The organism is Rhodococcus sp. 2H158, from assembly GCF_053764755.1.
On the sequence record NZ_JBSNCE010000002.1, the window covers coordinates 227,332 to 283,594 of the forward strand.

At 71.1% G+C, this 56,263-nt stretch carries 49 protein-coding genes, 1 pseudogene and 1 riboswitch (2 of these 51 running past the window's edge); of the genes and pseudogenes, 26 read left to right on the forward strand and 24 right to left on the reverse strand.

Annotated elements, in window-relative coordinates:
- Both ACWPOB_RS02855 and gvpJ read right to left on the reverse strand, forming a co-directional pair.
- A protein-coding gene (locus tag ACWPOB_RS02855) for a TrkH family potassium uptake protein (RefSeq protein ID WP_455399833.1) crosses the window boundary here: on the reverse strand, nt 1-812 show its 5' portion. Its footprint begins 565 nt before the window's first position; only the first 812 of its 1,377 coding nucleotides appear in the window; its start codon is at nt 810-812; its stop codon lies off the left edge, out of view.
- 111 nt (nt 813-923) lie between these two features.
- Nucleotides 924-1,349, reverse strand: coding sequence for a gas vesicle protein GvpJ (gene gvpJ, locus ACWPOB_RS02860; RefSeq protein ID WP_455399834.1), 426 nt, complete (start codon nt 1,347-1,349; stop codon nt 924-926).
- Between the two features lie 407 nt (nt 1,350-1,756).
- Between gvpJ and ACWPOB_RS02865 the strand changes: the two genes are divergently transcribed.
- Complete coding sequence (locus ACWPOB_RS02865) at nt 1,757-3,142, forward strand: wax ester/triacylglycerol synthase family O-acyltransferase (RefSeq protein WP_455399835.1); 1,386 nt, start codon at nt 1,757-1,759, stop codon at nt 3,140-3,142.
- Here ACWPOB_RS02865 and ACWPOB_RS02870 read toward each other — a convergent pair.
- The 3 genes from ACWPOB_RS02870 to ACWPOB_RS02880 form a co-directional block, all read right to left on the reverse strand.
- Nucleotides 3,102-5,417, reverse strand: coding sequence for a DEAD/DEAH box helicase (locus ACWPOB_RS02870; protein WP_455399836.1), 2,316 nt, complete (start codon nt 5,415-5,417; stop codon nt 3,102-3,104). The two genes, ACWPOB_RS02865 and ACWPOB_RS02870, sit on opposite strands and share 41 nt — an antisense overlap.
- Nucleotides 5,418-5,565: 148 nt before the next feature.
- The gene (locus tag ACWPOB_RS02875) at nt 5,566-5,988 is read right to left on the reverse strand and encodes an organic hydroperoxide resistance protein (RefSeq protein WP_072634486.1); all 423 of its coding nucleotides are present in this window, start codon (nt 5,986-5,988) and stop codon (nt 5,566-5,568) included.
- Nucleotides 5,985-6,476 (reverse strand): MarR family winged helix-turn-helix transcriptional regulator, encoded by a 492-nt coding sequence (locus ACWPOB_RS02880; protein WP_455399837.1) that lies wholly within the window; start codon nt 6,474-6,476, stop codon nt 5,985-5,987. Before ACWPOB_RS02880 ends, ACWPOB_RS02875 begins: the two co-directional genes overlap by 4 nt.
- A 149-nt stretch (nt 6,477-6,625) precedes the next feature.
- On the opposite strand from ACWPOB_RS02880, the gene ACWPOB_RS02885 reads away from it, so the two are divergent.
- From ACWPOB_RS02885 to ACWPOB_RS02910, 6 genes are all read left to right on the forward strand, one after another.
- Nucleotides 6,626-9,052, forward strand: a complete 2,427-nt coding sequence (locus tag ACWPOB_RS02885; RefSeq protein WP_455399838.1) for an ATP-dependent Clp protease ATP-binding subunit — start codon at nt 6,626-6,628, stop codon at nt 9,050-9,052.
- A 325-nt stretch (nt 9,053-9,377) separates the two neighbouring features.
- Nucleotides 9,378-10,373 (forward strand): MCE family protein, encoded by a 996-nt coding sequence (locus ACWPOB_RS02890; protein WP_100058187.1) that lies wholly within the window; start codon nt 9,378-9,380, stop codon nt 10,371-10,373.
- A 365-nt stretch (nt 10,374-10,738) separates the two neighbouring features.
- The gene (locus ACWPOB_RS02895) at nt 10,739-11,878 is read left to right on the forward strand and encodes a type III polyketide synthase (protein ID WP_455399839.1); all 1,140 of its coding nucleotides are present in this window, start codon (nt 10,739-10,741) and stop codon (nt 11,876-11,878) included.
- Nucleotides 11,879-11,888: 10 nt separating this feature from the next.
- Entirely contained in the window at nt 11,889-12,404 is a 516-nt protein-coding gene (locus tag ACWPOB_RS02900) for an isoprenylcysteine carboxyl methyltransferase family protein (protein ID WP_100056319.1), read from the forward strand.
- Nucleotides 12,397-13,413, forward strand: a complete 1,017-nt coding sequence (locus tag ACWPOB_RS02905; RefSeq protein WP_455399840.1) for an NAD(P)/FAD-dependent oxidoreductase — start codon at nt 12,397-12,399, stop codon at nt 13,411-13,413. Before ACWPOB_RS02900 ends, ACWPOB_RS02905 begins: the two co-directional genes overlap by 8 nt.
- 37 nt (nt 13,414-13,450) lie before the next feature.
- Nucleotides 13,451-15,829: an MMPL family transporter gene (locus ACWPOB_RS02910; RefSeq protein WP_455399841.1), complete on the forward strand. Its 2,379-nt coding sequence runs from the start codon at nt 13,451-13,453 to the stop codon at nt 15,827-15,829.
- On the opposite strand, the gene ACWPOB_RS02915 is transcribed toward ACWPOB_RS02910, so the two are convergent.
- Nucleotides 15,795-17,192 (reverse strand): maltokinase N-terminal cap-like domain-containing protein, encoded by a 1,398-nt coding sequence (locus tag ACWPOB_RS02915; RefSeq protein WP_455399842.1) that lies wholly within the window; start codon nt 17,190-17,192, stop codon nt 15,795-15,797. The two genes, ACWPOB_RS02910 and ACWPOB_RS02915, sit on opposite strands and share 35 nt — an antisense overlap.
- Nucleotides 17,189-19,027 (reverse strand): maltose alpha-D-glucosyltransferase, encoded by a 1,839-nt coding sequence (gene treS, locus ACWPOB_RS02920; protein WP_100056317.1) that lies wholly within the window; start codon nt 19,025-19,027, stop codon nt 17,189-17,191. The genes ACWPOB_RS02915 and treS overlap by 4 nt, the downstream gene beginning before the upstream one ends.
- 304 nt (nt 19,028-19,331) lie before the next feature.
- Here treS and ACWPOB_RS02925 point away from each other — a divergent pair, with 304 nt between their 5' ends.
- Nucleotides 19,332-20,414: a 3-deoxy-7-phosphoheptulonate synthase gene (locus ACWPOB_RS02925; RefSeq protein ID WP_100056316.1), complete on the forward strand. Its 1,083-nt coding sequence runs from the start codon at nt 19,332-19,334 to the stop codon at nt 20,412-20,414.
- 104 nt (nt 20,415-20,518) lie between these two features.
- On the opposite strand, the gene thpD is transcribed toward ACWPOB_RS02925, so the two are convergent.
- Entirely contained in the window at nt 20,519-21,406 is an 888-nt protein-coding gene (gene thpD, locus ACWPOB_RS02930) for an ectoine hydroxylase (protein ID WP_100056315.1), read from the reverse strand.
- 168 nt (nt 21,407-21,574) lie between these two features.
- Here thpD and ACWPOB_RS02935 point away from each other — a divergent pair, with 168 nt between their 5' ends.
- A complete protein-coding gene (locus ACWPOB_RS02935; RefSeq protein WP_455399843.1) occupies nt 21,575-22,618 on the forward strand; it encodes a zinc-binding dehydrogenase in 1,044 nt (347 codons plus the stop codon).
- Between the two features lie 30 nt (nt 22,619-22,648).
- Nucleotides 22,649-23,074, forward strand: coding sequence for a VOC family protein (locus ACWPOB_RS02940; protein WP_100056313.1), 426 nt, complete (start codon nt 22,649-22,651; stop codon nt 23,072-23,074).
- 10 nt (nt 23,075-23,084) lie between these two features.
- Here the strand turns inward: ACWPOB_RS02940 and ACWPOB_RS02945 are convergent, their stop codons facing one another.
- Both ACWPOB_RS02945 and ACWPOB_RS02950 read right to left on the reverse strand, forming a co-directional pair.
- The gene (locus ACWPOB_RS02945) at nt 23,085-24,083 is read right to left on the reverse strand and encodes an AraC family transcriptional regulator (protein WP_006931106.1); all 999 of its coding nucleotides are present in this window, start codon (nt 24,081-24,083) and stop codon (nt 23,085-23,087) included.
- A 2-nt stretch (nt 24,084-24,085) separates the two neighbouring features.
- On the reverse strand, nt 24,086-25,279 hold the full coding sequence (locus tag ACWPOB_RS02950) for a pyridoxal phosphate-dependent aminotransferase (protein ID WP_100056312.1): 1,194 nt from the start codon (nt 25,277-25,279) through the stop codon (nt 24,086-24,088).
- A 117-nt stretch (nt 25,280-25,396) separates the two neighbouring features.
- Between ACWPOB_RS02950 and ACWPOB_RS02955 the strand changes: the two genes are divergently transcribed.
- Nucleotides 25,397-25,999, forward strand: coding sequence for a carboxymuconolactone decarboxylase family protein (locus ACWPOB_RS02955; RefSeq protein WP_100056311.1), 603 nt, complete (start codon nt 25,397-25,399; stop codon nt 25,997-25,999).
- Here ACWPOB_RS02955 and ACWPOB_RS02960 read toward each other — a convergent pair.
- A complete protein-coding gene (locus ACWPOB_RS02960; protein ID WP_100056310.1) occupies nt 25,981-26,394 on the reverse strand; it encodes a VOC family protein in 414 nt (137 codons plus the stop codon). The two genes, ACWPOB_RS02955 and ACWPOB_RS02960, sit on opposite strands and share 19 nt — an antisense overlap.
- A gap of 113 nt (nt 26,395-26,507) precedes the next feature.
- Here ACWPOB_RS02960 and ACWPOB_RS02965 point away from each other — a divergent pair, with 113 nt between their 5' ends.
- Nucleotides 26,508-28,853 carry a galactose oxidase-like domain-containing protein gene (locus ACWPOB_RS02965; RefSeq protein ID WP_455399844.1) on the forward strand — a complete coding sequence of 782 codons (2,346 nt, stop codon included), beginning with the start codon at nt 26,508-26,510 and terminating at the stop codon, nt 28,851-28,853.
- Between the two features lie 41 nt (nt 28,854-28,894).
- Here the strand turns inward: ACWPOB_RS02965 and ACWPOB_RS02970 are convergent, their stop codons facing one another.
- A complete protein-coding gene (locus ACWPOB_RS02970; RefSeq protein WP_455399845.1) occupies nt 28,895-29,824 on the reverse strand; it encodes a sigma-70 family RNA polymerase sigma factor in 930 nt (309 codons plus the stop codon).
- Between the two features lie 358 nt (nt 29,825-30,182).
- On the opposite strand from ACWPOB_RS02970, the gene ACWPOB_RS02975 reads away from it, so the two are divergent.
- The 5 genes from ACWPOB_RS02975 (at nt 30,183) to ACWPOB_RS02995 (ending at nt 35,576) form a co-directional block, all read left to right on the forward strand.
- Complete coding sequence (locus ACWPOB_RS02975; protein WP_455399846.1) at nt 30,183-31,271, forward strand: ABC transporter substrate-binding protein; 1,089 nt, start codon at nt 30,183-30,185, stop codon at nt 31,269-31,271.
- Nucleotides 31,268-32,092, forward strand: coding sequence for an ABC transporter ATP-binding protein (locus ACWPOB_RS02980; protein WP_029541783.1), 825 nt, complete (start codon nt 31,268-31,270; stop codon nt 32,090-32,092). Before ACWPOB_RS02975 ends, ACWPOB_RS02980 begins: the two co-directional genes overlap by 4 nt.
- Entirely contained in the window at nt 32,085-32,957 is an 873-nt protein-coding gene (locus tag ACWPOB_RS02985; protein ID WP_006931126.1) for an ABC transporter permease, read from the forward strand. The genes ACWPOB_RS02980 and ACWPOB_RS02985 overlap by 8 nt, the downstream gene beginning before the upstream one ends.
- A gap of 33 nt (nt 32,958-32,990) precedes the next feature.
- Nucleotides 32,991-34,343 (forward strand): LLM class flavin-dependent oxidoreductase, encoded by a 1,353-nt coding sequence (locus ACWPOB_RS02990; protein WP_455399847.1) that lies wholly within the window; start codon nt 32,991-32,993, stop codon nt 34,341-34,343.
- Nucleotides 34,344-34,589: 246 nt separating this feature from the next.
- Nucleotides 34,590-35,576, forward strand: coding sequence for an LLM class F420-dependent oxidoreductase (locus ACWPOB_RS02995; protein ID WP_455399848.1), 987 nt, complete (start codon nt 34,590-34,592; stop codon nt 35,574-35,576).
- Between the two features lie 26 nt (nt 35,577-35,602).
- Here the strand turns inward: ACWPOB_RS02995 and ACWPOB_RS03000 are convergent, their stop codons facing one another.
- The 3 genes from ACWPOB_RS03000 to ACWPOB_RS03010 form a co-directional block, all read right to left on the reverse strand.
- A complete protein-coding gene (locus ACWPOB_RS03000) occupies nt 35,603-36,166 on the reverse strand; it encodes a GNAT family N-acetyltransferase (protein WP_455399849.1) in 564 nt (187 codons plus the stop codon).
- A 2-nt stretch (nt 36,167-36,168) separates the two neighbouring features.
- The gene (locus tag ACWPOB_RS03005) at nt 36,169-36,837 is read right to left on the reverse strand and encodes a DUF3239 domain-containing protein (RefSeq protein WP_455399850.1); all 669 of its coding nucleotides are present in this window, start codon (nt 36,835-36,837) and stop codon (nt 36,169-36,171) included.
- A gap of 137 nt (nt 36,838-36,974) precedes the next feature.
- Nucleotides 36,975-37,259, reverse strand: coding sequence for a hypothetical protein (locus ACWPOB_RS03010; protein ID WP_455399901.1), 285 nt, complete (start codon nt 37,257-37,259; stop codon nt 36,975-36,977).
- 935 nt (nt 37,260-38,194) lie between these two features.
- On the opposite strand from ACWPOB_RS03010, the gene ACWPOB_RS03015 reads away from it, so the two are divergent.
- From ACWPOB_RS03015 to ACWPOB_RS03025, 3 genes and pseudogenes are all read left to right on the forward strand, one after another.
- Nucleotides 38,195-39,298: an RNA-guided endonuclease InsQ/TnpB family protein gene (locus ACWPOB_RS03015; protein ID WP_455399851.1), complete on the forward strand. Its 1,104-nt coding sequence runs from the start codon at nt 38,195-38,197 to the stop codon at nt 39,296-39,298.
- A gap of 123 nt (nt 39,299-39,421) precedes the next feature.
- Nucleotides 39,422-40,010 (forward strand): annotated as a pseudogene (locus tag ACWPOB_RS03020) (citrate:proton symporter); the annotation flags it as partial.
- A 282-nt stretch (nt 40,011-40,292) separates the two neighbouring features.
- On the forward strand, nt 40,293-40,898 hold the full coding sequence (locus ACWPOB_RS03025; RefSeq protein ID WP_455399902.1) for a helix-turn-helix domain-containing protein: 606 nt from the start codon (nt 40,293-40,295) through the stop codon (nt 40,896-40,898).
- Nucleotides 40,899-40,910: 12 nt separating this feature from the next.
- On the opposite strand, the gene ACWPOB_RS03030 is transcribed toward ACWPOB_RS03025, so the two are convergent.
- Together ACWPOB_RS03030 and ACWPOB_RS03035 are read right to left on the reverse strand one after the other, a co-directional pair.
- Nucleotides 40,911-42,569 carry a DNA repair helicase XPB gene (locus ACWPOB_RS03030; protein ID WP_455399852.1) on the reverse strand — a complete coding sequence of 553 codons (1,659 nt, stop codon included), beginning with the start codon at nt 42,567-42,569 and terminating at the stop codon, nt 40,911-40,913.
- Between the two features lie 76 nt (nt 42,570-42,645).
- A complete protein-coding gene (locus ACWPOB_RS03035; protein ID WP_455399853.1) occupies nt 42,646-44,934 on the reverse strand; it encodes a helicase-associated domain-containing protein in 2,289 nt (762 codons plus the stop codon).
- 59 nt (nt 44,935-44,993) lie between these two features.
- Here ACWPOB_RS03035 and ACWPOB_RS03040 point away from each other — a divergent pair, with 59 nt between their 5' ends.
- The gene (locus ACWPOB_RS03040; protein ID WP_006936172.1) at nt 44,994-45,182 is read left to right on the forward strand and encodes a hypothetical protein; all 189 of its coding nucleotides are present in this window, start codon (nt 44,994-44,996) and stop codon (nt 45,180-45,182) included.
- 64 nt (nt 45,183-45,246) lie between these two features.
- Here ACWPOB_RS03040 and ACWPOB_RS03045 read toward each other — a convergent pair whose 3' ends face one another.
- The 3 genes from ACWPOB_RS03045 to ACWPOB_RS03055 form a co-directional block, all read right to left on the reverse strand.
- Complete coding sequence (locus ACWPOB_RS03045) at nt 45,247-45,831, reverse strand: resuscitation-promoting factor Rpf1 domain-containing protein (RefSeq protein WP_100058320.1); 585 nt, start codon at nt 45,829-45,831, stop codon at nt 45,247-45,249.
- Between the two features lie 9 nt (nt 45,832-45,840).
- Nucleotides 45,841-46,040: riboswitch (cyclic di-AMP (ydaO/yuaA leader) on the reverse strand.
- Between the two features lie 236 nt (nt 46,041-46,276).
- Complete coding sequence (locus ACWPOB_RS03050; RefSeq protein ID WP_100058319.1) at nt 46,277-46,669, reverse strand: YccF domain-containing protein; 393 nt, start codon at nt 46,667-46,669, stop codon at nt 46,277-46,279.
- Nucleotides 46,666-46,908, reverse strand: a complete 243-nt coding sequence (locus ACWPOB_RS03055) for a hypothetical protein (RefSeq protein WP_100058318.1) — start codon at nt 46,906-46,908, stop codon at nt 46,666-46,668. The genes ACWPOB_RS03050 and ACWPOB_RS03055 overlap by 4 nt, the downstream gene beginning before the upstream one ends.
- Before the next feature lie 167 nt (nt 46,909-47,075).
- Here ACWPOB_RS03055 and ACWPOB_RS03060 point away from each other — a divergent pair, with 167 nt between their 5' ends.
- Nucleotides 47,076-47,486, forward strand: coding sequence for a cold-shock protein (locus ACWPOB_RS03060; RefSeq protein WP_455399903.1), 411 nt, complete (start codon nt 47,076-47,078; stop codon nt 47,484-47,486).
- A gap of 82 nt (nt 47,487-47,568) precedes the next feature.
- On the opposite strand, the gene ACWPOB_RS03065 is transcribed toward ACWPOB_RS03060, so the two are convergent.
- The 3 genes from ACWPOB_RS03065 to ACWPOB_RS03075 form a co-directional block, all read right to left on the reverse strand.
- Entirely contained in the window at nt 47,569-48,036 is a 468-nt protein-coding gene (locus ACWPOB_RS03065; RefSeq protein ID WP_100058316.1) for a DUF2771 family protein, read from the reverse strand.
- Nucleotides 48,036-49,736, reverse strand: a complete 1,701-nt coding sequence (locus ACWPOB_RS03070; protein ID WP_455399854.1) for an MFS transporter — start codon at nt 49,734-49,736, stop codon at nt 48,036-48,038. The genes ACWPOB_RS03065 and ACWPOB_RS03070 overlap by 1 nt, the downstream gene beginning before the upstream one ends.
- Before the next feature lie 61 nt (nt 49,737-49,797).
- Nucleotides 49,798-50,592 carry a glutaminyl-peptide cyclotransferase gene (locus ACWPOB_RS03075; RefSeq protein ID WP_455399855.1) on the reverse strand — a complete coding sequence of 265 codons (795 nt, stop codon included), beginning with the start codon at nt 50,590-50,592 and terminating at the stop codon, nt 49,798-49,800.
- A gap of 49 nt (nt 50,593-50,641) precedes the next feature.
- Here ACWPOB_RS03075 and ACWPOB_RS03080 point away from each other — a divergent pair, with 49 nt between their 5' ends.
- Genes ACWPOB_RS03080 through ACWPOB_RS03090 form a run of 3 tightly spaced genes read left to right on the forward strand, consistent with a single transcriptional unit; the run spans nt 50,642 to nt 54,998 of the window.
- Nucleotides 50,642-51,691 carry a DUF3027 domain-containing protein gene (locus ACWPOB_RS03080; protein WP_455399856.1) on the forward strand — a complete coding sequence of 350 codons (1,050 nt, stop codon included), beginning with the start codon at nt 50,642-50,644 and terminating at the stop codon, nt 51,689-51,691.
- Nucleotides 51,692-51,693: 2 nt separating this feature from the next.
- Entirely contained in the window at nt 51,694-54,462 is a 2,769-nt protein-coding gene (locus tag ACWPOB_RS03085; protein WP_455399857.1) for a sacsin N-terminal ATP-binding-like domain-containing protein, read from the forward strand.
- On the forward strand, nt 54,459-54,998 hold the full coding sequence (locus ACWPOB_RS03090) for a phosphatase PAP2 family protein (protein WP_455399858.1): 540 nt from the start codon (nt 54,459-54,461) through the stop codon (nt 54,996-54,998). Before ACWPOB_RS03085 ends, ACWPOB_RS03090 begins: the two co-directional genes overlap by 4 nt.
- Before the next feature lie 37 nt (nt 54,999-55,035).
- On the opposite strand, the gene ACWPOB_RS03095 is transcribed toward ACWPOB_RS03090, so the two are convergent.
- The gene (locus tag ACWPOB_RS03095) at nt 55,036-55,284 is read right to left on the reverse strand and encodes a DUF2530 domain-containing protein (RefSeq protein ID WP_455399859.1); all 249 of its coding nucleotides are present in this window, start codon (nt 55,282-55,284) and stop codon (nt 55,036-55,038) included.
- Nucleotides 55,285-55,359: 75 nt separating this feature from the next.
- On the opposite strand from ACWPOB_RS03095, the gene ACWPOB_RS03100 reads away from it, so the two are divergent.
- Nucleotides 55,360-56,263, forward strand: the 5' portion of a protein-coding gene (locus ACWPOB_RS03100; RefSeq protein WP_100056872.1) for an NCS2 family permease. It continues 581 nt past the right edge of the window; 904 of the gene's 1,485 nt are visible here — the first part of the coding sequence; the start codon lies at nt 55,360-55,362; its stop codon lies off the right edge, out of view.

Here is a 56,263-nt window from a genome sequence, read left to right on the forward strand (position 1 = left end):
TGCTGCAGGGTGCGGGTCCACTCGAGGACCAGCACCAGCACCGGTCCCACCACCAACAGCACCGCGGTGACGGTCACGGTGAGGCGGGTGTGCAGGCTCCAGCGGTGGCTGCGGCCGCGCAGGTGCCGGGTCACTTCGAACAGGACCGGGAACCCGATGCCGCCCAGGATCACCGCGAGCATCAGCGGCACGCAGACCCACGGATCGTCGGCGAATCCGATGATGTTGTCGCTGTAGAGCGCGAAGCCGGCGTTGTTGAACGCCGAGACGGAATGGAACACTCCCAGCCACACCGCACGCAGGGGCGGCTCCTCGTATCCGAGCGCAAACCGCAGTGCGAGCGCCACCGCGGTGACCGACTCGATGAGCACGCTCATCCGCACGACGCCGACGACGACCGAGCGGACGTCGCCGAGCCCCGACGCACGCACCTCGGCTGCGGTATTCAATCGGGCCTTGAGGCCGATCCGGTTCGCGAGCAGCAGGCCGACGAGCGAGGCCATGGTCATGATCCCGAACCCGCCGGCCTGGATCAGGGCCAGGATGATGCCCTGGCCGAAGCCGGACCAGTGGGTGGGCGTGTCGACGACGACCAGGCCGGTCAGGCACATCGCCGAGGTCGCGGTGAACAGGGCGTCGACGAGGGAGGTCGCGGTACCGGGCAGGCTCGCCGCGGGCGTGAGGAGCAGGAGCGTGCCGACGGCGATCGCGGCGGCGAAGCTCAGCGCCACGACCCGGACAGGAGTGAGCGTGGCCCGCGCCGCCATCCGCCGCAGCAGGGACGGCGCGAACGCACCGGTGGGTGTCCTCACTCGGAGGAGACTAGACCCGAACCGAGCCGCCGGGGAACCGGGCGGCGGTGGCCGGAGTTCGGACCCATGCCGTGACGGCGGCGGGTGCGGGCCGCCGATCGGCGGCGGACGTCACCGGTCTCTGTTGCGGGATCGGCGTGGCGCCGGCTCCCGTTCGTCCTCGTTGCCGGCGAGCAGGCCACGGACCCGTTCGCCGGCGGAGTCCAGAGCGCCCTTCGTCTTGTGCTCGGCGGCCTTCTCGGTGAGTGTCCCGGCCACCCCACCGACGACGTCCGTCAGGCCCTTCGGCTCGGTCGTGGAGATCTCGAGCCTGTTGACTGCCTCGGCGAAACGCAGGTAGGTGTCGACGCTCGCCACCACGACCCGTGCGTCGATCGTGATGATCTCGATGCCCACGAGCGAGACGCGGACGAATGCGTCGATGACGAGACCCTTGTCGAGGATGGTGTCGATGACGTCGGCGAGGCCGGACGAGTTCGGCCGTGCCATCGTGCCGCCGCCCCCGCCCCCGCCCCCACCTCCGGATTGGATGGTCATGGTCCGCGCTCCTGTCGCTCCAACGGTCCGCGAGCCGCCGCGCCGCGCGGGAGACCTCTCGTGGGGCGGTGCCCGTGTAAGGGCTATAGCCACGCGCTCCCGAGTCGAAACACGCCCGCGCCGAGAAATACGGGCGGGGCCCGATCGAAAGACATACCGTGCGACCGGTTTGTTGCTATCGTCGCTTCGGGCCGCGATCCCGGCAGGGAGGTCACTCCGCCAGGCGTCCGCGCGGACGTGCGAGCGGGGAGTCCCGGCCCCCTACGTCTCCGCGTCGTCCGGGACTGGACGAGGGGTAGTCCCCGCGGCGCGGAGACGTCACACCATTTCCGCGCGTCGCGGGCACGTCCCTGCGGAGATGGCCGGGTTACCGCACGCGCGGGCTGTTTCGGCGCCACGATGGGGGAATGCAGGTGATGAGCCTTCCCGAGGCGCTGTTCGTGCTGCTCGAAACCTCGTCGCGTCCACTGCACCTCGGGGCTCTCGCGTTGTTCGAGCCCCCGCCGGATGCCGGGGACGACCATGCCCGTCGCATGTACGAGACCCTGCTCACCCACGACGAGGTGGCGGATCCGCTGCGCCGGCGTCCGGTGCGGACGCTGCGCGGGGCCGGCTACCCGTGGTGGTCGCGTCCCGAGGACGTCGACCTGCGGTTTCACGTACGTCACACCGCCGTGCCCGGATCCGGTTCGATGGCCGACCTGCTGGCCCTCGTCTCCCGGATCCACGGCTCCCCACTCGACCCGCTCCACCCGATGTGGGAGGTGTACGTCATCGAGGGACTCGAGGACGGGCGCACCGCGATGTACGCGAAGATCCACCTGTCCCTCGCCGACGGCCCGGCCGGCCTGCGCCTGCTGCACCGGAGCATGTCCACCGACCCCGACGCCCGCGACTGTCCCGCACCGTGGAGCCCGGAGGTGGTGGCCCCCCGGGCTCGGCTGTCGCCCCTTCCCACCTCGTGGCTGCGCGCCGGGCTCCGGGTCGGCGCGGAGGTGTTCGCGATGACCCCGGAGATCGGCAGGCTGGTCACGGAGGGCGTGCGCCGGCACCAGGTGGCGCTGCCGTGGCAGACGCCGCCCACGATGTTCAATGTCGCGGTGGGCCGGGGCCGGACCCTCGCGGCGCGCTCCTGGCCGATCGAGCGGCTCCACTCGGTTGCGACGTCGGCGGGCACCACGATCGACGCCGTCGTGCTGACGATGTGCGCCGGGGGCCTGCGCGCGTATCTGTCCGAGCGGTACGCGCTCCCGGAGGCACCGCTGACCGCGATGCTCCCGGTGCCGATGAACCTCGGTGGCGCCGCGGTCGGTCCCGGCGGCCGCGAACCCGGCGTCGGAGCGATGGTGATCGGCCTGGCCACCGACGAACCCGATCCCGCGGTGCGGCTCGCCCGGATCGCCGACTCGCTCGTCCACACCGACCGGGTGGTGACCGCGCTGAGCGGAACCCAGTTCCTGATGCTCAGCGCGTTGTCGCTGAGCCCGCTCGCACTCGAGCCGGTGCGGCGGTTCGTCGACGAGATCCCGCCGCCGTTCAACGTGCTGATCTCCTACCTGCCGGGACCTTCCCGCGCCCGGTACTGGAACGGTGCGCGGCTGACCGGCATCTACCCCGTGCCCGCCGTGCTGAACGGGCAGGCACTGAGCATCACCCTCACCGGGAACGACGGTCGGCTCGATCTCGGGGTGGTCGGCGACCGCCACGCGGTGCCCGCCCTCGACCGGCTGGTCGAGCTCCTCGAGGGCGCGCTCACCGAACTGGAGAGCGCTGTGGATACCCGGCCGCGGTGAAGCCGGTCGGCTCCACCGGGCACTCGCCCCTGCCGATCTGCCCGAGCAGGTCGAGGGTGCGCAGGTAACGCCGGACGAGATCGCCCGCCGACAGATCCGACTCCGCCGCCTCGCGCAGGGCCGCGGACACGCCGTCGCCACGGGCCCACCGGTGGATCGCCCGCATCGCCACCGGATCCGGTTCGGGGCCCTCGGGCAGGCCGTGCCGGCGCTCCGCGTCCGACAGCTCCCGCCACAGCCGGACCGTCGCGCGGTACGCGGCGTCGACACCGGCCGTGAGGGCTCCGCCGCCGGGAGCCGGCCGTCGCGATTCGCCGAGCACGCTCGACACGACGGCGGCCAGCTCGGCCGGATCGAGGCCCGCCCACACGCCGGTTCTCAGGCACTCGGCAACGAGAAGGTCGCTGCCGCAATAAATCCGGCCCAGTGTCCGGCCGTGGTCGGTGGCCACCGCCTCGCCGGTGTACGGGTCGGACAGGATGTACCCGCGTTCGTCGAGCAGCCCGAGGACACGGTCGAACGTCTCCACGAGCCGGCCGGTGGCGGCGGCGACCTGCCCGCGCAGCACCTCGGTGTCGGCGGCCAGCGCGCGACGGCGCTCGGCGACGGTGATCAGGCGCTCCCGATCGGCGTGCCGGTGCCCGGGGTGCGAACGCACGGCCCGCGCGAGAGCGGTCACCGCGTCGGCGGTGCCGGTGGTGCGCGCCGCGGCCAGCCGCTCCCGCAAGTGCTGGTACTCGGCGAAACCCTCGGCGTCCCCGAGTTCGTCGTCGAGCAGGCGCAGCGTCGCCGCGTTCGTCGTCGCCGCGGTGGCCAGCGCGGCCACCGAACGCTCCGCCTGGAACTGGGCGAAGGACCGGCCGAGCAGGTCCCGGGCTCCGGCGACGCCGAGCCGGTCGACGAGGTTGACGGCGGTGTTGTAGCCCACCCGCAGAGAGCTGTTCAGCGGGTAGGTGCGCGTGGAGGCGAGCCCCGCGACGGTGGCCGGCTGCACCTCCGGGCTCCACAGCACGACCGCGTGGCCCTCCCGATCGATGCCGCGCCGGCCGGCCCGTCCCGTCAACTGGGTGTACTCGCCGGCGGTGAGGCGGACCGGCCCGGCGGCGGTGTGCTTGACGAGGCGTTCGAGCACGACGGTCCGCGCGGGCATGTTGACGCCCACGGCGAGGGTCTCCGTGGCGAAGACGATCCGGACGAGGCCGAGGCCGAACAGCTCCTCCACGGCGTGCCGGAATACCGGCACCATGCCCGCGTGATGGGCGGCGAAGCCGCGTTCGAGTCCGTCGAGCCAGTCGGCGAATCCGAGCGCGTCGAGGTCGGCGGGGGAGAGGCCGGCGGTGTGCCGGTCGACGATGCGGCGGATGCGGGTGACGTCGGCGGCCTCGGTGAGCCGCAGCGACGAGCGCAGGCATTCGGCGACGGCCTCGTCGCAGCCGCTGCGGCTGAAGCGGAACCAGATCGCCGGCAGCAGCGACTCGGCCTCGAGCCGCGCGACGAGCTCGGGCCGGTCGACGCCGGCCGGGCCGGGCGTGGCTGTGCGGCGGCGCCGGCGACGCGACGGGACGGCAGGGGCGGCGTCGACGAGCTGGCGATGTGCGACGTACCGCACGAGGTTCTCGTCGATCGCACCGGTGGTGGGGGAGAACAGGTCGAACAGCCGCCCACCGGCGAGCACGTGCTGGTGCAGCGGAACCGGCCGGGTCTCCTCGACGACGACGGTGGTCGCGCCGCGGACCCGGCCCAGCCAGGCACCGAACTCCTCGGCGTTGCTGACCGTCGCGGACAGGCTCACCAGGCGCACGGTGCCGGGTAGATAGAGGATGGCCTCCTCCCACACCGCGCCGCGCTCGCGGTCGGCGAGGTAGTGGACCTCGTCCATCACGACGTGGGTGAGCCCGTCGAGCAGGGGCGAGCGGCCGTGCAGCATGCTGCGCAGCACCTCGGTTGTCATGACGACCACGGGTGCGTGCGGGTCGACCGAGACGTCTCCGGTGAGCAGGCCGACCCGCTCGTCCCCGAGTTGCGCGGCGAGGTCGGCGTGCTTCTGGTTGCTCAGGGCCTTGATGGGCGTCGTGTAGAAGCACTTGCCGCCGGCGGCGAGCGCCAGGTGCACCGCGAACTCGCCGACGATCGTCTTGCCGGCGCCGGTGGGGGCGCAGACGAGCACGTCCCGGCCCTCGTCGAGAGCGCGACAGGCGCGGACCTGGAAGTCGTCGAGCGTGAAGCCGAGTCCCGCGGTGAACTGCGCGAGCCGCGGCCCGTCCTGCCTGCACACGCAATCCACGCTACGCGTGCCTGGGGGTGGACCGCGGCGAGCCGCGCAGGAGTGACCGCGGCGAGCCGCGCAGGAGTGACCGCGGCGAGCCGCGCAGCAGTGACCGCGGCGAGCCGCGCAGCAGTGACCGCGGCGAGCCGTGCGTGGGTCAGTCCTCGGTGACCTCGAGCTCGACCTCGATGTTGCCGCGGGTGGCGTTCGAGTACGGGCACACCTGGTGGGCCTTCTCGGTCAGTTCGAGGGCCTGTGCGCGCGGCACGTGGGGCAGCGACACCTCGAGCGTGACCTTCAGGCCGAAGCCGCCACCGTCGGTGCGGCCGATGCCGACGCGTGCCCCGACCGCCGAGTCGGCGACGTCGGCCTTGTCCTGCCGGGCGACGAGCTGCAGCGCCGAGTGGAAGCAGGCGGCGTATCCCGCGGCGAAGAGCTGCTCGGGATTGGTGCCCTCGCCGGTGCCGCCCATTTCGGTGGGGATGGCGAGGCCCAGGTCGAGCTTGCCGTCGGAGGTCCGGGCGCGGCCGTTGCGACCCTCTCCGGTGGCGAGTGCTTCGGCGGTGTAGAGCACGTTCATGGCTTCTCCTGTGGGGTGGCGGGATAGGGATCGGGTGTTTCGGGGCGGTGCAGCGCCTCGGTCATGCGGTGGAGCGTGTCGCGAAGGGCGGCCAGCTCGTCGGCTGCGAGGCCGCTCGCGCGGGCCATGCGCGCGGGGATGTCCTCGGCGCGGGCGCGCAGCTCGCGCCCGGCCTCGGTGAGGTGGATCTGCACGCGGCGCTCGTCCGTGCTCTGCCGGCGGCGTTCGAGCAGTCCGGCGCTCTCGAGCCGCTTGAGGAGCGGGGAGAGGGTGCCGGTGTCGAGGTCGAGGGCGTCGCACAGGTCGCGGACGCCGCGGCCGCCGTGTTCCCCGCGGCTTTCCTGTTCCCACAGGGCCAGGAGTACGAGGTACTGCGGGTAGGTGACGCCGAGCCGGTCGAGCATGCCGCGGTAGGCGGCGGTGGTGGCCCGGGAGGCGGAGTAGAGCGCGAAGCAGACCTGCCGGTCGAGCGCGAGATCGTCGGACACGAGAAATAAAGTAGCGCACCGCTATGTTGTGCACAACTGAAATTCGGGCTTCCCGAGAGTGTCACACATCACACGCTCTGTGGAATTGACAGGCACCCCGACACGTTAGTTGAGTGAGAAAGACTCAAGTCCGAGAGAAAGGCTTCGGAATGCCGGCATTCTTCGGGCCTGGTGGCCCTGGGCGTATCGACATCACCCGCTACCTGAGCCGTGGCACCCAGGAACTCATGGCCGCTGCGGCCCGATTCGCCGCCGAACGCGGTGACACGGACCTCGACGCGCTCCACGTCCTGCACGTGATGGCGGAGCAGGACCCGGTCCGGTCGGTCATGACCCGCGCCGGGGCCGATCCCGCCGAGGTCCTGGCCGCGGTGGAGCAGCGGCTCCCGCAGGAACAGACCCGCACCGCGGTCACCGCTCCCGCCCTCACCGGCGCGATCAAGACGGTGCTGCTCGAGGCGCACCAGCTCACGCGCGCCCTCGGCGCGACCTACATCGAACCCCAGCACCTGTTCGTGGCCCTCGCCGCCGACCAGGAACACGGGGTCGGAGGGCTGCTCGTGTCGGCCGGGATCACCGCCCAGTCGCTCCAGGCCGCCCTGCAGCCCGCCGCGCCCGCCGAGGCGGCGCAGGAGCAGTCCGCCACCCCCACCCTGGACAAGTACGGCGTCGACCTGACCGAGCGTGCCCGCGGCGGCGGCATCGACCCCGTCATCGGCCGCGCCGACGAGATCGAGCAGACCGTCGAGATCCTCTCCCGCCGCACCAAGAACAACCCGGTTCTGGTCGGCGAGGCCGGTGTCGGCAAGACCGCGATCGTCGAGGGCCTCGCCCAGCGCGTCGTCGACGGCGACGTCCCGGACAGCCTGCGCGGCAAGCGGATCGTGCAGCTCGACCTCACCGGTATGGTCGCCGGCGCCCGGTACCGCGGCGACTTCGAGGAGCGGCTGACCAAGGTGCTCGACGAGATCGCCGCGCACTCGGACGAGCTGATCGTCTTCGTCGACGAGATCCACACCGTCGTCGGCGCGGGCGGCGGCAACGAGGGCGCGATGGATGCCGGCAACATCCTCAAGCCCAAGCTCGCCCGCGGGGAGCTGCACATCGTCGGCGCCACCACGCTCGACGAGTACCGCAAGCACATCGAGAAGGATCCGGCGCTCGAGCGCCGCTTCCAGCCGGTCACCGTCGGCGAACCCGGCCACGACGACGCGGTCGCGATCCTGCGCGGCCTGCGGGACCGCTACGCCGAACACCACGGCGTGCGGTACACCGACGACGCGCTCGACGCCGCCGTGGACCTGTCGGTGCGGTACCTGCCGGACCGGCACCTGCCGGACAAGGCGATCGACCTGATCGACCAGGCCGGTGCCCGGCTGCGGCTGCGCTCACCGCGCGTCGACGAGAAGGCGTTGCGCGAGCAGCTGTCCCGGCTCGAGGCCGACAAGGACCGGGCCGTCGCGGCGGAACGCTACGAGCAGGCCTCGCGACTGCGCGACCAGATCGCCGAGGTGCAAGCCCGCCTCGATGCCGGCGCACCCGCCGGTGCCGAGGTGCCCGAGGTGACCGCGGAACTGATCGCCGAGGTCGTCTCCCGCGCCACCGGCATCCCGGCGACGCGGATGACCCAGGCGGAGAAGGAGCGGCTGCGCGGCCTCGAGGACGAACTGCACCGGCGCGTCGTCGGGCAGGACGAGGCCGTCCGGGCCGTGGCCCGGGCTGTGCGGCGCAGCCGCGCCGGCATGAGCGATCCGCATCGGCCGGTCGGCAGCTTCCTGTTCCTGGGTCCCACCGGCGTCGGCAAGACCGAGCTGGCGAAGGCGCTGGCGGAGGTGCTGTTCGGCGACGAGCGAAAGATGCTGCGGGTGGACATGAGCGAGTTCGGCGAGCGGCACACCGTCAGCCGTCTCGTGGGGGCGCCCCCGGGCTACGTCGGCTACGGCGAGGCGGGTCAGCTCACCGAGCAGGTGCGGCGCAACCCGTACTCGGTCGTGCTGCTCGACGAGATCGAGAAGGCGCACCCGGACGTGTTCAACACCCTGCTGCAGGTGCTCGACGACGGCCGGCTCACCGACGGCCAGGGCCGCACGGTCGACTTCACCAACACCGTGGTGATCATGACCAGCAACCTCGGCTCGGACATCATCTCGAGCCGCGGCGGGGCGCTGGGCTTCAGCACCGGGGACGCCGAGGCGGCCGAGAAGCCGCTGCGGGACCGGGTGATGGGCCGTCTGCGCGAGTCGATGCGGCCGGAGTTCCTCAACCGCATCGACGAGATCGTGATCTTCCGCAAGCTCGACACCGAGCAGTTGCACCGGATCACCGATCTGCTGTTGGACGACAGTCGTAAGCGACTGCACGCCAAGGGAATCGAGATCGAGTTCACCGAGGCCGCCGTCGACTGGATTGCCGAGCACGGCCACCAGCCGGAGTTCGGGGCGCGGCCGTTGCGCCGGTCCATCCAGCGCGCCGTGGACGACCGCATCGCCGACCTGCTGCTCGACGACGTGCTCGTCGCGGGTGGGCAGGTCCGAGTCGACGTCGCCGACGACGAACTGGACCTGATGGTGCGCTGACGCTGCCACCGGCGCAGGACGCGGGGCGGTGACCGGAACCGGTCACCGCCCCGCGCTCTGCGCAACGGGTCCACGGTCCGCGGGTCGTCGTCGAGTTCGGCTCCGATCGGGCGTCGACGACGCGGCCCTGTTTCACCGGCCCCCCTGTGGCATTTGTCCGTTGTTCGGGCGCGCAACTTGCCACCTGCAGTGACGGTGATCACACTGACTGGGCAACGGTCTGCGATCCCGTGTGGGTTCGGGGTCGCAACGAAGGAGTCGCCCAGGTGGATGTGCAGCAGGGGGAGACGCGGATCGCGGTCGACGAGGAGGAGTTGCAGACGCCATGGCCGAACCTCGCAGCCCGGCCGCGGTGGGCGCCCTCGCCATCCTCGTGATGCTGTTGGCGACGCTGGCGGTCTTCTCCTTCGATTCGCTACCGCTCCTGGGAGCCGGCGCCCTCTACCGTGCCGAGTTCACCGAAGCAGCGGGCCTGAGACCCGGCAACGAGGTCCGGATCGCCGGTGTCAAGGTCGGCAAGGTCATGTCGGTCGAACTCGAAGGCGACCACGTCGAGGTGACGTTCGGAGCCAAGGATGCGTGGATCGGTGACAACACCTCCGCCTCCATACAGATCAAGACGATCCTGGGGCAGAAGTACCTGGCCCTCGACCCCCGTGGCTCCGAGGTCCTGAATCCGCGGGAGGTGATCCCACGCGAGCGCACCACGTCTCCCTACGACGTGCTCGAGGCCTTCTCGGCGGCGGCACAGACCATCGGGGAGATCGACTCCACCCAACTCGCCCAGAGCCTGACGGTGTTGTCCCAGGCATTCGACAACACCTCCGACGACATCCGCGCCTCCCTCGACGGCGTCACCCGACTCTCACAGACCATCGCAAGCCGCGACCGGGAATTGCGCAGACTGTTCGACGCGACCGAGAACACCACAGGGGTGCTGGCCGAGCGCAATGCCGAATTCACTCAACTGATCACCGACGCCGGACTGCTCATCGGCGAACTGAACAGCCGGCAGCAGGCGATCTCCCAGCTGCTCACCGGAACCCAGCGGCTGTCCCAACAATTGACCGGACTCGTGCGCGACAACGAAGCCACCATCGGACCGGCACTCGAGCAACTCCGCGGCGTCGTACAGATCCTCGCTGCCCGCAACGACGACCTGAACCGGGCGCTGGAGCTGTATTACCCCTTCATCCGCATGTACACGAACATCATCGGCAACGGGCGCTGGTTCGAGGGAGTCATCGTAAATCTCACCCCGCCCGGGTTGCCGGATATTTCGGCGCCGCGCAGTCCCATTCGCACGATGGAAGGCAATTGACCGGCAGACGTCGCGTGAGGCCGCAGCGCAGACAGGTCACGCCGCATCGCCCGCACCGCCACCGGCCCGCCTCCGCTCGCCGGCACGGGACTGCATATCCGAGCAGTTGCACCGGCATCCCCAACCGAGGGATGATCGTTCGGTCCGGCGCCCACGTCCCATAGCGGCCGCACGCTCCGAAGGCGTGGCCCCGGCAGCGTGACGCCGTTCCGGGTTCCGAACCGGACGTCCCCGCGCTCCCGGATCTCACCCCCAGGGTCACAATTCTCACCCCTAGGGTGGCTATCGAGGCTCCCGATCTCGGATAAGTGTCGAGCTGGGTAAGTGGCGCGGCGCCACACGCCGCGCGATGCGAGGAGTCACTCATGAGCATCGTCAACCTGCCGGCAGACCCCCGGGCCGGTCCGGGGCAGCGCTCCACACCGAACCCCCTCGTGGCGGGGACGACGCTGACGGGGGTGTGCGGCGTCGTACCACCGCACCGTTACTCTCAGGCCGAGCTCACCAAGATGTTCGCCGACTACTGCCTCGGCGAGGACGGCGACATCAGGTTGTTGCAGCGACTCCACGCCAATGCCGAGGTCCGGACGCGGCACCTGGTGCGCCCGCTCGAGCGCTATCCGGAGCTGCACGACTTCGACGACTGCAACAACACGTTCATCGAAGGTGCGATCGAGTTGGGTGCGGCCGCCGTGACCGGCGCGCTCGCCCAGTCCGGGATTCGGCCCGACGAGGTGGACTTGATCATGTCCACCACGGTCACCGGTGTCGCCGCCCCGTCGATGGAGGCCCGGATCGCGTATCGGGTCGGGCTGCGCCCCGACGTCAAACGGGTGCCGATCTTCGGGCTCGGTTGCGTTGCCGGTGCGGCGGGAACAGCGCGTCTGTACGACTATCTGCTCGGGCACCCCGACGACGTGGCCGTCCTGCTGTCCGTGGAACTGTGTTCGTTGACGGTGCAGCGCAACGATCATTCCATCGCCAATCTCGTGGCGACCGGCCTGTTCGGCGACGGTGCGGCAGCGGTGGCCGCCGTCGGCGCCCGGCGCGCCGAACGGACCCGGGCGCGCGGGCCCCGGGTGGTCGCGTCGCGCAGCCACTTGTACCCGGACACCGAGCGGACCATGGGGTGGGATGTGGGGTCGAGCGGCCTGAAGATCGTCCTCGATGCCCAGGTGCCCGTCGTGATCGAAAAGTACCTCGGTGCGGACGTCCGCTCGTTCCTGGCCGAACATGGATTGCGGACGGACGACATCACCGCCTGGGTCTGCCATCCGGGAGGGCCGAAGGTGATCCGCGCGGTCGAGTCCGAGCTCGGTCTGTCGTCACAGGCGTTGGAGATGACCCGCCGGTCGCTGGCCGCGGTGGGGAACCTGTCCTCGTCGTCGGTCCTGCACGTGCTGCGGGACACGCTCGAACAGCGCCCCCCGGAACCGGGAACTCCGGGGCTCATGATGGCCATGGGGCCGGGGTTCTGCTCCGAACTCGTCCTCCTCGAGTGGTAGCGCGGACGCCGTGTTCTATCTCCTGCTCGTCGCCGCGGTCGCCACGGAGCGGCTCGCCGAGCTGGTGGTGTCCCGGCGCAACCTGGCGTGGAGCATGGAGCGCGGGGGCCGGGAGAGCGGCCGCGGACACTATCCGGTGATGGTGTCGCTGCACGCCGGGCTGCTGGCCGGATGCCTGATCGAGACGTACGGCGTCGGCCGCCGGTACGTGCCGGCCCTCGGCCGGCCGATGCTGGCACTCGTCCTGGCGTCGCAGTGCCTGCGATGGTGGTGCATCCTCACCCTCGGACACCGCTGGAACACCCGCATCGTGATCGTGCCCGGATTGCCCCTGATCCGCCGTGGGCCGTACCGCCGGCTCCGGCACCCCAACTACGTGGCCGTCGTCGTCGAGGGTGCGGCACTGCCGCTCGTCCACTCCGCATGGGTGACCGCAGTGACCTTCACCGCGCTCGATGCCGTGGTACTTCGGGTGCGGATCCGCGCCGAGAATGCCGCCCTGAGCGAACTGGTGCGCAATGCATGACCTGATCGTCGTCGGCGCTGGCCCCGCCGGGCTGGCCACGGCCCTGTATTCCGCCCGGGCCGGCCTCGATACGGTCGTGATCGAGTCGAGGCCGTCGCCGATCGACAAGGCCTGCGGGGAGGGCCTGATGCCGGGCGCGGTCGCCTGCCTGCGCGAACTCGGTGTGCCGGTCGACGGACATCCCCTCCGGGGGATCCGGTACACGGACGGGCACTGCCGGGCCGAGGCCGAATTCCGCGACGGCCACGGTTTAGGGGTGCGCCGCACCGATCTGCAGGCAGCATTGCAGGCCGAGGTCGCGACACGAGGTGTTCCGGTGCTGCAGCGCCGGGTCCCCGAGATCACGCAGGATGCCCGGTGCGTGACGGCCGCAGGCGCCACGGCGCGGTACCTCGTCGCGGCCGACGGGCTGCACTCCGCCATCCGACGGCAGCTGGGTCTGGACCGCCCACCGTCCGGTCACCACAGGTGGGGGCTGCGCCGGCACTTCGAGGTCGCCCCATGGACCGACTTCGTGGAGGTGCACTGGGCCCGCGACCGCGAGGCCTACGTCACCCCGGTCGGTCCCCGCCTCGTCGGCGTCGCGCTGCTCTCCGCTACCCGCGGGTCGTTCGCCCAACAGCTGGCCGCATTCCCCGCCCTTGCCCAGCGGCTCCCCGACACCGCGGCGACCGCCGTCCGGGGGGCGGGACCGATGCGTCAGGACGCCAGGGCCCGCGTCGCGGGCCGTGTGCTGCTCGTCGGCGACGCGGCCGGATACGTGGACGCGATCACCGGCGAAGGCATCGACGTCGCTCTGAAATGCGCACGCGCGCTTGTGCACTGCCTCGTATGCGGGCAACCGGCACGCTACGAGCGGGCATGGTCACGGGCTTCGCGACGCTCACGCCTGCTGACCTCCTCCCTGCTGTGGGCGCGTCGGCAACCCCGCCTCGGCCCTGTCATCGTGCCGTTGGCTGCGCGGTCACCACGCCTGTTCGCTGCCGCCGTCCATCAGGTCGCACGATGACGATGTCGACGTCCCCGACCCGGCCTCCGCCACGGCCATGACCCGCTGGGCAGCATTTCTCCTCGCACGCCGGTGGCTCGTGCTGATCGTGACCGTCACCGTGCTGGTGCTCGGCGGCGCATGGGGGCTGGGGGTCTTCCCTCATCTGAGGTTCGAGGGCTTCCTCGACGACGGGAGCGAAGCCGCGCACGTCACCCACCAGATCGAGGAGCACCTCGGACGCCGGGAGCCGGACATCGTCGCCCTCTACACCGCCCCACCCGGGCAGAGCATCGACGACATCGGACCGGAAGTGGTCGGGCACCTCGCCGCTCTCGATCGCACCCGGGTCGAGCGCGTCGACACCTACTGGACGGTGCCCGTCGTCGAGAAGCCGTACTTGCGCTCCGCCGATGGCACCCAAGCGCTCGCGACGGTGACCCTGCAGCGTTCCGGCTCGGGCGATCGGCCGCCGTACCACGATCTGCTGTCCGTGCTGCAGGTTCCCGGAGTCGACACCCAGCTGACCGGCAAGACCGTGGTCGACGATTCGTTCAACACGCAACTGAAGACCGACCTCGTCGTCGCCGAGTCGGTGTCGCTTCCGCTGACCCTGATTCTGCTGGTGATGGTCTTCGGCGGACTGACCGCCGCGGCGGTGCCGGTTCTCGTCGCCGCGCTGTCGGTGCTCAGCGCACTCGGAACGCTACGGCTGCTGACCATGTTCACCCAGGTCAACGCCTTTGCCCTCAACGTCACCTCCCTTCTGTGTCTCGGTCTTGCCATCGATTACGGACTGTTCATCGTCAGCCGGTTCCGGGAAGAACTCCGCTCCGGCGCCTCGCCGAACGACGCGGTTCGGCGAACCGTTCTCACCGCGGGCCGCACTGTGTGCTTTTCCGCGCTGCTGCTCGTGTGCGCCTTCGCCGGAATGCTCGTCTTTCCCCAGGAGGTGATCCGGTCGCTGGGTTTGGGCGCCATCTCGGCCGCCCTCGGCGCGGCGCTGCTGTCCTTGACCGCCGTGCCCGCGGCGCTGGCCGTCCTGGGTGCCCGGATCAACAGTCTGACCTGGCGCCGCGGTGCCGTCGAGCGCGGCGAGGTGCGAGCCCACCGATTCTGGGGAGCCGTCGCCGACCGGGTGATGCGCCATCCGCTGCGCGTCGCCGTCCCGATCACCCTGGTGCTGGTGGTGTTCGCGGCGCCGGTCCTTCTGACGCGGTTCGGCTCGATCAGCTACACCTCGCTGCCGCCCGGCAATCCGGTTCGCGCGGCCACCGAACACCTGGTCCAGGAATTTCGGTCCCCGGGTGGCGACATCACCGTCCTGGTGCACGGAACAGGCGGCTCACCCCCGCCCCTGCATGCGAGCCTCGGGTTCGTGGCGCAGGCGGATGCCGTCGACGGGGTCACCGGTGCGCAGCCCATCGCCACGACCTCGGATTTCACCGTCATCTCCGCGGCCGTGACCGACCGATCGGACGTCGAGCGCGCCAACGCGTCCATCGCGGCACTGCGCGAGCTGGCTCCGCCGGCAGGAACCCGGATCGAGGTCGGCGGACCGTTCGCCCTCGAGGCCGACAACAATCACGCGATCACCGAGGCGTTGCCCACCATGATCGCCGTCATGGTGGGCGCGACATTGCTGCTGCTGTTCCTGGCCTTCGGCACGGTGGTGCTGCCGGTCAAGGCGGTCGCCATGGCGGGACTGAGCCTCGGGGCGACCTTCGGTCTGCTGACCTGGGTCTTCCAGGAAGGACACGGCGCCGGTCTCATCGGCGTGGCTCCGGAGCCCGTCCAGCCCACCCTGGTCGTGTTGATCCTCGCCGTCGTGTTCGGCCTGTCGACCGATTACGAGATCTTCCTCATGTCGCGGATGGTCGAAGCGCATGCTGCGGGGGCGTCGACCGAGACGGCGGTGCACACCGGTACCGCCCTCACCGGTCGTGTCGTCACCTGCGCCGCGCTGATACTCGGTACGGTCACCGCGGCATTCGCGCTCTCTCCGATGACGATCATGCGGTTCATCGGCCTGGGAATGATCTTCGCCCTCGTCATCGACGCCACGCTGGTCCGCATGCTGCTGGTTCCCTCGCTGATCAAGCTGATGGGCGACGCGAACTGGTGGGCGCCGGCACCCCTGGCACGCCTGCACCGACGCATCATGCACGGATGGTCCGAGGACCGGGGCCCGCGCCACCGGGCCACTGCGAGGGGCCCGTCGACACCCGCTGCGGGCAGGCACCGGTCCTCCGTGGACAGGGGCGGACTACGCCGGAAAGGGTCTGCCCCGGACCGGGGAGCGGCCGCGATCGACCCGGTCCACCGGCCGCATCGGGGCGGACCCGACGACCCGGCACCCTCAGGTCAGGATCCCCTGGCGGAAGCAACCGACAGCCACGGCCCTACGTCGCCTGCACCAGCCGACGGATCGCGTTGAGCGGCAGCCGGATCCACTGTGGCCGGTGGCGGGCCTCGTACACCACCTCGTAGACGGCCTTGTCCAGTTCGTACGCGCGCAGCAGCGCGGCCGACTCGCGCGGATCCGCGCCGGACGCGCTCGCATAGCCGTCGCAGAACGCGGCGGAGTTGCGCTGCGCCCATTCCTGCGCCCGGAACTCGCGTTGCGCGGCGGCGGCCTCCGACGTCGCATCATGCAGGGAGTGGTGGGCCGCGTAGTCGAACGAGCGGAGCATCCCCGCCACGTCGCGCAGGGCGCTGTCCGGTTCCCGCCGTTCGTCGAGGGACTTGGCGGGCTCGCCCTCGAAATCGATGAGCAGCCAGTGTTCCGGGGTGCGCAGCACCTGCCCGAGGTGCAGGTCCCCGTGGACCCGCTGCACCGTGGTCGTGCCGGTGGCCGCCGCCTCCGCCAACCGCTCCCGCACCGCTGGGGCGAATTCCGCCAGTTCGGGTACGACGGCACCGGCCGCGTCCAGGCGGCGCAGCATGCCGTCGACGATCTCGCCGACGGGTCGCTGCGACGTCCCGAGGGACTGCGCCAGCAGCGCGTGCACCTCGGCCACGGCCGCGCCCATCCGCTGCGATTCGCCGGCGAAGTCCGTGCCCACCTCGTCCGCCCGCAGGTCGGCCTCGAGCAGCAGGTCCCGCACGCTGCCCAGAGCCATCGACCAGCCGTCGGCGGAGTTGGCCGCGAAGTCCTGCACCATCGCCAGAGTCGTGCGCACGCCGCCGATCTCGGCGTCGATCCACGCGCGCACGGGGGCGACCGACCGGCAGCCCGCCTCGCCGAGCGCGAGGTGCAGTTCCACGTCGGGGTTGACTCCCGGAGTGATCCGGCGGAAGAGCTTGAGCAGCAACTGCTCGCCCAGCACGACGGAGGTGTTGGACTGCTCGGCGCTGAGCGCCCGCCCGCGCAGTCCCTCCTCGATGACCGTGCCGGGCACGGTGTGCAGCTCGACCGGGCCGTACACCTGCCCGGTGGCGATCGAGTGCGCGTACAGGTCGATGATCTCCTGGTCGCGCAGGCCGTCGTAGGCGTGGGGGCGGTCGTCGCCGCTCCCGTCGGGCCGCGGCAGCGCCCAGGGCGCCAGCTCGTCGGGCAGGTGCGGGCGATACCCGAGCGGCACCTGGTAGATCTGCTCGGCGCCGGATTCGAACTCGACGGTCACCAGCAGGTGGTCCGCTCCGAACGCGGGGGTGTCGGTGAGCGGTTCCCGCAGCATGATCCGGACGGCGGCGACGGTCCTGCCCTTGGCGGCGAACCAGCGTTGGTGGGGAAGCCACTCGGCCAGCAGGGCCTCGAGCTCCGCATCGGGGTAGTGCTGCACGTTCGGATCCCTCATGGCTGCACCGCCGCCTCGGCTTCGCTGCTCACCGGATGTTCGCCGACGCCTTCCTTCGTCGGATCGGGCTGCAGCGCGAACCAATAGAAACCGTGACCGGGCAGGGTGATCATGTACCCCTCCTCCGTGATCGGTGGGAACGGGACGGAACCGGTGAGCTCCACCGGAATCCACCCTGCGAACCGGGACAGGTCCAGGATGACGGCCTGGGGATACCGGGACAGGTTGTTCACACACAGGATGACGTCGCTGTAGTTGCGGTCCGGGCCGAGCGGCATCTCCCGCAGGTACGACAGGACGGCCGGGTTGGCGCTGCCCAGTTCGGTGAAGGCGGCCTTGCCGAACGCCGGATGCTGCTTGCGGACCTGGATCATCCGGCGCGTCCAGTGCAGCAGCGTGTTCGTCGAGTTCATCTGCCGCTCGACGTTCACGGACTGATAGCCGTAGGTCGGATCCATGATCGTCGGCAGGTACAGCCGCGCGGGGTCCGCCCGCGAGAAGCCCGCGTTGCGGTCGGGTGTCCACTGCATCGGCGTGCGCACGGCGTCGCGGTCGCCGAGCCAGATGTTGTCGCCCATCCCGATCTCGTCGCCGTAGTAGAGCACCGGCGAGCCGGGCAGGCTCAACAGCAGAGCCGTGAACAGCTCGAGCTGGTTGCGGTCGTTCTCGAGCAGCGGGGCCAGCCGGCGCCGGATGCCGATGTTCGCCCGCATCCGCGGGTCGGTGACGTACTCGGCATACATGTAGTCACGTTCTTCGTCCGTGACCATCTCGAGGGTCAGCTCGTCGTGGTTGCGCAGGAAGATGCCCCACTGCGCACTGCTCGGAATCGGCGGCGTCTGGGCGAGGATCTCGGAGATGGGGAACCGGTTCTGGCGCCGCACCGCCATGAAGATGCGCGGCATGAGCGGGAAGTGGAACGCCATGTGGCACTCGTCGCCGACCTCCGGCTCGCCGAAGTACTCCACCACGTCGCTGGGCCACTGGTTCGCCTCCGCCAGCAGCACCCGGCCCGGATACTCCGCGTCGATCACCGCGCGGCACTTCTTCAGGAACGCGTGTGTCTCGGGCAGGTTCTCGCAGTTGGTGCCCTCGCGTTCGAACAGGTAGGGCACCGCGTCGAGCCGGAACCCGTCGATCCCCAGGTCGAGCCAGAACCGCAGGACGTCGATCATCGCGTCCTGCACCTCGGGATTGTCGTAGTTCAGGTCCGGCTGATGCGAGAAGAACCGGTGCCAGTAGTACTGCTTGCGCACCGGATCCCACGTCCAGTTGGAGGATTCGGTGTCGACGAAGATGATGCGCGCATCCGGGTAGCGCTCGTCGGTGTCGGACCACACGTAGAAGTCGCCGTAGGGGCCGTCCGGGTCCGTACGCGACTCCTGGAACCACGCGTGCGTGTCGGACGTGTGGTTCATGACCAGGTCGGTGATCACGCGGATGCCGCGCTTGTGCGCCTCGTCGAGGAACGTGACGAAGTCGTCGACCGTGCCGAACTCCGGGAGCACCGCCCGGAAGTCCCGGATGTCGTACCCGCCGTCGCGCAGCGGGGAGTCGTAGAACGGTGGCAGCCAGATACAGTCGGCGCCCAGCCAGGCGATGTAGTCGAGCTTCTCGGTCAGCCCGCGCAGATCACCCGTCCCGTCGTGGTTCGAGTCGTTGAAGGCGCGCACCAGGACCTCGTAGAACACCGCGGTCTTGAACCAGTCGGGATCCACCGCGAGGTTTCTGGCATGGGAGAAGTCCTCGGACCGGGCCTCGACGAGATGGCCGTCGGCTGTGTGTTCCGGTTCGTTCGACCGGTCCCTGGACTCGTGTGAACCTTCGAGCGGCATAACACCTCGGCGATCGTCTCGGCGGTACGGACAGTGTTCTCGGTTCGTTCCGATCGTAGGGGGGTCGGCGCCGTCGCGCTGGCAATGCGGACTCGCCCCGGGCCCCCGATGTGCACCCTCGCGGAGGCTCGGGTAGGGTGTCCGTCATGCAGCGTGCATATTTCTGGTTTAGCAGGCCGGCCCGGGGTGGGTCGGTCGGCGTAACCGCGCGCTGACTTCACCACCTACGAGCCGGACACGGACCGGCTCGCTGGGATCTTTCAGGTTCAGCCAGGGTCGGCCCGGGAACAGGAACCGAACCCCGATGACCACCAGCACCTCCATCTCCACCGCGAATCTCGACGAACAGCGGACCGTGCGGATCAGCCCGCTCGTCGCCCCGGCCGTCGTCCGCGGCGAGCACGCCCCCGACGAGGTGGCCGCCGCCACCGTGCGCTCGGGCCGCGCCGACACCGTGGCGATCCTCGACGGCACCGACGACCGGCTGCTCGTCGTGGTCGGGCCGTGCTCGGTGCACGACCCCGCCGCCGCGATGGACTACGCGCGCCGCCTCGCCGCCAAGGCCGACGACCTGCGCGACGACCTGCACGTGGTGATGCGGGTGTACTTCGAGAAGCCGCGCACCACCCTCGGGTGGAAGGGCCTGCTCAACGACCCGCACCTCGACGGCACCTACGACATCAACACCGGTCTGCGCATCGGCCGCAAGCTGCTGCTCGACGTGTCCGGCCTCGGACTGCCGGTCGGGTGCGAGTTCCTCGACCCGATCCTGCCGCAGTACTACGCGGATCTGGTCACCTACGGCGCGATCGGTGCCCGCACCGCGGCCAGCCAGGTGCACCGGCAACTGTGCAGCGCCCTGTCCATGCCGGTGGGCATCAAGAACTCCACCGAGGGCGACGTGCAGGTCGCCGTCGACGGCACCCGCGCCGCCGCCGCGAGCCACGTGTTCCCCGGCACCGATCTCGACGGGCAGGCCGCGCTCATCGAGACCGTCGGCAACCCCGACTGCCATGTCATCCTGCGCGGCGGCTCCGCCGGCCCCAACTACGACGCCGGGACGGTCGCCGACACCATGGCCCGGCTGCGCAAGGCCGGTCTGCCCGAGCGCGTCGTGATCGACGCGAGCCACGGCAACAGCAGCAAGAACCACGAGAAGCAGATCGACGTCGTCACCGACATCGCCGAGCGGCTCGTCGCGGGCGAGAAGGGCATCGTCGGTGTGATGCTGGAGAGCTTCCTCGAGGCGGGCCGGCAGGACCTGACCCTGGGCCGGTCCGACGAGCTCGAGTACGGCAAGTCGATCACCGACGCGTGCCTCGACTGGGCCACCACGGCCGACCAGCTCGACCGGCTGGCCGACGCGGTGCGCCGCCGGCGCGCCTGATCGCCACCCCCCTTTTCCCGCTCCGCTCCCCGAGCGAATGGATCATGCCGTCGGACTGATCGAGTGAGCGATACATTCGCTCGGGGAGCGGAGCGGAGGGCGAGTCAGCGCAGGGGAGTGAAGTCCCGGCTGCCGAGGTAGTCCGGCCGCGGACGCGGCGCCGAGAACGGCTCGACGAGCGCGTTCTCGACACTGTTGAACACCACGAACAGATTCGACCGGGGGAACGGGGTGATGTTGCCGTTCGAGCCGTGCATGCAGTTCGCGTCGAACACCGTGGCCGAACCGGCCGAGCCGGTGAACGTGGCGATGCCGTGCTCGGCGGCCATCGAGGTCAGCGTGTCCTCGTCGGGCGAACCGGTGGGGGGCACGTGCGTGACGAGGGACTGCCGGTAGTAGTCGTCGGGGGTGGTACCGGCGCACGAGACGAAGGTCCGGTGCGAACCGGGCATGATCATCAAACCGCCGTTGTAACCGTAGTTCTCGGTCAGCGCGACGGAGATGCTCAGCGCCCGCGGACGCGGCATCCCGTCCTCGGCGTGCCAGGTCTCGAAATCGGAGTGCCAGTAGAACGGTCCGCCGCGGAATCCCGGCTTGACGTTCAGCCTCGACTGGTGGAGGTAGACCTCCGAGCCGAGGAGTTGGCGGGCGATACCGGCGATCTCCGGCCGCCGGACGATCTCGGCGACCGTGCCGGAGAGGCGGTGCACGTCGAACACGGAGCGCACGTCCCCGCTTCCCGCCTCCCGCACGACCCGCTCGTCGTCGGCCAGATCCCGGCCCAGACGTGCCGTCTCGTCGAGCAGATTTCCGACGTCGTGCGCCGGCAGGAGCGCGTCGACGGTGTGGAACCCGCGCCGGTCGTACTCGGCGACGGCCGGGGCGTCCAGCGGCCCCGTTGCCGATCCCCACACCACCGGATCCGGCCGGGACACGCTCACGCAGTTCGTGCGGTTCCGGGTCGGGTAGTCGTCGATGACGGCCGTCTGCATTGTTGCGAATCACCCTCTCGAAGTCGATGACGGTTCCTTCCGACGCTCTCACTCACCGTGGGCGGATGCAACCCGTCGCGGAGATCCGCGGCACAAACATGCGCAACCCCGCATGCGCCGGGAGTAGGGTCCCCCGTGGCCGCCGCCGCACAACAGGATGAGGGGATCATGACCGAGACGATGCGCGCCGCGCGTTTTCACGCGGACACCAGAACGAATGTGCTGGAAGATGTTCCGACTCCGTCGCCGGGCCCCGGCGAGGTGCTCGTCAAGGTGGCCTTCTGCGGCATCTGCCACTCGGACCTGAGCCTGCTCGACGGCACCTTCCCGGCCCTGCTGCCGGTGGTCACCCAGGGCCACGAAGCCGCCGGGACCATCGCCGCCGTCGGGGACGGCGTGACCGGGTGGGAGGTCGGGGACCGCGTCGTGCCCTCGGCTGGACGACCGTGCATGCAGTGCCGCAAGTGCCGGCGCGGCGACCTGACCAACTGCCTGAATATCCAGTTGATGGCCTTCGCGTACGACGGCGCCTGGGCCGAGTACACCGTCGCGCAGGCGGGCGGTCTCACCCTCGTGCCCGACAACGTCCCGCTCGAGCAGGCGGCGATCCTCGCCGACGCGGTGTCCACGCCGTTCGGCGCGGTCGTGCGCACCGGGCAGGTGCAGGTGGGTGAGGCCGTCGGCGTGTGGGGGGTCGGCGGGGTGGGCACCCACATCGTGCAGCTCGCCCGGCTGATCGGTGCCGTGCCGGTCCTCGCGTTCGACATCAACCCCGCGGTGCGGGAGCGGGCCCTCGAACTCGGCGCCGACTACGCGTTCGACTCCCGCGACCCGGACCTGGTGCAGAGGGTCGCCGAGGCGACCGGCGGGAAGATGCTCGACGTGGCCTTCGACTCGGCGGGCGTGAAGGTCACCTTCGACCAGGCCCTGCAGTGCGTGATGACGGGTGGCCGCGTCGTGGTCGTCGGGCTGAGCGGGCAGGAGGCCTCCCTGGGCCCCACCGCCACGTTCGGACTGTCGCGCAAGCACGTCATGGGCCACCTCGGTTACAAGAATGTCGACATCGAGACGCTCGCCGCGCTCGTCTCCCGCGGACGCCTCGACATCTCCCGCTCGATCAGCGAGATCGTGCCGCTGGAGAACATCGCCGAGGGCATCGAGAAGCTGCACAACCACATCGGGGATCCGATCCGGATCCTCGTTCAGCCCTGACCTGTCGGAGTCTCGTCGTACCGTCGCCGCATGGGTTACGAATTCCAGGTGACGGTCGATTCCAACAGCCCGCACACGCTGGCGAAATGGTGGGCGGCCGCGCTGGGCTGGCGGGTGGAGCCGAGCAACGAGGACTTCATCCGCGGCCTGGTCGCGGCCGGCCACGCCAGCGAGGAGGACACCGAGATCTTCGAGGGCGTCCTGGTCTGGAAGGCGGGCGCCGCGATCTCCGATCCCGAGGTGCCCGCGCGTCCGCGCGTGCTCTTCCAGCGGGTGCCCGAGGGCAAGACGGTGAAGAACCGGCTGCACTTCGACATCCGGGCCGGGGAGGACCGTGAGGCGCTCGCCGGGCGGCTCGTCGAGGCGGGCGCGACCGTCCTGCACCGGGGCCGGCAGGGGCCGAGTGAGTGGATCACCATGACCGACCCGGAGGGCAACGAGTTCTGCGTGGCGTGAACCGGCGGACCTACCGATACGCGCGCGGGGTCTTGCCCGTCCATCGCTTGAAGGCACGCCGGAACGCGCTCGGCTCGGAGAAGCCGAGGCGGGCCGACAGCGCGTCCACCGGTTCGCCGCGGCGCAGCCCGGCGATCGCCGTGTCGCGCAGCACCTCCTCGCGCAACTGCCCGAGCGAGGTGCCCTCCTGCCGGAGCAGGCGCCGCAGATGGGGTGCGCTCACCGACAGCATCTCCGCGACTTCCTCGGCGGTCGCCGTGCGTCCCTCGATGCCCGACTCGAAGATCCGCCGCACCTGCGACGCGGCGGTGGAGTCGTAGTCGCGTTCCGACATCATCAGATTCGGCGATTCGCGCAGATAGTCCTCGAGCGTCTCCTCGGTCTGGACGATGGGCGACCGCAGTGCCGCGTTGTCGATCTCGAGCGCCGCCCCGTCGGCGTCGAAGGTGACCGGCACCCCGAAGATCGCGTCGTAGTTCTTGGCGAGCACCGGATCGGGCTCGCCGTAGGGAACCGTGACCGACGCCAGCCGTACTCGTCCGCCGACGAGCCAGGCCGCGAAGCGGTGCAGCAGGATGAGCAGGAAATCGATGATGACACGGGTCTTGTCGTCGCACGGCTCCGGCAGCACCACCTCGAGCCGGGTCGTCTGCGGGCCCGGCGTCAGCCGCAGTCTCGGCAGCGTCGGCAGCACGCGGTTGACCTCGATCATCCGTTCGAGGGCCTGCGCCAGGTCCCGGCAGTGGATCAGCGTCAGGCACATCACCCGGAAGGTGCCGCGGGGCACCGGCCCCGGCCCGAGGCCGAACAACTCGTCACCGGTGAGCTCCCAGGTCTTCTGCGTGAACCGGGTGACCTGTTCGGGGGTGAGACGCGCGTGCGGGTGTGCGAGCACCGCGCGACTGATCCGGGCCGCATCCAGGGCCGGGGCCAGATCCACGCCGTTCGCCGCGGCGAGAACCACCGAGCGGCGCACGAAGTCGGAGGGAATGGTGGCGGGGGCGGTCATGTTCAGCCGTGCTCCCGCAGGCTGCGCAGCCGCCGGACGCCCTCGAGGAGGACGTCGTCGCGCTTGCAGAACGCGAAGCGCACCAGATGATTCCACTGCTGGGGGTCGTCGACGAAGGCGCTGACCGGGACCGCGGCCACCCCGATGCGTTCGGGCAGGGTCCGGCAGAAGGCGACACCGTCCGTCGCGCCAAAAGGGGTGATGTCCGCGCACACGAAATACGTTCCGGCCGAGTCCAATACACCGAATCCGGCGTCGGCGAGGGCGCCGGAGAGCAGGTCGCGCCTGCGCTGCAGATCGTCGCGCTGGGCGGCGATCCACGGCTGCTCGTGGGTCAGCGCGTACGCGACGGCGGGCTGGAACGGCGCCCCGGCGACGAACGACATGAACTGTTTCGCCGCGCGCACCCCGTCGATCAGTTCGCGGGGGCCGAGCGCCCACCCGATCTTCCAGCCGGTGACGTTGAACGTCTTCGCGGCGCTGGACACGGTGACGGTGCGTTCGGCCATGCCGGGCAGCGATGCGAGCGGCCGGTGCCGGCGGCCGTCGAACACCAGGTGCTCGTACACCTCGTCGGACAGCACCAGCAGGTCCCGCTCACAGGCCAGTTCCGCGAGCGCGCCGAGCGCCGCGTCGTCGTAGACCGTGCCCGTCGGGTTGTGCGGGGTGTTGACCACCAGCATGCGGGTGCGCTCGGTGACCGCGGCGCGCAGCGCGTCCACGTCCAGGACGAACCCGGACCCCGCGCGGGCGAGCGGCACCGTGCGGCGGCTCGCCCCCGCCAGCGCCACGGACGCGGCGTAGGAGTCGTAGTAGGGCTCGGTGAGCAGCACCTCGTCGCCGGGTTCGACGAGACCGAGGATGGCGGCGCTGATCGCCTCGGTGGCGCCGACGGTGACGAGGACCTCGGTGTCGGGGTCGTGCTCGAGCCCGTACCGGGCGGCGCGGTCCGCTGCGATCGCCCGGCGCAACTCGGGCGTGCCCGGCCCGGGCGGGTACTGGTTGACGCCGTCGGCGATGGCCTGACGCGCGACGTCCAGCATCGCGCGGGGGCCGTCCGTGTCGGGAAAACCCTGGCCGAGGTTCACGGCGTCGTGCGTAACGGCCAGGGCGGTCATCTCGGCGAAGATCGTGGACGCGAACGGGCGCAGCCTGCGGACGGTGCGGACCCGATGTGAGGACGCGATTTCTGCCATTTCTGCAGCTTAGCCGCGCCCTTCCCGGCCCCCGGCAGCGGTCGTGTCACATCCGGCGGGGCTGTCTCGTCCAAAGGATGAACGGTCCCGCTCGGGACCCGAGGAACGGAGAAGGTCATGGCGCGCATTCCCGCGGTGACACCGGCCGAGGCCGGCGTCACGACGAAGATCGCCTACCGGGTGGCCCGGCGCCGCTTCGGGGAGGTGCCCGAGCCGTTCGCCGTCTACGCCCACCATCCGGCGTTGATGCGGGCGAGTGCCGTGCACGAGATGCTCGTCGAGCGTGCCTCGACGGTGCTGCCGTCGCACGTCCGCGAGCTCGCGGTGTACCGGGTGGCCTGGAGCGTCGGGTGCTCCTGGTGCGTCGACTTCGGCGCGATGCTGCAGCGGCTCGACGGGCTCGACGTGGACCGCCTCGAGCACATCGCCGACTACGCGACCTCCGACGCCTACAGCGACGACGAGCGTGCGGCGATCGCGTACGCCGACGCGATGACGGGAGCCGGTGGTGCGGCCGTCGCGGTGACGGACGAGCAGGTCGCCGACCTCGAGCGTCGCTTCGGGCGGGCCGGGGTGGTGGAACTGACGTACCAGATCGCGCTCGAGAACATGCGGGCCCGGATGAACTCGGCCCTGGGCATCCACGAGCAGGGTTTCAGCACCGACGCGTGCCGGGTGCCGTGGCTGCAGGACGACGCGACTCAGGGCAGCACGAGCTGACCGATGGGACCCGGATTCCAGGCGATCTCCCACCGGAATCCGTCGGGGTCCGCGAAATACCCTGTGTAGCCGCCCCACTCGCGTTCGACCGCGTCGGAGACCGGATCGGCTCCGGCGCGGCGGGCGGTGTCCAGCACCCGGTCGACATCCGCTCGGTCGGCGACGTTGTGGGCGAGCGTCACGGGCGGGACGCCGCCCCGCTGCACGGGGCCGACCTCGGCCGCGAACTGCCGTTCGTCCCACAGGGACAGGACGAGGTGCGGGCCGACCTGGATCATCACCACCTCGCCGGGCACGTCGACAACCGGGGTCCAGCCGAGTCCGTCGACGTAGAAGCGCCGGGTGCGATCGAGGTCCGCGACGGCGAGAGTGACGAAGCTCAGTCGTTGCTCCATGGCCGAAGCCTAGGCGTGTCCGTCCCGGACACGCGAGTCCGGATGGGCGACACTGTTCGTGGTGTCTCGTTCGCGGACCCGACCGCGGCCGGACACGGATACTGGGAGGCGCCATGGCCGGTGGTTTCGTGCCTGTTCCGGACTGGTTCAGCTGGGAGAATCACGACTGCGGCGTCGCCATCGCCGACATCGACGGTGACGGCGCACCGGACGTCGTCGCTCTCATGATCGACAACCCGCGAGAGCAGAACACCGGCTGGTACCGGGTCGGACACGGGCTGGTCGCCGACGGAACGGTGCGCAACTGGGAGTCCTGGATCCCCGTTCCCGATTGGTGGGGCTGGGAGAACCAGGGCGCCGGTATCGCCGTCGCGGACCTCGGCGGTACCGGCTCGCTCGACCTCGTCGTCTTCGTCGTCGACAACCCGCCCGGTCAGAATTCCGGATACTTCCGCATCGGCCGCGACCTGGCCGCCGACGGAACGGTCACGGGAGGGTGGACGCCGTGGATCGCGGTGCCGGACTGGTACGGGTGGGAGAACCAGGGCGCCGACATCGCGATCGCCGACCTCGACGGCCTGCCCACCCTCGTGGTCTTCGTCGTCGACAACCCGCCCGGCCAGAACAGCGGACAGTTTCGGCTGGGCCGGGGGTTGACTCCGGAGGGAACGCTGACCGCCGGCTGGACGCCCTGGGTGCCCGTGCCGGACTGGTACGGCTGGGAGAACCAGGGTGCGGGCATCGCCGTCACCGACCTCGACGGCGACGGCCGGCCCGAACTGATCGTGCTCGCCGTCGACAATCCGCCGGGGGAGAACGGTGGTCACTACACGATCGGCTGGGGTCTGGACGGATCCGGTCACGCCCTCGACGGCTGGAGTGTGTGGTCCACCATCCCGGCATGGGGCTTCTGGGAAAACCAGGGTGCGGCAGCCGCAGTGCTGGATCGGGGCGACGGTTCCCGGCCCGAACTGGTCGTACTCGCGACGGACAACCCACCGCAGCGCAACACCGGATACCTCCGCGTGGTCGAACTCGTCACGGACGTCGACGAGGCGCCCGGCATGGGCCTCTGGCGGCTGCTCGACTTCGGCACCGAGATCAACCCCGTGCACGCGGCGCTGCTGCACACCGGGGACGTGCTCTTCTTCGCAGGCTCCGGGAACGATCCCGACCACCATGCGGCGCACCGATTCCGCACCAGAGTCTGGCACTATCCCGCTCCCGAACTCGACGCTCCGCCCACACCGATCGACCTGTTCTGCGTCGGGCAGGCGTTTCTTCCCGACGGGCGCCTTCTCGCGGCCGGGGGCACCGAACGGTACGACCCGTTCTACGGTCTGAAGGACGCGCTCGTCTTCGATCCGGTCACGGGGGAGTGGTCGGCGACCGCCGACATGACGTACGGGCGGTGGTACCCGACGCTGGTCACCCTCGGCGACGGGGACGTGGTCGCGGTGTCCGGACTCGGCGCCGACAACCATCTTTCGGTCGTCCCCGAGCGGTACGCCGCGGCGACCGGGACGTGGTCGGAACTGCCGTCGCCGGGCCCGATCCCGATGTATGCGCACCTGTTCCTGCTCGCGGACGGCCGGATCTTCTATTCCGGAGGCCAATACGGCGGTAACAACGGCATGCGGCCGTCCGTGTGGGATCCCGATACGGGCCACGTCACCGCCGTGGCCGGCCTGGCCGTGCCCGGTTCCCGTAATCAGGCGGCGAGCGTGCTGCTACCGCCGGCCCAGCAGCAGAAGGTCATGATCCTCGGCGGCGGGGGATTCGACCTACACAGTCCTGCACCTGCACTCGCCGACACGCGGATCGTCGACCTCACCGACCCGGAGCCCACCTATCGGCCCGGTCCCCCGATGGCCCATGCCCGCATGCATCTGAGCGCGGTGCTGCTCCCGGACCGCACGGTGCTCGCCACGGGCGGTTCGGCGGTGGAGGAGACGGCGCACGGCGCACCGCCCCATGCGGAGATCTACCGGCCCACCACCGGCGTGTGGACGCACACCGCGCCTTCTCGGGTGCCCCGGCTCTACCACTCGGTCGCCTTGCTGACCCCCGACGGGAAAGTGGTCACCGCCGGCTCGAATCCGGCCCGCAAAACGGAGGACCTCCGTATCGAAATCTACTGGCCCCCTTATCTGTTCCACGGCGACCGGCCGGCCCTCGAGCTGGCCGCCACGGAGGGCGGATACGGGGGAACCGTTGCCGCGACCGTGCACACGCGCGGCGCTCTGCAGACGGTGGGTCTGGTCCGTCCGGGCGCCTGCACCCACTCGTGCGACAGCGAGCAACGCCTGGTCGACGTCGCGTTCACCGCCGGAGCGGGTGGATCGGTCACGCTGCATCTGCCCACCGACCCCAACCTCGCGCCGCCGGGGTGGTACCTCGTGTTCGCGGTCGACGAGCACGAGGTGCCGTCGATCGGCCGATGGCTGCACCTGGGGTGAAACCGCTCGCACCGTATGGTCGGCGGATTCGGCCCGGTTCGCTACGCTCGGTCGTCGTCCCCGCGGTCGAGCAGGACGCCGCGGAGCTTGTCGGGATTCGCCATGTCGTAGGCCGCCCAGACCCGCCCGTTGCGGACCGTGCAGCCGACGACCCGGCCGGCGAAGGCCCGGTGGGTCTCGTCGCCGGGGGCGCCCGCGCTGACGAACCCGAGTTCGCCGTTGACGAGCGCCGGTGTGCCGGCCAGGAACGCCTCGGCGCCGTAGCGCTGCATCAGGCCGAGGAAGAACCGGGCGAACCGCTCCGCGCCGACGACGACATTGACGGCCGTGCGGGTCACTCCGTTGGCGTCCCCGATCACCCGGGCATCGGGATCGAGCGCCGCGACCACCGCCGCGAGGTCCCCGGAGGCGAGGGCGGTCATCAGCCGCTGCACCGCCTCGACGTGCTCGGCGGCCGGCACGGGTGGCGGCGCGGCCGCGACGGCCCGCCTACCGCGGGAGGCGAGCTGGCGCGCGGACGCCGGCGTGACGTCGAGAATGCCGGCAATCTCGTCGAACGGCACGGCGAACCCGTCGTGCAGGACGAAGGCGACGCGCTGGGCGGGGGTGAGCGTGTCCAGCACGACCATCGCCGCCATCCTGCTGTCTTCCTGCCGCACCACGGATTCCAGTGGATCCGGGGGCGTCGATCCGCCGAGCGGGGTGACGATCGGTTCGGGCAGCCACTGGCCGACGTAGTTCTCGCGGCGTGCCGTCGCCGAACGCAGCCGGTCGAGGCACAGGCGTCCGACGACGGTGGTCAGCCACGCCCGCAGATCGTCGATCCGGTCGGTGTCGGTGCCGTCGAGGCGCAGCCACGCGTCCTGGACCGCGTCCTCGGCGTCGGCGACGCTGCCCGTCAGCCGGTAGGCGACGGAGAGCAGATGTGGCCGATGCTGCTCGAAGGCGTCGGCGAGCACGGCGGTGCGCATGGGGCGATCGTACCGACCGACGGCGGGATCGCGACCTGTACGGCACCGGATCGGACATGTCAAGGGATCCGCACACGGATGCGCCGAAGCGTTGACCCGTCGCGGCTGCCCGGGACAGACTTCCGGAGTCCGATCGCCGCAGAAGGAGTCCACCGTGTACGAGTGTCCGGACTGTTGTCGCTGACCCTCCCGGTGTAGCCCGGCGTGCCGGCCCGTCCGGCCGGCCGCCGTCGCGCGATCTTCCGTTGCCGCACCGCGAATCCCGGTGTCGCGTACGCCTTCACTGTCGCCGCGCGCCGCATTTCTCCGTGCCCGCCGTGTCGGGCCTCTTCGTCGAACGTAAGGGACAACTCTCGCGATGTCGTATTCCACGCTGCGCAGCCGACTGGTCCGGTCGGCTGCGGTCGCAGCCACTCTCGTCACCCTCGCCGCGGGAGTCGCGGCCTGCTCGTCGGGGTCGGAGACCACCACCACCGAGGACGGTCGCACCGTCCTGCGCTACCAGGGCGCGGCCGGCCAGGTCACCTATCCCGAACTCGCGGAGAGCCTCGGTTACTACGAGAGCGTCGCGCTGGACTGGGTGGGCGACACCACCAGCGGTCCGCAGGACATCCAGTCCGCGGCCACCGGCCAGACCGAGTTCGGCGGCGCATTCAACGGCGCCGTCATCAAGCTCGCCGCCGCCAACTCGCCGATCACGTCGGTCATCAGCTACTACGGCTCCGACCAGGAGTCGTTCAACGGCTACTACGTGCTCGAGGACAGCCCGATCCGCACCGCCCGGGATCTGATCGGCAAGAAGGTGGGGATGAACACGCTCGGTGCCCACCACGAGTTCCTCGTCCGCGAATGGCTCGCCCAGCAGGGACTGACCCCGGACGAGATCAAGCAGGTCGAACTGATCGTCGTGCCCCCGGTAAACACCGAGCAGGCGCTGCGGGAAGGGCAGATCGACGTCGGCACCCTCGGCAGCGTGTTCCGCGAGACCGCGGTCTCGCGCGGCGGAATCCGACCGCTGTTCACCGACGAGTCCCTGTTCGGGGCGTTCAGCTACGGCACGTACGTCTTCCGTGACGACTTCATCGCCGAGAACCGGGACGCGGTGGCGGATTTCGTGCAGGGCACGGCGCGGGCCGTTCGCTGGGCGCAGACCACCCCACGCGACGAGGTCATCGCCGAGTACAAGGAGATCATCAACGGCCGCGGCCGCAACGAGAACACCAACCTCGTCGAGTTCTACAAGAGCCCCGGCGTCGCCGGTCCGGGCGGGACGATCACCGAACAGGAGATCCAGACCTGGCTCGACTGGCTCGCCCGGAACGGCGAACTGCCCGAGGGCACGTTCACCCCGGCCGACATCTACACCAACGAATTCAACCCCTACGCCAACGGCACCTACGAACCGTCGAGCGGTCCGAACGGTGAACCCGTCGAGGAGGCCAGATGAGCACCACCCCGAAGCTCCGTCTCGAGCACGTGACCAAGCAGTTCCCGGTCCGCGGTACGGACACCGCGTTCACTGCCCTCGACGATGTCAGCCTCGACCTGGCCGACGGTGAGTTCCTCGTCCTCGTCGGCCCCAGCGGCTGCGGCAAGTCCACGCTGCTCGACCTTCTCGGCGGGCTGAGCAGCCCGACGTCGGGACGGATCCTGCTCGACGGACAGCCGATCTCCGGGCCGGGCCTGGATCGGGGCATCGTCTTCCAGCAGTACGCGCTCCTGCCGTGGCGCACCGCGCGGCACAACATCGAATTCGGCCTCGAGGCGAAGGGCCTGCCCCGGCGACAGCGCCGCGCGCTGGCCGAGCACTACCTCGAGCTGGTGGGGCTGCGCGGGTTCGGCGATCGCTATCCGCACGAGCTGTCCGGCGGCATGAAACAGCGCGTCGCGATCGCCCGGAGCCTGGCGTTCGACCCCGAGGTGCTCCTCATGGACGAGCCGTTCGCCGCCCTCGACGCGCAGACCCGGGAGTCGTTGCAGGACGAGCTGTTGCGGATCCGGCACGAGACCGGCAAGACCATCCTGTTCATCACCCACGGCATCGACGAGGCGATCTACCTCGGACAGCGCGTCGCCGTGCTCACGTCCCGGCCCGGGCGAATCAAGACCGTCGTGGACATCGACATCGATCGCACCGTCGACGACGTCCGGTCCGGCGAGGCGTTCCGACACTACCGACACCGGATCTGGTCGTTGCTGCACTCGGAGGTCGAGCGCGCGCAGCACCACGAGTTCGGTGCCGCAACCCAGGAGGTGCAGCATGTCTAGTCCGAGCGCCACGCTGATCGACCCCGTCGAGCTCGACGGGGCCCTCGCGGAGCAGCGACCCGCGCCGGCCGTGCCCGCCCCGGGCGCCGGGACCGGACGCCGGGTCGGTGCCGTCGTATGGCGCGGTGTGAAGCCGGCCCTCGCGATCCTCGCCTTCCTCGCGGTCTGGGAGACCGCGCCTCGGCTCGGGCTGGTCGACGAGGTGTTCCTGCCGCCCTTCACCGTGGTCGCGGAGGCCTTCACCCAGCTGATCGGCAGCGGCCAGCTCGCCGAACACCTCGGCGCCAGCCTGTCCCGGGCCGTCACCGGATTCGTGATCGCAGTGCTCGTCGCGATCCCGCTCGGGGTGGCGATCGGCTGGTACCGGCCGGTGGCCGAGTTCCTCAATCCGATCCTCGAGCTGTTCCGCAACACCGCCGCGCTCGCACTGCTGCCCGTGTTCATCCTGATCCTGGGCATCGGCGAGACCTCGAAGGTGGCGCTGGTGATCTACGCGAGCACCTTCCCGATCCTGCTCAACACCATCTCCGGCGTGCGCACCGTGGATCCGCTGCTGGTCAAATCGGCCCGTTCCCTCGGTCTGCCTTCCTACCGCCTGTTCCAGAAGGTGATCCTGCCGGCTGCCGTGCCGACGATCTTCACCGGCATCCGGATGGCCGCGGCCTCGTCGATCCTCGTGCTCATCGCGGCCGAGATGGTCGGCGCCAAAGCAGGGCTCGGCTATCTCATCACCGCCTCGCAGCTCAACTTCCAGATCCCGAACATGTATGCCGGCATCGTCGCCATCTCCCTCGTCGGCCTGACCTTCAACGGGATCCTCGTCGCAGTCGAGCGCCGACTGTCCCGCTGGCGCGCAGACCAGTAGTCCCTCCGTTCCCACGCACTCGGATAGGTTGTCATGTCCCAGTCCCCGAAGCAGTTCCACCTCAACGCCTTCCTGATGGGGGTCGGCCACCACGAGGCCGCCTGGCGGCACCCGCGCACCGACGAGCGCCGCGTCCTCGACGTCGCACACTTCCAGGAGCTCGCGCAGATCGCCGAACGCGGCAAGCTCGACTCGGTGTTCTTCGCCGACGGCCTCGCGACCGGTCCCCGCGTGGAACACAACATCCAGGCGGTCTTCGAGCCGATCACCCTGCTGTCCGCGATGGCCGTCGTCACCGAGCGGGTGGGCCTGATCGCCACCGCGTCGACCGGCTACAACGAGCCGTTCAACCTCGCCCGCAAGTTCGCCTCGCTCGACCACATCAGCCACGGCCGCGCCGGCTGGAACATCGTGACCTCGGGTGGCGCCGACGAGGCGGCCAACTTCGGCTACGACGAGACGCCGGACCACGCCGGCCGTTACGACCGCGCCGCCGAGTTCGTCGACGTCGCCGTCGACCTGTGGGACAGCTGGGACGACGATGCCGTCGAGCTGGACGTCGACAGCGGCCGCTTCGCCGACCCGGCCAAGGTACACACCATCGACCACGACGGCGCGCGGTTCACGGTGCGCGGCCCGCTGAACTCCCCGCGCTCACCCCAGGGCCGTCCCGTGCTGGTGCAGGCCGGATCCTCGGAGAGCGGAAAGGATTTCGCCGCCCGGTACGCCGAGGCGGTCTTCACCGCGCAGCGCACCCTGGCCGAGGGGGAGGCGTTCTACCGCGACCTGAAGGCCCGCGTGGCCGAGGCGGGGCGAGATCCGCACTCCCTGAAGGTGCTCCCCGGGATCGTGCCGTTCATCGGCGACACCGAGGCCGAGGCCAAGGCGCTCGAGCAGGAGTTCACCGACCTGATCTCACCGGCGTACTCGTTGCGCCAGCTCTCCGGGATGGTGGGAGTGGATCTCACCGAGCATGCCTTGGACGCGCCGCTGCCTCCGCTGCCGCCGATCGACCGGATCCAGGGCAACAAGAGCCGCTACGAGCTGGTGAAGAACCTCGCCGAGAGCGAGGGCCTGACCGTGCGCCAGCTCATCGGGAAGCTCGGCGGCGGCCGCGGGCACCGCACCTTCGCCGGCACCCCCGAACAGATCGCCGACGAACTGCAGCTGTGGTTCGACAGCGAGGCCGCCGACGGCTTCAACGTCATGCCGCCGTATCTGCCCGGCGGACTCGAGGACTTCACCACCCGCGTGGTGCCGATCCTGCAGGAGCGCGGGCTGTTCCGTACCGAGTACACGGCGGCGACGCTGCGCGGCCACTACGGGCTCGACCGCCCGGCCGGTCGCCTCGCGGCCACCGCATTCGCGGGTGCCGCGACGGCGTGAGTCCGCCCCTCGATCCGAGGCCGCTCGTCCGGACGGTGCTCGTCCCGTCCGCGATCTCCGGGTTGACCGTGGCGCTGGTGGCGCCTCGGCTTCTTTTCCGGACCGTTTCTCGGCGCCGCCGTCTTCTCGGTGCCGCCGTCATCGATCGGTACATTCCGCGATACTCGGCTTGGCCGCATCGCACGCTGCACCCGGCGTCGGCGTCCGAGAAGGCAGCACACATCACGACACCGAGTGAGGACCCACATGCGCTTCGGATTCTTCGTCCCCCAGGGCTGGCGGCTCGACCTCGTCGGCATCGATCCCGCGGAGCAATGGCGGGTGATGCGCGACCTGGCGCAGCGCGCCGACGCCGGCCCGTGGGAATCGATCTGGGTGTACGACCACTTCCACACCGTGCCCCTGCCCACCGAGGAGGCCACCCACGAGGCCTGGTCGCTGGTGTCGGCGTTCGCCGCGGTCACCGAGAACGTGCGCATCGGACAGATGTGCACCGCCATGAGCTACCGCAACCCCGCCTACCTGGCGAAGGTCGCCGCGACCGCGGACATCATCTCCGGCGGCCGCATCGAGATGGGCATCGGCGGCGGATGGTACGAGCACGAGTGGCGCGCGTACGGATACGGCTTCCCGACCGCCGCCGAACGGCTGCGCCGGCTCGACGAGGGCGTGCAGATCTTCCGGCAGGCCTGGACCACCGGCACCGCGACCCTGCACGGCAGGCACTACCAGGTGGACGGCGCCGTCGTGCGCCCCCTGCCGCTGCAGGACGGCGGCATCCCGCTGTGGATCGCCGGCGGCGGGGAGAAGGTGACCCTGAAGATCGCGGCCAAGTACGCGCAGTACACCAACTTCGACGGCACCCCGGAGGGCTTCGCCCACAAGTCGGAGATCCTGCGCGGGCACTGCGCCGACGTGGGCACCGACTTCGACGCCATCGTCCGCTCGGCGAACTACAACGTCGCGATCGGCCGGACCGAGGCCGAAGTGCAGGAGCGCCTCGACGCGCTGCGCGCGCGGCTCGAACCGTACGTCGGACCGGAGAAGGCCGACAGCGCGCTCGACGCGTTCCGGGGACTGCCCGCCGTCGGCACGCCCGAGCAGATCGTGGAGAACTTCACCGCGCTGAAGAAGCAGGGCATGACCTACGCGATCCTCTATTTCCCCGAGGCCGCGTACGACACCTCGGGCATCGAGTTGTTCGAGAGGGAAGTCCTGCCTGAACTGCGCTGACCCGGGGCCGCCGCCGGTCGTGCCGATCACATCGGCCAGCCGTCGGCCGGCACGCGTGGGTCGTCGGGCAGCAGACCCGCGACCCACGCGTCGTGCCGCACCCCGCGCTGCAGCACACCGCGCCGTTGCACCCCCTCGAAGCGGAAGCCGACGCGCCGCGCCACCGCCGCCGACGCGAGATTGGCGGCCAGCGCCCGCCATTCGATACGGCCCAGGCTCAGGCCGTCCGCGTGGAAGGCGAAGTCGCACAACAGGTTCACCGCCGCCGTCGCGAGCCCGCGGGTGCGTGCGGCCGGAGCGATCCAGTACCCGATCTCCGCGGCCGACGGGTCGCGCGCGATCAGCCCGATCGTGCCCAGCAGCGGGCCACCGGTGGTGGTCCGCACCGCCCACACCGGGCTGTGTCCCTCCCAGCCGGCGGGCACCACGTCGCCGACGAACCGTTGCGCGTCGGCGCGGGTGTAGGGGTCGGGGACCGTCGTCCACCGGACGATCGACCGGTCCCGGCAGGCGGCCGTGATCGCGTCGACGTCGTCCGGCCCGGGCACCGTGAGAACGACGGTGCTTCCGGCGAGGACGACGGGTCGCATGGTCAGCGCAGGTCGGGGGGCAGGTCCTCCGGGTCCAGCACGAGCCGGCGCTCGTCGCTGGCCGTGACCTCGTCCGAGAGGGACAGCTTGCCCTCGACCACCTTCCACTCGGTCTCGTCGATGGCGGCGGCGGCCTCCCGCAGCACCGAGGCGTCGCGGGTGCCCCATGCGATCGGCATCGGGCTGACCATCTGCCACGCGCCGCTCGTGTTGCGGGTGGTGCGGTCCGACAGCACCGCAACGCACGGCACCCGCTCGCCGACCTGCACCCGGTGCCCCGGTACGGCCGTGACGTCCCGGGCGACCAGCGCATAGCGGTGGACGCCGGTCTCCGGTTTGGCGATGTCCACGAGCGCGAGCAGCGTCATCCCGCGCGGCCGGAGTTCGGAGATCACGGCCGGCACCAGAGGACTGTCCCGGTACAGGTGCTGGATCGTGCCCACCTTGCGCGGCGCCCATACCGCAACCCACGCAGCGGTGAGCGCGGCGACGATCACCACGGCCGCGACGACGAAGGACCACGCCTGGCCGATCAGGATCAGCCACACCGCGGCCGCCGCGAACAGCACCGCCAGCACGATCCCCGACACCCGCAGCCGCCGCACCTCGGCGAGGGTCTGATTGACGGCCTTGGCGTGGGGCAGGTCCACGGGGAAGTCGAAACGGCGCACGACGTCAGCTTATGCGACCGGCTTGCCGCCGGTGGAGTCCTGTAGGGATGGCCCCGGCGGTGGTGAGGGGGGTGTTGCTGTGGAGCCCTCTCGCGCTATGGCGCAGGATCCACCCCTTCGACACGAGAACCTTCGGATCACTGCGTAGCGGCCCGTATCGCCGCGATCACCCCGGCGACGAGCAGGACCAGCAGGGCGACCACGAGCAGGACCGGAGCCAGCAGCGCCACGAGGACGACGGCGAGAGCAAGGAGGATCTTGGTCTTGATGCTCAGTCCGGACAGCAGGCCCTTGAACGCTGCCCACACGACGTTCTTGCCGGTCAGGAAAGCCCGGATCCCCTCCAGGACGGCACTTTTGATCGGGTGGCCCTCGGTGACGGAGTCGGTGAGCTGATCCGTCCACTCGGGGACCTTGCGCATCACCGCGGCTACTTGCCTCCGCGCCGCGCGCGCAAGTCGGCGAACGCGGATCTTCAGCCACTCGACGAGGGCCGCGAAGGGTCGGGGCTTGCGGCTCGGAGGAGGCTCGCCGCGACCGGTGGGTCTGGTGCGTTCCGATGCCGAGACCGGCCGGCGTGGCGTGCGATCAGGTGGCGAGGGCCGGGCCACGGTGGACGTGCGGGCCTGCTCGCGGGGCCGCTGCCGAGCCTCCCCCGCGGCGGTGGCGGTCCGCGTCCGCGGACGGGCCGGGCGCGTGGCGGTGTCCTGCCCCGGGCGGCGGCGGGGGGTCTCCGATGTCGATCGGCGGGGGGCCGTTGCCTGTTCGGTGCGTGGCTTCGGCGTCGTCCGCCGCGGTGCCGCCGGGGTCGATGTCGTGGCGGCCGATCGTCTGCCGGGTCTCCGTTCCCCGCCGGCGGTGGCCGACGCCGTCGGCCTTTTCGCCGTTCCGGACGACGGGGCCGCGCGGCGCGGCCGCTCGGTCGTCCTGGTCGAGCTGTCCCGGTCCACGGCCTTGGTAGCCGTTCGGCCGGGGCTGCCGGATGCGGTCCGGCCACCTGTTTCGCCCCGTGCGCCCATGCGAAAGGCGTACCCCTCACGCGGTCCCGGTAAACCCGCCGACCGGGGGAATGCACTCGAGCAGAATGCGCACAACGGCGCTATCGCACGCAACGGTGACCACCCACAGTGGCCTGCCCCACACTTCCGTGTAGCAGAGATCGCACCGGGCGACGACCCGGATTCTCGAACCTCCTCCGCACCGTCCACCGACGAAAGCGAGCAGATCGTGCTTGTCTTCCTCGGCTTCCTCATGGTCGCCGTCTTCATCGGATGTTCGGCGCGGATACTTCCCCGTTCACGGGGGAGAGGAAGCGCCGTCCTCCTTTCTTACATACAAGTGCGGTACTGAGTGACACATGGCCTCGAAGGTGGTGAAGCGGGCGTGCAAATACCGCTTCTATCCGACTGCCGAACAGGCTGCGGAGCTGAACCGCACGTTCGGGTGTGTTCGCCTGGTCTGGAACAAGGCGCTCGACGAGCGCCAGCGGCGGTACACCACCGAGCAGAAGCCGACGACCTATGTGCAGGCGTCGGCCGCGTTGACCGCGTGGAAGAAGACCGACGAGCTGGCGTTTCTCAACGAGGTGTCGAGCGTACCGCTGCAGCAGACCTTGCGGCATCAACAGACCGCCTTCTCCCACTTCTTCGCCAGACGCGCCCGCTACCCGAGGTTCAAGTCGCGGAAGAAGTCGCGAGCGTCTGCCGAGTACACCCGATCCGCGTTCACATGGCGCGAGGGGCACCTGACCCTGGCGAAGATGAAACAGCCCCTCGACATCCGCTGGTCGCGTGAACTTCCCGGCGATCCGTCCACGGTGACCGTGTCCCGGGACGGTGCAGGCCGCTGGTTCGTGTCGATCCTGACCGAGTGTGTGGTCGACGAGCTGCCCCCGACCGAAGCGACGGTCGGTGTCGGCGTCGGTCCGACCTCCCTTGCGGCCCTGTCGACCGGGGAGAAGATCACCAACCCCCGTCACGAGCGCCGGGACCGCCGCAGGCTGGCGAAAGCTCAACGCCACCTGTCCCGCACACAGAAGGGATCGAACAACCGGGACAAGGCCCGCCGGAAGGTGGCCCGCATCCATGCGCGGATCACCGACCGACGCATCGACTTTCTGCACAAACTGTCCACGAGGCTGATCTGCGAGAACCAAGCGATCGCCATCGAGGACCTGACGGTGCGCAACATGGTCGCCAACCACACGCTCGCCCGGAGCATTTCGGACGCGGCATGGCGTCAGCTGCGGACCATGCTCGAATACAAGGCCGACTGGTACGGGCGCGAGTTGATGGTGGTGGACCGCTGGTACCCGTCGACCCGCGTGTGCTCCGAATGTGGAGCACTGCACGACCGTCTGCCGTTGACTGTCCGAGAGTGGACGTGCCGGTGCGGCACCACCCACAACCGAGATGTGAACGCGGCCCGTCACATCCTCGCTGCCGGGCTGGCAGAGAGGTGAAACGCCTGTGGAGGCGACGTAAGACCGCAAGGATTTCTCCTTTCCGGCGGTTGCTGTCAGCAGGAAAACCTGAGCGTGAGTTCAGGAATTCTCCGCCTTCAGGCGGCGGGGGAGGAGGTCAACATCACGACGTCCGCGATGATGTTGTTGCCGCTGCATCTCAAGCTGCGGGTGAGCCGGTGGTGCTGACGGTCGTCGCCGGCTTGTCGAACGCGACGATGACCATCATCCCGTGGGGCGGCCCGACGGTCCGCGCAGCCAGCGCGCTCGGCCTGTCCCCGTCGGACGTGTTCGTCCCGATGATCCCGTCGCTGCTCGTGGGCCTGGTCGTCGTGCTCGGGTTCGTGCTGCACCTCGGAGTCATGGAACGCCGGCGCCTCGGCAGGATCGGGGGGTACGGGTTCACGAGGCGCCAGCACCGGCCTGGACGCGAACGGTGACGACGAGACCGGTAGTTTCGTCGCAGGCGTCGACCCGGCTCGCCCGACCCTGCGACCGAGACTGCTGCCGTTCAACGCGCTGATCACCGTCGCCCTGCTGGTCGTCCTCGGACTCGACATCCGTCCATCTCGTCCTGTTCATGATCGCCGCGGGCCTGACGCTGGCCATGATCTTCCCGCGTGTGCCGGAGCAGTCCGAGGCGATCGTCCGGCACTCGTCGAGCGTCGTCTCGGTGGTGGCTACGGTGTTCGCGGCCGCCGTCCTGACCGGAGCCCCGTCGGCGAACCGGCCTGCCTCGGCCGCGACCGCCAGCGCCGCCGACACGGTGTCGGCGCCGACGAACGCGGCCAACTCCACCGCCGCGGCCATCTTCGCCCGGATCCGGACGACCCGACCGCCGAGGTGGCGACCAGCCAGGCATGCGCCCCGGGCCCGAGATCGAGGAACCGGGCCTCGGCCGCGGAGCGGGATTTCGGTCGTGGTGGCCGTGGTGCCCCGCCCGGTTCCTGCGGGTAATCCGGGTAATTCGCCGAGTCGATCCTTGGATTCCCCGGTGTCGACAGCAGATGTCGCGCAACCTCACTCAGACCGCGCCGGCCAACCCCGGTGGCGTCGAATAGCGCACCGACCCGAACCGGATCGTCTGGTCGGTGCCGACGCTGCGGGTGAACTGCCCGACGGCTCCGGCATCGACCTGATCCGCGAACTCGACTGCGACGCATTCGTACTCGGCGCGGCCGCCGAGGGCACGACGGTGCGGGCCGCGCTGGCCGCCGGTGCCTCGGGGTATCTGGTCAAGCCGTTTCCCAACACCGAACTCGCGCGGCGGTTGTCGGCGTACGCGCAGTACCGGCGTCTCGTCGCCGGCGCCGAACTCACCCAGGCCGAGATCGACTCGGCGCTCGCCGCGCTGCGCCCGGCGCCGTCGGGCGCCGGCGACAGGACGCCCCGATCGGTGACCAAGGAACTTGTCCTGCAAGCTCTCTCGTCCTCGAACGCGCCCCTGTCGGCGGGGGAGGTGGCGGCGACGATCGGGGTGTCCCGCGCGACCGCCCAGCGTTATCTCGCCGCGCTCGTCACCAAGGGGCAGCTGCGGATGCAGCTGCGGTACGGCAGCACGGGACGACCGGAACAGGAGTACCGCCTCCCGCCCGGCTGAACCGGCCGGCGGTCAGCCGATGGTGGGGCCGAGCAGATCGTCCGCGTCGGTGATCCGGTACGCGTAGCCCTGCTCGGCGAGGAACCGCTGCCGGTGCGCGGCGTACTCGGCGTCGAGGGTGTCGCGCGCGACGACCGAGTAGAAGTGCGCCTGCCCGCCGTCGTGCTTGGGGCGCAGCAACCGGCCGAGGCGCTGCGCCTCCTCCTGGCGCGAGCCGAACGTACCGGACACCTGCACCGCCACCGACGCCTCGGGCAGGTCGATCGAGAAGTTCGCGACCTTCGACACGACGAGCACCTTCAACTCACCGGCGCGGAAGCGGTCGAACAGCTCCTCGCGCTCCTTGTTCCGGGTCGAGCCCTTGATTACCGGCGCGTCCAGCGCCTCGCCGAGCTCGTCGAGCTGATCGAGGTACGCCCCGATGATCAGGGTGGGGGAGTCGCGGTGCCGGTCGAGGATCGACTTCACCACCGCGATCTTCGTGTGCGCGGTCGAGCACAGCTTGTACCGCTCCTCGGGCTCGGCCACCGCGTACGTCATCCGTTCCGCATCGGTCAGGGTCACCCGCACCTCGACGCATTCCGCGGGCGCGATCCAGCCCTGCGCCTCGATGTCCTTCCACGGTGCGTCGTAGCGCTTGGGGCCGATGAGCGAGAACACGTCGCCCTCGCGACCGTCCTCGCGCACGAGGGTCGCGGTGAGGCCGAGCCGGCGCCGGGACTGCAGGTCGGCCGTCATCCGGAACACCGGGGCGGGCAGCAGGTGCACCTCGTCGTAGATCATCAGCCCCCAGTCGCGGGAGTCGAACAGCTCGAGGTGCCGGTATTCGCCCTTCGTCTTGCGGGTGACGACTTGGTAGGTGGCGATGGTGACCGGGCGGATCTCCTTCTTCTCCCCGGAGTACTCGCCGATCTCGTCCTCGGTGAGCGATGTGCGGGCGATCAGCTCGCGCTTCCACTGCCGGCCCGCGACGGTGTTGGTCACCAGGATCAGGGTGGTGGCGCCCGCCTTGGCCATCGCGGCCGCACCCACCATCGTCTTGCCCGCCCCGCACGGCAGCACCACCACGCCGGAGCCGCCGGCCCAGAACGAGTCCGCGGCCATCTCCTGGTAGTCCCGCAGGTGCCAGGGATGGGTCTCGAAGTCGAGGCTGATCGCGTGCGCCTCACCGTCGACGTAGCCGGCGAGGTCCTCGGCCGGCCAGCCGACCTTGAGCAGCATCTGCTTGAGCCGGCCGCGCTCGCTCGGATGCACGATCACGGTGTCGTCGTCGAGCCGGGCGCCGAGCATCGGCGCGATCTTCTTGTTGCGCATCACCTCCTCGAGCACCGCCCGGTCGAGGCTGACCAGGGTCAGGCCGTGCGCGGGGTTCTTCACCAGCTGCAGCCGGCCGTAGCGGGCCATGGTGTCGACGATGTCGACGAGCAGCGGCTGCGGGACCGCGAACCGAGAGTGGGTGACCAGGGCGTCGACGACCTGCTCGGCGTCGTGCCCCGCGGCGCGGGCGTTCCACAACGCCAGCGGGGTGACCCGGTAGGTGTGCACGTGCTCGGGGGCGCGTTCGAGCTCGGCGAACGGCGCGATGGCCTGCCGGGCCTCGTTCGCGAGGGCGTGGTCGACCTCGAGGAGCAGGGTCTTGTCGGACTGGACGATCAACGGTCCGTCGGCCACGGACGCCTCCTAGCACGGGAACAGGCAGAACCTCCCCATTCTCCAGGTGCGGCGGCAGGCCCGCCACCGGCCGCCGTCACTCCACGAGCGCAACCGTGGTGATGCGATGCAGCACGAAGCTGCGGACCGTGCCCGCGGCGGGGTCGAACGCCTCGAGCTGCCCCCCACCCACGGCGACGGGATCGACGATGCGGTGGGTGGCGACACCCTGCGCGTCGACGTAGCCGATCCGGACGCTGCGCTTGCCGTGCGCGGCGAGCTGCAGCAGCGCCATCGTCGCGGCACCACCCGTGCGGGTGCCGTCGCCGCGGACCGTGGTGCCGCGCGGGGCGGCTGCGGCCCGGTCCCCGGCGCGCAGCGTGCGGATCAGGGTGTCGAGTTGCTCCCCGGTGGGCGGCGTCGGTCCGATGTAGCGGGGCCGTGCCCGCGGCACCGACACCCGGGCGCCTCGCGGCCGCAGGTCCAGCACCGCGCCGGTGGCGTCCTCGCCCGCGGGCGCGAAGCCCGCACCGCGCAGCTCGGCGAGCACCTCCGCCAGCGGCGCCTGCGACACCGCGACCGTCGGCGCGACGGCCCGCAGGGCGAGGTGGCCGGCGACGGGGTGACCGAGCACCTCGGCCAGCAGCGCCGGGTCGTCGGAGCGGACGAACGAGGCGGCGATCCCGGCGCGGAGCCGGCCGTGACGGCGGGCGACGTCGTCGATCAGGTAGGTCAGCGCCTGGGGGACGGGAGTGCGCGAATGCGTGGCGAACAGGGCGTGCAGCTCGGCGGCGCCGGTGCCCGCGTCCAGGGCGCGGCGCACGCCGGCCTCGCTCACCCGGTACACCGTGGCCGCGCCCGCCGACTCGACGTCGGCGACGAGGGCGATGCGGTCCGCGAGTTCGGGCACCAGCGGGCCGGGCGCCACCACCGTCAGGTCGGCCTGGACCAGCACGTAGTCGACCGGTTCCGGCAGGACCGCGGCCATCTCGGCCTCGGGATCGCCGCCGTGCAGCAGCGCCTTGCCGGGCGAGGCGAGAGCGCCGTGCGCGACGACGGCCAGCGCCGTCGCCTCCCGCAGCGTTTCGGCCACCGTGTCGCCGCCGAGCCGGGCCGCCCACCGCGGCCGCCGCCAGGCCAGCACGGCTCGCGCCGACTCCGCGCCGGGCGCCGACCCGGGCACCTCGGCGAGCAGCTCGAGCAGCAGGCGCCGCTCGCGCGGCGTAGCGGTGGACTGGCACTCGTCGGACAGCGCGGCGATCGGCTTGTCCGTCGCGTCGCGGCGCCCGACGAGCCACGGACGTCGCGGCGCGTCGAGCCACGCGCCCGCGAGCACGGCCCAGCGCTGCGCGGGCGGCGCGTTCGACCAGCCGTCGGCGGCGGTGGTCGGCGCCCAGTAGTCGTCGATGTCCGTCGGGGGCGGCGGCTGGGGCACGCCCCGCGAGATCAGGCCGGCCGCGGCGAGCACCTCGACGAGCAGCGCGGCGAGCTGCTCGTCGACGTCGACGGTCTTGGCGAGGCGGCGCAGTTCGCGCACGCCGAGGCCCCCGGACTTGAGCGCGGGCGCGGGCAGGGCGGCGAGCGCGTCGATCAGGTTCTCGCAGTGCCGCAGCAGCTCGAGGGCGGCGCCCGCCGCGGTGGCGTTGACCTCGGCGACGACGTGCGTCGCGGGCAGCGGCCGGGGCGGGGTGAGGGCGGCGGGGTCGAAGGGGGCCTCGCCGCGCAGTGCCTGACCGACCCGGTGCGGCAGCTCGACGGTCTCGTCGTCGAGCCGGATCAGCAGCCCGGCGGTGATCAGGCGCTGCACGGGCCGGTCGGCGGGTGTGCCCGGCGCGGCGTCGCGGGTGCGCCCGACGGGCGAGGTGCGCGCGAGGGTGTCGAGCAGGCTGCGCTGCGCCGGATCGAGGTCGGCGAGCAGGGTGCCGAGCTCGGCCGGGGCCGGTAGCTGCTCGGGGTCGGGGCTGCGGCCGATTCGCCACGGCACCGCCTCGGCCGCGGCCTTGATCAGCCGCAGCCCCTCGGCGGGACCCCACACGAGCGACAGCCGGCGCAGGCGGTCGAGGGACCGGTCGACGTTCTTGGCGGTGACGCGGCCGGACACGGAGTCGAGCAGCGCCCGGCGGGTCACCGGCTCCCGGTCGGCGCCCAGCCGGGTCAGCGCGTCGACCACACCGAAGTCGAGGACGGTGAGCTCGTCGGCGGCGCGGAACACCGAGGCACGTTGCTGCGCGCGGCCGGCCAGGACGGCCATCGTCGCGGGTGGCGGGACCACCAGGTCGGGGCGCGCGCGCAGCAGCTCGGCGAGGTCGGCGTCGCGGCGGTCGCTCAACCAGCGCGCGAGCGACTCCGGGCCGGTCTCCGGCGCGGCGGGGTCGGTGGCGGTCATCGAGACCAGATTAGAGACCTGAAGTAGCTGTCCGTGAACCTGCCTGCCAAAATGAGCGCATGGCTGACAATTCGAAGAAGCAGTATGTCGATCCGGGGTGGCCCAAGGTGGCGGACGGGGACCACGCCGTCACCGAGTTGTCCTCGACTCGTTCCGGCCCGTTGTCCCCGTATGGCGAGGAGATGGAGTTTCCGTTGCCGGTCGACTCCCTGCCGTACACCCACCCCCGCACCGTCATCAACCGCTGATCGAAGCACGAAAGAGCCCCGCACCGGAACGGTGCGGGGCTCTTTCGTGCGTCTGTGCCGGGTGTCAGTTCGGCAGGGCGGCGTTGACCGCGTCGACGAGGTTCTGGTCGACGGCGATGCCGGCCTGGCGCAGGGCGTCGAGGCCCTGTTCGAAGCCGGCCCGCAGGCCCTGGGCCTCCGCGGGCAGAGCGGGAAGCTCGGGCACCTCGGGGGCGGCCTCGACGACCGGGGTGTTCTGGACGGTGCCGGCGCTCGTGGACGGGGCGCTGCGCTGCGTCGGGCTGCTGCTCAGGCCGAGGCTCGAGGAGCAGGACGGCCACGCGCCCCAGCCCTGGCCGGCGAGCACGCGCTCGGCGACGGTGATCTGCTGCTCGCGGCTGGCCTGGTTGGCGGTCGCCGCGTACTCGCCGCCGCCGTAGGCGTTCCACGTGCTGGGGGAGAACTGCAGGCCACCCTGGTAGCCGTTGCCGGTGTTGATGCCCCAGTTGCCGCCGGACTCGCACTGCGCGAGGCGGTCCCAGTCGGAGTCGGGAGCGGCGTTGGCGGTGCCGCTGAAGGCGACGCCCGTGACGCCGAGAACGGCGCTGGTCAGCGCGAACTTGGCGACGGTGCGGCCGGTGTTGGTGGGTTTGCGATGGCGTCCGCTCATGTCGGTTCCGGTTCCTCTCCGTACGCGCCTACGAGGTCAGCTGTCGGGTTCGGGCTGAAGAGGTAGCCCGGCCTCCTCGCCGGTGGGCGATTCGGCTTCACCCCAAGGACCGTCGCCGTGGCGGCGATCCGGGTGCCTCCTGGGAATCGGTGTTCCCTGGGAGACCGTTGGGTCCCCCGCTTCCTGCTCCCGTGGATCGTTTGTCGGGACACCCGGAATCCGCGGAGCAGGATTTGGCGCGACGGACCCGGGGTGGCCGAACCAACCGGCCGGAGACGACGGTAACGGCTCGAGGCGGGGATTGTCACCAATTGATAACGCCGAGCGCGGCGAGGGCGGCGCACGAGTGGCGCGTGTGGCGGGATGAAGTCGCAGGTAGGGACCAAGGTCCATCGCCGGTGCCGGTTCGCGACCTCGCCGTTATGCCGGTGTTATGTGAGGAACGTCACATGTAACTCGGGCGGTTGTCCACCGGGACGATGTCCTTCCCGAGCGGCATCAGCGAGATCGGCACCATCTTGAGGTTCGCGAGCGCCAGGGGGATGCCGATGATCGTGATCGCCATCGCGATCGCCGTCACGACGTGACCGAGGGCCAGCCAGATGCCGGCGACGACGACCCAGATCACGTTGCCGATCAGCGACCCGGCCCCCGCCGTGGGCTTGTCCACCACCGTCTTGCCGAACGGCCACAGCGCGTACATGCCGATGCGGAACGAGGCGATGCCGAACGGGATGGTGATGATCAGCACGAAGCAGATCAGCCCCGCCAGGAAGTACCCCAGCGCCAGCCACAGCCCGCCGAAGACCAGCCAGATGATGTTGAGCAGAATCCTCACGTGCGGTCCCTTCCACGGGAGCGCCGGCCGGAGCGCAGCGCGAAGGTCAATGCCAGCACGAAGCCGAGCGGCCAGGCGAGAGTCAGCAGATACAGCACCAGGCCCGGTCGGCCGTCGGTGACGGCGGGGGTCAGGAAGATCGCCACCACGGCGACGATCCCGACCAGGAAACATGCCAGCGCGGCCTTGAGCAGGCCGTTGCCCGGTGCGGAAGAACTGGAGGTGCCCACGCGTTCCACCGTAGTGCTTCCCCGCCCGCCCGCGCCGCCGCCGGACTTTCGAAGGTGGACTCCGCCGCGGGTACACTGACGCATGTCTGCGCGTCCCGCACTCGAAGCGGGGCGCGTTGTTTTGCATATCCACTCGTGCCCCCGGGGGCACGGCTGTCGAGGAGCGGGTGAACGCAGTGCCTACCGGCAAGGTGAAGTGGTACGACATGGAGAAGGGCTTCGGCTTCCTGTCCCAGGAGGAGGGCGAGGACGTCTATGTGCGTGCCTCCGCGCTCCCGGCCGGGGTCGAGGGCCTCAAGCCGGGTCAGCGGGTCGAGTTCGGCATGGCCGCGGGCCGTCGCGGACCGCAGGCGCTCAGCCTGAAACTGCTCGATCCGCTGCCGTCGGTACGCCAGGGCGGGCGGCGTGAGGCGGCCCCCCAGAAGCGGCACTCGCCCGACGAGCTGCACGGCATGGTCGAGGACATGATCAAGCTGCTCGAGGCCACCGTGCAGCCGGAGCTGCGCAAGGGCCGCCATCCCGAGCGCAAGACCGCCCAGCGAATCTCCGAGGTGATGCGGGCCGTCGCGCGCGAGCTCGACTCCTGACGTCCGGCGTCGGGCCGACCCGACGCGAGAGGGGCCTTCCGGGACAGCACCCGGAAGGCCCCTCTCGCATGCCGGACGGGGGTCAGAACGTCTGGATCGCCCACACCGGCGCCTGCTCCCCGGTGGCGGGAAGCTGCAGCACCACATTCAGCAACTGCGCGCCGGGATCGGACGGCACCGTCACGGCCCGGGCCTGACCGGGCGTGTAGTCGCGGAACCCCTCGAAGATCTCGCCGGTGCGGGGATCACCGTAGGTGACGTTCAGCCGCCAGTCCGAGTCGGTGATCTCCGACGGCAACGACAACTGCAGCGGCCGCCCCGCCGGGACCTCGAGCATCACGGCCTCGAGGCCGGCGCACGTACCGTCGGCGCTGCACAGGCCGGGCTCGACCGTGACCGTACGGCCCTGCGCGTACGCCGTCACCGTGGGCAGGCTCGGCGGTGCGGAACGGACGAGGGCGACCACGACCGCGGTGAGCCCGCCGATCGCGACCAGCGCCACGATCACCAGGATCGCGATCGTCTTCTTCGTCCGGGGCTGCAGTCTCATCACGTTCCGTTTCTGGTCGTACGTCCGCCTGGCCGCGGGATGCGACCGGTGGTCTCCTGGGTGGCGTGTTCCGGGCGTTTGCCACCGAAGCCCGGAACGACGGTGCCTCCACGGTAGGTGAGGATCGTCTGCGTCAGACCGAGGGCCAGCACGACGGTGACCACGGTGAACCCGAGCCAGTACTCGGTCGGCAGCAGGACCCCCAGGGCCCCGCCGAACACCCAGCTCAGCTGCAGCACCGTCTCCGAGCGACCGAACCCGGACGCGATGGACTCCTCCGGCAGGTCCTGCTGCAGCGACGCGTCCAGCGACACCTTCGCCAGCGCGCTCGCGCAGGATCCCACCAGCGCCACGAGGGCCGCCGTGATCAGGTTGCCGGTCGCGGCGGCCAGCGCCGCCATCACCGTCACGGCCGCGGTGCACCGCACCACGATCAACGCGGGACGGCCCAGCGTGAGCCGCGCACCGGTCGCGTTGCCGGTGAAGTTGCCGATGGCGGCGGCCGCGCCGACCAGACCCAGCATCGCCGCCTGGACCAGGGGCTCGTGCTCGGTCTTCGACTTGGCGACGAACGCGATGAACAAGGTCAGGAAGCCGGTCAGCACCCGGATCGTGCCGTTGCCCCACAAACCGGTGAGCACGGCCCGTCCCAGCGGCTGCCGGCGGCTCTTCGCGCCGCCGGCGGCGCGCGCGGGCGTCGCGATCACTTCGGTGCGGGTCCCGACGACCTCGGTGCGGGACTCGGCGCCGTGATACGACAGCGTGGCCGGCACCTCGCCCTCGGTGACCTCGACCCACGACGGGATCCGCATGCTCAGGTATGCGCCGAACGCCGTGATGACGGCGCACAGCCACAGTGCGCCGGACGATCCGAACATCCAGGCCGCGGCGGCGGCGACGGCCCCGGCGCCCATCGTGCCGCCCACCAGGCCGAACACCGTCAGCCGGGAGTTCACCCGGACCAGATCTATCTCGGGCGGCAGCACCCGCGGCGTCACCGCCGATTTGAGCACCGCGAACGATTTGGACAGCACCATCATCGCCAGCGCGGCGGGGTACAACCCCCAGCTGTCGAAGTTGAACACCAGCACCACGGCGAGCACGGTGCGCGCGGCGAACGACGTTGCCAGCGCCAGCCGGCGGCCGTGCTGCAACCGGTCGAGCAACGGACCGATCAGCGGGGCGATCACCGCGAACGGGGCGATCGTGATGAGCAGATACAGGGCGACCTTCGTCTTGTCCTCGCCCGTGGCCGCCGAGAAGAACAGGGTATTGGCCAGGGCCACGGCGACCGCCGCGTCGCTCGCGAAGTTCGCCATCGTCGCGTAGGTCAGGGCCGTCAGGCCCGAGCGGTCCGCACCGTCCGCGGTGGCGGCCCGGCGGAACGTCGCGATGCCCTTGCTCGTGAGCTCACGGCTGCGCAGCGCCGCGACGCGGGTGACCGTCAGCTTCCGCGGCATCCGTGGGGCCCGCGGGGCGCCGGCGCGCTCCCCGCGGGAGAAGTCGTCGCCCCGGTACCTGCGGGCGTCCTCGACCGGGTGCAGCGGCGGCAGGGGGGTGCGTCGCGCAGACGTGCGCCGCGGCGGCGGATAGTTGCCGTTGCCGGGGTGCGGGGCCCGGGCCGACGGGCGGGGACCACCGCCGACGTCGGCGCGACGGCCCGCGTCGTCGTGCGCGCGTTCCTCGTCCGAATCGGTCACGGCACAATTCTGTCGCACCGGGCGGATCGGTGTTCGGTGGCGTGCCCCACCTGCGGCGCAGTCACGGCACGAACCGCACCTCGAACACCGCCGGCCAGTACTTGCCGGTGACGAGGAAACGATCGGTACCGGGCAGGTGTGCGATTCCGTTGAGCACGTCGATGCGCTCGCGCTGCCCGTCGGTGAGCCGCTCGCGCAACGCCCCGGCGTCCACCACGGCGGTCACCCGGCCCTCGTCCGGGTCGATGCGCAGGATTTCGTCGGTCTTCCACACGTTGGCGTACACGGCGCCGTCGTCGGTGCATTCGAGTTCGTTGAGACGGGTGACGGCGCGGCCCTCGCGCAGGACCGTCACCCGGCCCGTCTCCGCGAAGGTCCCGGGGTGCCGGAACTTCAGCTCCGCGGTGCCGTCGCTCATCACCAGCCGGTCGTCCTGGGCGCACAACCCCCAGCCCTCCCCGTCGTAGTCGGCGCGGCCGCGTTCGGCCAGGCTGTCCCGGTCGCGGGCGACCGCGACCCCGTCCCGCCACGTCAGCTGCCACACTGTGGAGCCGGCGACGGTGATGCCCTCGCCGAACATGTCGTCCGGCACCGGCACCCGGACCCGTTCGGCGCCGGTGGCCAGCGACCGCGCCGCGATCCACGACCGGCCGGACAGGCCGGTGCCCTCGAGCAGCTCGTCGCCGGACACCTCGAGGCCCTGCGTGAACGCGGCGGGATCGTGCGGATGCACGGCCACGATCTCGGCCCGCAGGCGCTCGGGCGGCGGACCCGGATCCGCCGGGGCGGAGTCGCACGCGGCTGCCGCGACGCAGGCGGCTACCGCGGCCGCGACGGAGAGCGGACGGCGGCGCATGCCCACATGATGGCAGCCGAGGGTCGCGGCGGCGGTTCCGTGCGGCAGAATGGGGTCCGTGAGTGGTGTGCCTTCCTCAGTTGCGTCCGGCTCCGCGTCCGCCTCTACCGAACAGCTCGTGCAGCCTCTGCTGGCCGACGCCGTCGACGTCGCGCGGGCCGCGCTGCTGGACGCGGGAGAGACCGGCGTCGGCGCGTACCTCGGCGTCGCGGCCGAGGACGACTGCGCCGCCACCCACCGGTTCGCCGCGGAACTGCCCGGGTACCGGGGCTGGCAGTGGGCCGTCGTCGTCGCCGCCGCACCCGGCTCGGACCGGGTGACGGTGAGCGAGCTGGCGCTGCTGCCCGGACCGGACGCGCTCGTCGCGCCGCGGTGGGTGCCGTGGAACGAGCGGATCCGGCCCGGCGACCTCGGTCCCGGCGACCTGCTCGCGCCCCCGGCGGGGGATCCGCGCCTCGTGCCCGGCTACGTCGCCACCGGCGACCCCGAGATCGACGAGACGGCCCTCGAGATCGGCCTCGGCCGCACGCAGGTCATGAGCCTCGAGGGCCGCCTCGAGGCGGCCCAGCGCTGGTACGACGGCGACTACGGCCCCGACTCGGAGATGGCCAAGGCCGCGCCCTCGACGTGCCGGCTGTGCGGGTTCTACCTTCCCCTCGCGGGTTCCCTGCGGGCAGCGTTCGGGGTGTGCGGCAACGAGTTCGCCGCCGACGGCCACGTGGTGCACTCGGCGTACGGGTGCGGCGCCCATTCGGACACCACCCTGCCGACCGGCGCGGGCTCCCCGGTCCACGAGGCGTACGACGACTCCGCTGTGGAGGTCGTCGCCCTGCCGCCGGCCGGGGCGAGTGCGGAGGCGCACGCCCAGGCCGGCGCCGACGACCGCGGCGCCGCCCCGGTGGACGCGGAAGGCACGGCCCCGGAGGCCACGGAGGAGACCGGGTCCGGGAGCGCCGAGGGCACGGAGAGCGCCGAGGACACGGAGAGCGCCGAGGACACGGAGAGCGCCGAGGACACGGAGAGCGCCGAGGGCACGGAGAGCACCGAGGACACGACCGCCGAGCCGGCCGCAGCCGCGCCGCCGGAACAGACCGACTGAGGATGCCGCGCCCCGACCCCGCCGACCCCTTCGGGACCGCGGCGCTGCGCGAGGGCACCCTGCTGGCCTGGGCGTCGTCCCCGACGCGGCTGCGGGAGGATGCCGCCACCGAGGCCGATCTCGTCCGGGCCGGCTACCGGGACCGGGTGCTCACCGAACTCGCGCAGAACGCCGCCGACGCGGCCGCGCGCACGGGCGTGCCGGGCGCGCTGTGCCTGTGGCGCGACGGCGACGACCTGCACGTCGCGAACACCGGTGCGCCGCTCGACGAAGCCGGCGTGCAGGCGCTGACGGCGCTGCGGGCGTCGAGCAAGACCGGCGGGGTCGGCCGGTTCGGGGTCGGCTTCACCGCCGCGGCCGCGGTGAGCGAGGACATCGAGATCCGTTCGCGGTCCGGCTCGATCGGCTTCTCCGCCGCGCACACCCGGGACGCGCTGGCCGACCGCGGCCTGCCCGCCCCGGAGTCCGGCATCCCGGTGCTGCGCCTCGCGTGGCCGGCGTCCACGCCGCCGGCGCCCGGCTGGGACACCGAGGTGGTGCTGCGGCTGCGTCCCGGCATCGACGCGGAGACGCTGCTCGACGGGTTCGCCGCGGAGGCCGTGGATCTGCTCCTCGAGCTGCCCGCACTGGCCGCCGTCACGGTGGGCGGCCGCGAGCTCACCCGCACCTGCACCGAAGCCGAGTCCGGACTGCGCGTCGTCGCCGTCGGCGAGCGGACCTGGTGGGAGTACGCCGGGCCCCACGCCCGCTGGCTCGTTCCCGTCGTGGACGGGGTGGTGGTGCCGGTGCCGCAGGACGTGCTGCGCGCTCCCACCCGCTCCGACGAGGAACTCTCGTTGCCCGCGCTGGTGATCGCCGACGTACCGATGCAGCCCGACCGGCGCCGCCTGCTCCCCGGCGCCCCGGTGGCCGGGCTCGCGCGCGGCTACGCCGGCTTCGTCGCGGCGCTGCCGCCGCGGCAGCGGCCGTCGATGGTTCCGGTTCCCGGCTTCGCGCGCAGCGAGGTCGACGCGCTGCTGCGCGAGGCCGTGCTGCAGGAGCTGCGCTCGCATCCGTGGCTGCCCCCGGCCGGCGGCGGCGACGATCTGGTCCCGGACCGGGCCACCGCGCTGACCGGTCTCACCGACGAGCTCGCCGCCGTCCTCGCCGACGTCGTGCCCGGCCTGATCCGGCCCGATCTGTGCGGGCCGCGGTACGCTGCGGCGCTCGGCGCCGTCGACGTGCACCGCCTCGGGCCGGCGCGGATCGCCGAGCTGCTCGCCGGGGTCGAGCGCGAGCCTGCGTGGTGGTATCGGCTGTACGAGGCGCTCACCCCGCTGGTCGTCGACTCGGTGGTGGCCGAGGAACTCGCCGCGATCCCGGTGCCGCTGTCGGACGGCCGGACCGTCACCGGGCCGCGGACCGCCGTGCTGGGCACGGACGTCGGGCATCTGCGCATGCCGTGGGTGCGCCTCGTGCACCCCGACGCCGCGCATCCCCTGCTGACCCGGCTCGGCGCCGGCACGGTCACGGCGGCGGATCTGCTCGCGGACCCGGCGCTGCTCGCGGCGGTCGAGGACGTCGACGTCGACGACCATGAGGCGACGGCCGAACTCGCCGATGTCGTGCTCCGGCTGGCGGCGCAGGTACCGGCCGAGGCGGTGCCCCGGGAGCTGGGGGCGCTGCTCCTGCCCGACATCGACGGCGAACTCGTGCCCGCCGACGAGCTGTTGCTGCCGGGGGCGCCCCTCGCGGACGTGCTGGTCGAGGACGCGCCCTTCGTCACCCTCGATCCGCAGGTGGCGGAGCAGTACGACGCGGAGGCGCTGCGGGCCGTCGGCGTCGGATGGGGTTTCACGGTGCTGCGTGCCGAGCTGCCCACCGGTCCCGATCACGACCTGCCCGACGAGGAACAGTGGTGGGGAACCCTCGACGAGGACCCCGAGTCGCTCGTGGCGGTGCGCGACCTCGACCTCGTCGACGACGCCCGCTGGGACCGGGCCCTGTCGCTTCTCGTCGCCGAACCCGGCACGGCTGCGGCCCTGGGCGACCGGCGCGGCTACACCGCCTGGTGGCTGCGCACCTACGCGTCGCTGGGCGGCCGGACCCTCGGGCACCTGCGCGCGCCCGACGACGAGGCGTTCGCCGGTCTGCTCGACCCCTGCCCGCACCCGGACGCGGACCGCCTGCGGCCGTGCCTGGCCGCGACGGGCGTCGAGAGTACGGAGACGGCCGCGCTGCTTCTCGACCGACTCGCCGACCCCGACCGCACCCCCGCCCCGGCCGTCACCGCCCACGCCCACGCCGCCCTGGCCGCGGCGAGTGCCGCCGGCATGCTCGACCTCGACGCCCTGCACCTGCCCGACGCCGTCCGCAGCCTCGCCGGGCCGATCGTCGACGCGGCGGACGCGCTGGTGCTGGACCGGCCGTGGCTCGCCGCCGTGGTGCCCGCCGACCGGCTCGTGCTCGGCACCCTGCCGACCGCACAGGTCCTCGCCGACCTCCTCGACGTCCCCCTCGCCTCGGCCGAGGTGTCCGGACACGTCACCGGCCCGGGACGCGCGACCGGATGGCGGAACGAGCCCGCCGCGGTGCTCGCGGCGGCCGTCGCGCGGCGGCCGTTGCCGCGCGGACCCCTCGTCGTGCACGAGCGGCTGACCGTGCGCTGCTCCGGCGCGGTCACCGGCGAGCGCGACGTCTCGTGGTGGGTCGACGGGAGCGGTACGACGCACTGCACCGGGCCGGGACTGGCCGCCGCCGTCGCGGCGCTCTCGCCGCCGGAGCCACGATGAGCATCGACACGACGACCCTCGACGGCGTGGTGGAGCTCCGCGAACCCACGCTGACCGCCGCCGTCACCGCCGTCACCCACACCGGCGGTACCGTCGCCGTCGCCGTCGTCACGACGGCGCTGACGATGCTCATGCTGCGCGCAGGCCGTCGCGACGATGCGCTGCTCCTGTCCGCGACGATCCTGACGGGCTGGCCGTTGATGAGTCTGCTCAAGCTGCAGTTCGGGCGGGAGCGCCCGCCGCAGCCCGCGCGCCTCGTCGAGCTGACCACCCACTCGTTCCCGTCCGGGCACGCCATGATGACCGCGATGCTGGCGACGGTGCTCGCCGTCGTGATCGCCCGGCAGTCGCCGCCCGGCAGCCGCCGGGCGCTCGTGGCGTACTGCGCCCTGGGCGCCTACACGCTCGCGGTCGGGCTCTCGCGGGTCTACCTCGCGGCCCACTGGCTGACCGACGTCGTCGCCGGGTGGCTGCTGGGGTCGTTGTGGGCGCTGCTGTGGGTGGGGTTGATCACGCGGGTGCGGGCCCGGCTGTGACCGCGGCCGTGGGGCCGGGCGACATGGGACCCGCTCGTCAGTCCAGTCCGACCTGCGCGCCGCGCCGACCCAGCCGAGCGGCCCGGCGCTGCACGAGGTACACGGCGAATCCCAAGAACCCCACAATGATTCCCGCTACACACACGGGCAGGGCGGCCGGCCACCGGTCGCCCGCGGCGAGCACGACGATCATCGCCACCGTCCACAGTGCCGTGCCGATCGCCAGCGCGGGACGGGGATCGGCGAGGCGCCGCGTCCGCTCGGCAACCGTTTGCGCGTCGTTCACGATTTCAGGCTAGTCCAGCCCGATTGCAATAATCTCCCGTTGCGACGCAGCCCCCATCCCAGAGCGGAAGTCGATATGGCCCAATCCTCAGAGCGGAAGTCCGGCACGGCGGTCGGCACCTCGTTCCTCGACACCTACTTCAAGATCACCGAACGGGGATCGACGGTCTCGCGGGAGGTGCGCGGCGGCGTCGTCACGTTCGTCGCGATGGCCTACATCGTGGTGCTCAACCCGCTGATCCTGGGCAGCTTCTCCCCGGACGACGCCTCGGCCAAGGTCGACGTGCTCGGCAACATTCTGCCGATCAACCAGGTCGCCGCCGTCACCGCGCTGGTGGCCGGACTGATGAGCATCGTCTTCGGCGTCGTGGCCAACTATCCGTTCGCCATTGCGGCCGGCCTGGGTATCAACACCCTGCTGGCGGTCACCATCGCACCCCAGGTCACGTGGCCCGAAGCGATGGGCCTCGTGGTGATCGACGGCATCATCATCGTGGTCCTCGCCCTCACCGGCTTCCGCACCGCCGTGTTCAACGCGATCCCGCCCGAGCTGAAGGCGGCCATCGCGGCCGGCATCGGCGCGTTCATCGCCCTGATCGGCATGGTCGACGCCGGATTCGTGCGCCGCCTGCCGGACGCGGCCGGCACCACCGTCCCCGTCGGGCTGGGCATCGACGGCTCGATCGCGTCGTGGCCGACCGCCGTGTTCGTGTTCGGCGTGCTGCTCATGGGGGTGCTCATCGTGCGCCGGGTGCCCGGCGGGCTGCTGATCGGCATCGTCGTGACCACGGTGGTCGCCGCGATCGTCGAGGCGGTCGCCGCGGTCGGGCCGTCGCAGGGCACCAACCCGAAGGGCTGGAATCTGAGCACGCCGGAGGTGCCGGACACGGTGGCCGGCGTGCCGGATCTGAGCCTGGTGGGCAACGTCGACCTCTTCGGCGCGTTCACCCGGATCGGCGTGATCGCCGCGACGCTGCTCG

Excerpts from the sequence above, each read along its gene's own strand:
- gvpJ (WP_455399834.1), bottom strand. The coding sequence starts at position 1,349 with ATGACCATCCAATCCGGAGGTGGGGGCGGGGGCGGGGGCGGCGGCACG.
- ACWPOB_RS02865 (WP_455399835.1), top strand. The coding sequence starts at position 1,757 with ATGCAGGTGATGAGCCTTCCCGAGGCGCTGTTCGTGCTGCTCGAAACC.
- ACWPOB_RS02875 (WP_072634486.1), bottom strand. The coding sequence starts at position 5,988 with ATGAACGTGCTCTACACCGCCGAAGCACTCGCCACCGGAGAGGGTCGC.
- ACWPOB_RS02885 (WP_455399838.1), top strand. The coding sequence starts at position 6,626 with ATGCCGGCATTCTTCGGGCCTGGTGGCCCTGGGCGTATCGACATCACC.
- ACWPOB_RS02890 (WP_100058187.1), top strand. The coding sequence starts at position 9,378 with ATGGCCGAACCTCGCAGCCCGGCCGCGGTGGGCGCCCTCGCCATCCTC.
- ACWPOB_RS02895 (WP_455399839.1), top strand. The coding sequence starts at position 10,739 with ATGAGCATCGTCAACCTGCCGGCAGACCCCCGGGCCGGTCCGGGGCAG.
- ACWPOB_RS02905 (WP_455399840.1), top strand. The coding sequence starts at position 12,397 with ATGCATGACCTGATCGTCGTCGGCGCTGGCCCCGCCGGGCTGGCCACG.
- ACWPOB_RS02910 (WP_455399841.1), top strand. The coding sequence starts at position 13,451 with ATGACCCGCTGGGCAGCATTTCTCCTCGCACGCCGGTGGCTCGTGCTG.
- ACWPOB_RS02915 (WP_455399842.1), bottom strand. The coding sequence starts at position 17,192 with ATGAGGGATCCGAACGTGCAGCACTACCCCGATGCGGAGCTCGAGGCC.
- treS (WP_100056317.1), bottom strand. The coding sequence starts at position 19,027 with ATGCCGCTCGAAGGTTCACACGAGTCCAGGGACCGGTCGAACGAACCG.
- ACWPOB_RS02925 (WP_100056316.1), top strand. The coding sequence starts at position 19,332 with ATGACCACCAGCACCTCCATCTCCACCGCGAATCTCGACGAACAGCGG.
- thpD (WP_100056315.1), bottom strand. The coding sequence starts at position 21,406 with ATGCAGACGGCCGTCATCGACGACTACCCGACCCGGAACCGCACGAAC.
- ACWPOB_RS02935 (WP_455399843.1), top strand. The coding sequence starts at position 21,575 with ATGACCGAGACGATGCGCGCCGCGCGTTTTCACGCGGACACCAGAACG.
- ACWPOB_RS02940 (WP_100056313.1), top strand. The coding sequence starts at position 22,649 with ATGGGTTACGAATTCCAGGTGACGGTCGATTCCAACAGCCCGCACACG.
- ACWPOB_RS02945 (WP_006931106.1), bottom strand. The coding sequence starts at position 24,083 with ATGACCGCCCCCGCCACCATTCCCTCCGACTTCGTGCGCCGCTCGGTG.
- ACWPOB_RS02950 (WP_100056312.1), bottom strand. The coding sequence starts at position 25,279 with ATGGCAGAAATCGCGTCCTCACATCGGGTCCGCACCGTCCGCAGGCTG.
- ACWPOB_RS02955 (WP_100056311.1), top strand. The coding sequence starts at position 25,397 with ATGGCGCGCATTCCCGCGGTGACACCGGCCGAGGCCGGCGTCACGACG.
- ACWPOB_RS02960 (WP_100056310.1), bottom strand. The coding sequence starts at position 26,394 with ATGGAGCAACGACTGAGCTTCGTCACTCTCGCCGTCGCGGACCTCGAT.
- ACWPOB_RS02965 (WP_455399844.1), top strand. The coding sequence starts at position 26,508 with ATGGCCGGTGGTTTCGTGCCTGTTCCGGACTGGTTCAGCTGGGAGAAT.
- ACWPOB_RS02970 (WP_455399845.1), bottom strand. The coding sequence starts at position 29,824 with ATGCGCACCGCCGTGCTCGCCGACGCCTTCGAGCAGCATCGGCCACAT.
- ACWPOB_RS02975 (WP_455399846.1), top strand. The coding sequence starts at position 30,183 with ATGTCGTATTCCACGCTGCGCAGCCGACTGGTCCGGTCGGCTGCGGTC.
- ACWPOB_RS02980 (WP_029541783.1), top strand. The coding sequence starts at position 31,268 with ATGAGCACCACCCCGAAGCTCCGTCTCGAGCACGTGACCAAGCAGTTC.
- ACWPOB_RS02985 (WP_006931126.1), top strand. The coding sequence starts at position 32,085 with ATGTCTAGTCCGAGCGCCACGCTGATCGACCCCGTCGAGCTCGACGGG.
- ACWPOB_RS02990 (WP_455399847.1), top strand. The coding sequence starts at position 32,991 with ATGTCCCAGTCCCCGAAGCAGTTCCACCTCAACGCCTTCCTGATGGGG.
- ACWPOB_RS02995 (WP_455399848.1), top strand. The coding sequence starts at position 34,590 with ATGCGCTTCGGATTCTTCGTCCCCCAGGGCTGGCGGCTCGACCTCGTC.
- ACWPOB_RS03000 (WP_455399849.1), bottom strand. The coding sequence starts at position 36,166 with ATGCGACCCGTCGTCCTCGCCGGAAGCACCGTCGTTCTCACGGTGCCC.
- ACWPOB_RS03010 (WP_455399901.1), bottom strand. The coding sequence starts at position 37,259 with ATGCGCAAGGTCCCCGAGTGGACGGATCAGCTCACCGACTCCGTCACC.
- ACWPOB_RS03015 (WP_455399851.1), top strand. The coding sequence starts at position 38,195 with ATGGCCTCGAAGGTGGTGAAGCGGGCGTGCAAATACCGCTTCTATCCG.
- ACWPOB_RS03035 (WP_455399853.1), bottom strand. The coding sequence starts at position 44,934 with ATGACCGCCACCGACCCCGCCGCGCCGGAGACCGGCCCGGAGTCGCTC.
- ACWPOB_RS03040 (WP_006936172.1), top strand. The coding sequence starts at position 44,994 with ATGGCTGACAATTCGAAGAAGCAGTATGTCGATCCGGGGTGGCCCAAG.
- ACWPOB_RS03045 (WP_100058320.1), bottom strand. The coding sequence starts at position 45,831 with ATGAGCGGACGCCATCGCAAACCCACCAACACCGGCCGCACCGTCGCC.
- ACWPOB_RS03065 (WP_100058316.1), bottom strand. The coding sequence starts at position 48,036 with ATGAGACTGCAGCCCCGGACGAAGAAGACGATCGCGATCCTGGTGATC.
- ACWPOB_RS03075 (WP_455399855.1), bottom strand. The coding sequence starts at position 50,592 with ATGCGCCGCCGTCCGCTCTCCGTCGCGGCCGCGGTAGCCGCCTGCGTC.
- ACWPOB_RS03080 (WP_455399856.1), top strand. The coding sequence starts at position 50,642 with ATGGGGTCCGTGAGTGGTGTGCCTTCCTCAGTTGCGTCCGGCTCCGCG.
- ACWPOB_RS03085 (WP_455399857.1), top strand. The coding sequence starts at position 51,694 with ATGCCGCGCCCCGACCCCGCCGACCCCTTCGGGACCGCGGCGCTGCGC.
- ACWPOB_RS03090 (WP_455399858.1), top strand. The coding sequence starts at position 54,459 with ATGAGCATCGACACGACGACCCTCGACGGCGTGGTGGAGCTCCGCGAA.